General features: G+C 70.7%; 53 protein-coding genes (1 of these 53 cut by a window edge). 28 read left to right on the top strand and 25 right to left on the bottom strand.

The window, feature by feature from the left end:
• On the bottom strand, positions 1-1,137 hold the beginning of the coding sequence (locus QIS96_RS32000; protein WP_282546337.1) for a heavy metal translocating P-type ATPase. It extends 1,179 nt beyond the left edge of the window; 1,137 of the gene's 2,316 nt are visible here — the first part of the coding sequence; it begins with the start codon at positions 1,135-1,137; its stop codon lies off the left edge, out of view.
• A gap of 162 nt (positions 1,138-1,299) precedes the next feature.
• Between QIS96_RS32000 and QIS96_RS31995 the strand changes: the two genes are divergently transcribed.
• From QIS96_RS31995 to QIS96_RS31985, 3 genes are all read left to right on the top strand, one after another.
• A complete protein-coding gene (locus QIS96_RS31995) occupies positions 1,300-2,259 on the top strand; it encodes a hypothetical protein (protein ID WP_282546336.1) in 960 nt (319 codons plus the stop codon).
• Between the two features lie 125 nt (positions 2,260-2,384).
• Positions 2,385-3,083 carry a copper homeostasis protein CutC gene (locus QIS96_RS31990; RefSeq protein ID WP_282546335.1) on the top strand — a complete coding sequence of 233 codons (699 nt, stop codon included), beginning with the start codon at positions 2,385-2,387 and terminating at the stop codon, positions 3,081-3,083.
• Between the two features lie 294 nt (positions 3,084-3,377).
• A complete protein-coding gene (locus QIS96_RS31985; RefSeq protein WP_282546334.1) occupies positions 3,378-4,022 on the top strand; it encodes a dihydrofolate reductase family protein in 645 nt (214 codons plus the stop codon).
• Between the two features lie 15 nt (positions 4,023-4,037).
• Here the strand turns inward: QIS96_RS31985 and QIS96_RS31980 are convergent, their stop codons facing one another.
• Complete coding sequence (locus QIS96_RS31980; protein ID WP_282546333.1) at positions 4,038-6,113, bottom strand: HelD family protein; 2,076 nt, start codon at positions 6,111-6,113, stop codon at positions 4,038-4,040.
• 188 nt (positions 6,114-6,301) lie between these two features.
• On the opposite strand from QIS96_RS31980, the gene QIS96_RS31975 reads away from it, so the two are divergent.
• Positions 6,302-6,490 (top strand): hypothetical protein, encoded by a 189-nt coding sequence (locus QIS96_RS31975; protein ID WP_282546332.1) that lies wholly within the window; start codon positions 6,302-6,304, stop codon positions 6,488-6,490.
• 160 nt (positions 6,491-6,650) lie between these two features.
• The gene (locus QIS96_RS31970; RefSeq protein ID WP_408907290.1) at positions 6,651-7,940 is read left to right on the top strand and encodes a glycosyltransferase 87 family protein; all 1,290 of its coding nucleotides are present in this window, start codon (positions 6,651-6,653) and stop codon (positions 7,938-7,940) included.
• A 15-nt stretch (positions 7,941-7,955) separates the two neighbouring features.
• On the opposite strand, the gene QIS96_RS31965 is transcribed toward QIS96_RS31970, so the two are convergent.
• Positions 7,956-9,593: a DNA repair helicase XPB gene (locus tag QIS96_RS31965; protein WP_282546331.1), complete on the bottom strand. Its 1,638-nt coding sequence runs from the start codon at positions 9,591-9,593 to the stop codon at positions 7,956-7,958.
• 93 nt (positions 9,594-9,686) lie between these two features.
• Here QIS96_RS31965 and QIS96_RS31960 point away from each other — a divergent pair, with 93 nt between their 5' ends.
• From QIS96_RS31960 to QIS96_RS38000, 8 genes are all read left to right on the top strand, one after another.
• Positions 9,687-11,264 carry a recombinase family protein gene (locus QIS96_RS31960; protein ID WP_282546330.1) on the top strand — a complete coding sequence of 526 codons (1,578 nt, stop codon included), beginning with the start codon at positions 9,687-9,689 and terminating at the stop codon, positions 11,262-11,264.
• A gap of 688 nt (positions 11,265-11,952) precedes the next feature.
• Entirely contained in the window at positions 11,953-12,618 is a 666-nt protein-coding gene (locus tag QIS96_RS31955) for a hypothetical protein (RefSeq protein ID WP_282546329.1), read from the top strand.
• 80 nt (positions 12,619-12,698) lie between these two features.
• Positions 12,699-12,959, top strand: coding sequence for a hypothetical protein (locus tag QIS96_RS31950; protein ID WP_282546328.1), 261 nt, complete (start codon positions 12,699-12,701; stop codon positions 12,957-12,959).
• 91 nt (positions 12,960-13,050) lie between these two features.
• The gene (locus tag QIS96_RS31945; protein ID WP_282546327.1) at positions 13,051-13,392 is read left to right on the top strand and encodes a hypothetical protein; all 342 of its coding nucleotides are present in this window, start codon (positions 13,051-13,053) and stop codon (positions 13,390-13,392) included.
• Positions 13,393-13,410: 18 nt separating this feature from the next.
• A complete protein-coding gene (locus tag QIS96_RS31940; RefSeq protein WP_282546326.1) occupies positions 13,411-14,244 on the top strand; it encodes a phage major capsid protein in 834 nt (277 codons plus the stop codon).
• Between the two features lie 1,181 nt (positions 14,245-15,425).
• Positions 15,426-16,658 (top strand): helix-turn-helix domain-containing protein, encoded by a 1,233-nt coding sequence (locus QIS96_RS31935; RefSeq protein WP_349017431.1) that lies wholly within the window; start codon positions 15,426-15,428, stop codon positions 16,656-16,658.
• 283 nt (positions 16,659-16,941) lie between these two features.
• On the top strand, positions 16,942-17,169 hold the full coding sequence (locus QIS96_RS37770) for a hypothetical protein (RefSeq protein ID WP_349017430.1): 228 nt from the start codon (positions 16,942-16,944) through the stop codon (positions 17,167-17,169).
• On the top strand, positions 17,166-17,414 hold the full coding sequence (locus QIS96_RS38000) for a DUF7848 domain-containing protein (RefSeq protein WP_456316898.1): 249 nt from the start codon (positions 17,166-17,168) through the stop codon (positions 17,412-17,414). Before QIS96_RS37770 ends, QIS96_RS38000 begins: the two co-directional genes overlap by 4 nt.
• Positions 17,415-17,712: 298 nt before the next feature.
• On the opposite strand, the gene QIS96_RS31925 is transcribed toward QIS96_RS38000, so the two are convergent.
• Positions 17,713-20,325: a helicase-associated domain-containing protein gene (locus QIS96_RS31925; protein ID WP_282546323.1), complete on the bottom strand. Its 2,613-nt coding sequence runs from the start codon at positions 20,323-20,325 to the stop codon at positions 17,713-17,715.
• 132 nt (positions 20,326-20,457) lie between these two features.
• Between QIS96_RS31925 and QIS96_RS31920 the strand changes: the two genes are divergently transcribed.
• Positions 20,458-21,741 (top strand): hypothetical protein, encoded by a 1,284-nt coding sequence (locus QIS96_RS31920; RefSeq protein ID WP_282546322.1) that lies wholly within the window; start codon positions 20,458-20,460, stop codon positions 21,739-21,741.
• Positions 21,742-21,761: 20 nt separating this feature from the next.
• Here the strand turns inward: QIS96_RS31920 and QIS96_RS31915 are convergent, their stop codons facing one another.
• The 4 genes from QIS96_RS31915 to QIS96_RS31900 all read right to left on the bottom strand — a co-directional run bounded on the left by QIS96_RS31915 (position 21,762) and on the right by QIS96_RS31900 (position 26,035).
• The gene (locus tag QIS96_RS31915) at positions 21,762-22,727 is read right to left on the bottom strand and encodes an ABC transporter substrate-binding protein (protein WP_282546321.1); all 966 of its coding nucleotides are present in this window, start codon (positions 22,725-22,727) and stop codon (positions 21,762-21,764) included.
• Positions 22,728-23,055: 328 nt separating this feature from the next.
• Positions 23,056-23,844, bottom strand: a complete 789-nt coding sequence (locus QIS96_RS31910; protein ID WP_282546320.1) for an ABC transporter ATP-binding protein — start codon at positions 23,842-23,844, stop codon at positions 23,056-23,058.
• A gap of 2 nt (positions 23,845-23,846) precedes the next feature.
• Positions 23,847-24,896, bottom strand: a complete 1,050-nt coding sequence (locus tag QIS96_RS31905; RefSeq protein ID WP_282546345.1) for a FecCD family ABC transporter permease — start codon at positions 24,894-24,896, stop codon at positions 23,847-23,849.
• A 110-nt stretch (positions 24,897-25,006) separates the two neighbouring features.
• Positions 25,007-26,035, bottom strand: a complete 1,029-nt coding sequence (locus tag QIS96_RS31900; protein ID WP_282546319.1) for a FecCD family ABC transporter permease — start codon at positions 26,033-26,035, stop codon at positions 25,007-25,009.
• 98 nt (positions 26,036-26,133) lie between these two features.
• On the opposite strand from QIS96_RS31900, the gene QIS96_RS31895 reads away from it, so the two are divergent.
• Positions 26,134-26,823: an HAD family hydrolase gene (locus QIS96_RS31895; protein ID WP_408907289.1), complete on the top strand. Its 690-nt coding sequence runs from the start codon at positions 26,134-26,136 to the stop codon at positions 26,821-26,823.
• A gap of 37 nt (positions 26,824-26,860) precedes the next feature.
• On the opposite strand, the gene QIS96_RS31890 is transcribed toward QIS96_RS31895, so the two are convergent.
• The gene (locus tag QIS96_RS31890) at positions 26,861-27,097 is read right to left on the bottom strand and encodes a hypothetical protein (protein WP_282546318.1); all 237 of its coding nucleotides are present in this window, start codon (positions 27,095-27,097) and stop codon (positions 26,861-26,863) included.
• Positions 27,098-27,267: 170 nt separating this feature from the next.
• On the opposite strand from QIS96_RS31890, the gene QIS96_RS31885 reads away from it, so the two are divergent.
• Complete coding sequence (locus tag QIS96_RS31885) at positions 27,268-27,651, top strand: cold-shock protein (RefSeq protein WP_282546317.1); 384 nt, start codon at positions 27,268-27,270, stop codon at positions 27,649-27,651.
• An 18-nt stretch (positions 27,652-27,669) separates the two neighbouring features.
• Here the strand turns inward: QIS96_RS31885 and QIS96_RS31880 are convergent, their stop codons facing one another.
• The 4 genes from QIS96_RS31880 to QIS96_RS31865 form a co-directional block, all read right to left on the bottom strand.
• Positions 27,670-28,509, bottom strand: a complete 840-nt coding sequence (locus QIS96_RS31880) for a 1,4-dihydroxy-6-naphthoate synthase (RefSeq protein WP_282546316.1) — start codon at positions 28,507-28,509, stop codon at positions 27,670-27,672.
• Positions 28,506-29,192: a futalosine hydrolase gene (locus QIS96_RS31875; protein ID WP_282546315.1), complete on the bottom strand. Its 687-nt coding sequence runs from the start codon at positions 29,190-29,192 to the stop codon at positions 28,506-28,508. Before QIS96_RS31875 ends, QIS96_RS31880 begins: the two co-directional genes overlap by 4 nt.
• 35 nt (positions 29,193-29,227) lie before the next feature.
• Positions 29,228-29,710, bottom strand: a complete 483-nt coding sequence (locus tag QIS96_RS31870) for a DUF2771 domain-containing protein (protein WP_282546314.1) — start codon at positions 29,708-29,710, stop codon at positions 29,228-29,230.
• Between the two features lie 127 nt (positions 29,711-29,837).
• Complete coding sequence (locus tag QIS96_RS31865) at positions 29,838-31,169, bottom strand: MFS transporter (RefSeq protein WP_408907288.1); 1,332 nt, start codon at positions 31,167-31,169, stop codon at positions 29,838-29,840.
• A 370-nt stretch (positions 31,170-31,539) separates the two neighbouring features.
• On the opposite strand from QIS96_RS31865, the gene QIS96_RS31860 reads away from it, so the two are divergent.
• Positions 31,540-32,466, top strand: a complete 927-nt coding sequence (locus QIS96_RS31860; RefSeq protein WP_282546312.1) for a DUF3027 domain-containing protein — start codon at positions 31,540-31,542, stop codon at positions 32,464-32,466.
• Positions 32,467-32,878: 412 nt separating this feature from the next.
• Here QIS96_RS31860 and QIS96_RS31855 read toward each other — a convergent pair whose 3' ends face one another.
• The 6 genes from QIS96_RS31855 to QIS96_RS31830 form a co-directional block, all read right to left on the bottom strand.
• Positions 32,879-33,085, bottom strand: coding sequence for a hypothetical protein (locus QIS96_RS31855; RefSeq protein ID WP_282546311.1), 207 nt, complete (start codon positions 33,083-33,085; stop codon positions 32,879-32,881).
• A gap of 326 nt (positions 33,086-33,411) precedes the next feature.
• Positions 33,412-33,984: a hypothetical protein gene (locus QIS96_RS31850; RefSeq protein WP_282546310.1), complete on the bottom strand. Its 573-nt coding sequence runs from the start codon at positions 33,982-33,984 to the stop codon at positions 33,412-33,414.
• Positions 33,950-35,626 (bottom strand): alpha/beta hydrolase, encoded by a 1,677-nt coding sequence (locus tag QIS96_RS31845; RefSeq protein WP_282546309.1) that lies wholly within the window; start codon positions 35,624-35,626, stop codon positions 33,950-33,952. Before QIS96_RS31845 ends, QIS96_RS31850 begins: the two co-directional genes overlap by 35 nt.
• Positions 35,627-35,830: 204 nt before the next feature.
• Positions 35,831-36,196, bottom strand: coding sequence for a hypothetical protein (locus QIS96_RS31840; RefSeq protein ID WP_282546308.1), 366 nt, complete (start codon positions 36,194-36,196; stop codon positions 35,831-35,833).
• Complete coding sequence (locus tag QIS96_RS31835) at positions 36,193-36,405, bottom strand: hypothetical protein (RefSeq protein ID WP_282546347.1); 213 nt, start codon at positions 36,403-36,405, stop codon at positions 36,193-36,195. Before QIS96_RS31835 ends, QIS96_RS31840 begins: the two co-directional genes overlap by 4 nt.
• A complete protein-coding gene (locus QIS96_RS31830) occupies positions 36,402-36,611 on the bottom strand; it encodes a hypothetical protein (protein ID WP_282546307.1) in 210 nt (69 codons plus the stop codon). Before QIS96_RS31830 ends, QIS96_RS31835 begins: the two co-directional genes overlap by 4 nt.
• A 118-nt stretch (positions 36,612-36,729) precedes the next feature.
• On the opposite strand from QIS96_RS31830, the gene QIS96_RS31825 reads away from it, so the two are divergent.
• The 6 genes from QIS96_RS31825 (at position 36,730) to QIS96_RS31800 (ending at position 45,723) form a co-directional block, all read left to right on the top strand.
• Positions 36,730-37,524: a helix-turn-helix domain-containing protein gene (locus QIS96_RS31825; RefSeq protein ID WP_282546306.1), complete on the top strand. Its 795-nt coding sequence runs from the start codon at positions 36,730-36,732 to the stop codon at positions 37,522-37,524.
• On the top strand, positions 37,517-37,726 hold the full coding sequence (locus QIS96_RS31820; protein ID WP_282546305.1) for a DUF397 domain-containing protein: 210 nt from the start codon (positions 37,517-37,519) through the stop codon (positions 37,724-37,726). Before QIS96_RS31825 ends, QIS96_RS31820 begins: the two co-directional genes overlap by 8 nt.
• 328 nt (positions 37,727-38,054) lie before the next feature.
• Positions 38,055-38,972 (top strand): hypothetical protein, encoded by a 918-nt coding sequence (locus QIS96_RS31815; protein WP_282546304.1) that lies wholly within the window; start codon positions 38,055-38,057, stop codon positions 38,970-38,972.
• A gap of 19 nt (positions 38,973-38,991) precedes the next feature.
• Complete coding sequence (locus QIS96_RS31810; RefSeq protein ID WP_282546303.1) at positions 38,992-41,151, top strand: hypothetical protein; 2,160 nt, start codon at positions 38,992-38,994, stop codon at positions 41,149-41,151.
• An 18-nt stretch (positions 41,152-41,169) separates the two neighbouring features.
• The gene (locus QIS96_RS31805) at positions 41,170-42,183 is read left to right on the top strand and encodes a hypothetical protein (RefSeq protein WP_282546302.1); all 1,014 of its coding nucleotides are present in this window, start codon (positions 41,170-41,172) and stop codon (positions 42,181-42,183) included.
• Positions 42,184-42,582: 399 nt separating this feature from the next.
• A complete protein-coding gene (locus QIS96_RS31800; protein ID WP_282546301.1) occupies positions 42,583-45,723 on the top strand; it encodes a sacsin N-terminal ATP-binding-like domain-containing protein in 3,141 nt (1,046 codons plus the stop codon).
• A 180-nt stretch (positions 45,724-45,903) separates the two neighbouring features.
• On the opposite strand, the gene QIS96_RS31795 is transcribed toward QIS96_RS31800, so the two are convergent.
• The gene (locus QIS96_RS31795; RefSeq protein WP_282546300.1) at positions 45,904-48,342 is read right to left on the bottom strand and encodes an HAD-IC family P-type ATPase; all 2,439 of its coding nucleotides are present in this window, start codon (positions 48,340-48,342) and stop codon (positions 45,904-45,906) included.
• Positions 48,343-48,485: 143 nt separating this feature from the next.
• Positions 48,486-48,842 carry a DUF2530 domain-containing protein gene (locus tag QIS96_RS31790; protein ID WP_282546299.1) on the bottom strand — a complete coding sequence of 119 codons (357 nt, stop codon included), beginning with the start codon at positions 48,840-48,842 and terminating at the stop codon, positions 48,486-48,488.
• A gap of 227 nt (positions 48,843-49,069) precedes the next feature.
• Here QIS96_RS31790 and QIS96_RS31785 point away from each other — a divergent pair, with 227 nt between their 5' ends.
• Complete coding sequence (locus tag QIS96_RS31785) at positions 49,070-50,515, top strand: NCS2 family permease (protein WP_282546298.1); 1,446 nt, start codon at positions 49,070-49,072, stop codon at positions 50,513-50,515.
• Between the two features lie 25 nt (positions 50,516-50,540).
• On the opposite strand, the gene QIS96_RS31780 is transcribed toward QIS96_RS31785, so the two are convergent.
• A complete protein-coding gene (locus QIS96_RS31780) occupies positions 50,541-50,741 on the bottom strand; it encodes a hypothetical protein (protein WP_282546343.1) in 201 nt (66 codons plus the stop codon).
• A gap of 66 nt (positions 50,742-50,807) precedes the next feature.
• On the bottom strand, positions 50,808-50,990 hold the full coding sequence (locus tag QIS96_RS31775) for a ribbon-helix-helix protein, CopG family (RefSeq protein ID WP_282546297.1): 183 nt from the start codon (positions 50,988-50,990) through the stop codon (positions 50,808-50,810).
• 146 nt (positions 50,991-51,136) lie between these two features.
• Between QIS96_RS31775 and QIS96_RS31770 the strand changes: the two genes are divergently transcribed.
• The 3 genes from QIS96_RS31770 (at position 51,137) to thpR (ending at position 54,086) form a co-directional block, all read left to right on the top strand.
• Positions 51,137-51,577 (top strand): MarR family winged helix-turn-helix transcriptional regulator, encoded by a 441-nt coding sequence (locus QIS96_RS31770; RefSeq protein ID WP_282546296.1) that lies wholly within the window; start codon positions 51,137-51,139, stop codon positions 51,575-51,577.
• A 36-nt stretch (positions 51,578-51,613) separates the two neighbouring features.
• Positions 51,614-53,014, top strand: coding sequence for an MFS transporter (locus QIS96_RS31765; protein ID WP_282546295.1), 1,401 nt, complete (start codon positions 51,614-51,616; stop codon positions 53,012-53,014).
• A 499-nt stretch (positions 53,015-53,513) separates the two neighbouring features.
• Complete coding sequence (gene thpR, locus QIS96_RS31760) at positions 53,514-54,086, top strand: RNA 2',3'-cyclic phosphodiesterase (RefSeq protein WP_282546294.1); 573 nt, start codon at positions 53,514-53,516, stop codon at positions 54,084-54,086.
• A gap of 148 nt (positions 54,087-54,234) precedes the next feature.
• On the opposite strand, the gene QIS96_RS31755 is transcribed toward thpR, so the two are convergent.
• The gene (locus QIS96_RS31755; protein ID WP_282546293.1) at positions 54,235-55,224 is read right to left on the bottom strand and encodes an aldo/keto reductase; all 990 of its coding nucleotides are present in this window, start codon (positions 55,222-55,224) and stop codon (positions 54,235-54,237) included.
• Positions 55,225-55,275: 51 nt separating this feature from the next.
• On the bottom strand, positions 55,276-55,959 hold the full coding sequence (locus tag QIS96_RS31750; RefSeq protein WP_282546292.1) for an SGNH/GDSL hydrolase family protein: 684 nt from the start codon (positions 55,957-55,959) through the stop codon (positions 55,276-55,278).
• A 126-nt stretch (positions 55,960-56,085) separates the two neighbouring features.
• Between QIS96_RS31750 and QIS96_RS31745 the strand changes: the two genes are divergently transcribed.
• On the top strand, positions 56,086-57,090 hold the full coding sequence (locus tag QIS96_RS31745; RefSeq protein ID WP_282546291.1) for a WD40 repeat domain-containing protein: 1,005 nt from the start codon (positions 56,086-56,088) through the stop codon (positions 57,088-57,090).
• The last annotated feature ends 28 nt before the right edge of the window (positions 57,091-57,118 follow it).

Below are 57,118 nucleotides of genomic sequence, written 5' to 3'. Positions count from 1 at the left end.
GATGACGACCGGCACGAAGACCGCCGAGATCCTGTCGGCGAGCCGCTGCGCCGCGGCCTTCCCGTTCTGCGCGTCCTCCACCAGCTTGGCCATACGGGCGAGTTGGGTGTCCGCGCCGACACGGGTCGCGGCGACGACGAGGCGGCCGCCGGCGTTCAGGGTCGCCCCGGTCGCGCCGTCCCCGACGCCGACCTCCACGGGCACGGACTCGCCGGTCAGCATGGACGCGTCCACCGCCGAGGAGCCCTCGACGACCGTGCCGTCGGTGGCGATCTTCTCGCCGGGCCGGACCAGGAAGTGGTCGCCGACCTTCAACTCGCCGACAGGGACGAGGACTTCACGGCCGTCGCGCAGGACCGTGACCTCCTTCGCGCCGAGTTCGAGCAGTGCCTTGAGGGCTGCGCCGGCCTTCCGCTTCGAGCGCGCCTCGAAGTAGCGGCCCGCGAGGATGAACGCGGTGACGCCGGCCGCGGCCTCCAGATAGATGTTCCCCGCGCCGTCGCTGCGGGCGATGGTCAACTCGAAGGGGTGCGTCATGCCGGGCGTCCCGGCCGTACCGAAGAACAGCGCCCACAGCGACCAGAGGAACGCGGCCGACGTGCCGACCGAGATCAGCGTGTCCATGGTGGCCGCGCCGTGCTTGGCGTTGGTCCAGGCGGCCTTGTGGAAGGGCCAGGCCGCGTACGTCACGACGGGCGCGGCCAGCGTCAGGGACAGCCACTGCCAGTACTCGAACTGCAGGGCCGGGACCATCGCCATCGCGATCACCGGGACGGCGAGGAGCACGGCCGCCGTCAACCGCTGCCGCAGCGGCCGGAGTTCGTCGCCCTGCGCGCTGTCGTCGGACGGTGTTTCCCCGCGCACGGGCTCGGGGGCGGGCTCGTGCGCCGTGTACCCGGTGGCCTCGACGGTGGCGATCAGATCGCTGACCGCGACGTCCGCGGCGTAGCTGACCTTGGCCTTCTCGGTGGCGTAGTTGACGGTCGCCGCGACGCCCGGCATGCGGTTCAGCTTCTTCTCGATCCGCGCGGCGCAGGAGGCGCAGGTCATCCCGCCGATGGCGAGTTCGACCTCTGTCGAGACCTCCGCTGCGGCCTCCGCTTCGGCGGCGGTGGTGGTGCCGGGTGTGGTGGTCATGGCTCCTGAACCCTCCCTCGTAATACCCCCACGGGGTATCTATGGACGAGTCCATGTATACCCCTGGGGGGTTGTGAGCGCAAGCCCCTTCTCCCGCTTGACTTGATACCCCCCAGGGGTACGCTCGGCTTATCTTGGAGCCACGGACGCAGGGAGCGAGTCATGAACACCGCAGCCAGGATCACGGCCTTCGCAGCGGCGATCGGAGCCACGTTCGGCACCGCGTACGCGGTGGGCGGCATCGCCGACCCCGTGGTGCAGGAGGAGACGGCGAAGGAGAAGCAGGGGCACGGCGGGCACGAGGAGTCCGAGTCCGAGTCCGAGCCCAGCGCCTCCGCCGAGCAGCCGCCCGGCGGCCTCCAGGTCTCGGAGGACGGGTACAGCCTCGACCTGAAGACCCCGCGCCTGGACGCGGGCGAGAAGAGCGAGCTGAGCTTCACCGTCGAGGACGGCAGCGGCCGCAAGGTCACCGCGTACGACCGTGAGCACGGCAAGGAACTGCACCTCATCGTCGCCTCGCGCGAGCTCGACACCTACCGCCACCTGCATCCGAAGCGCGCCGCCGACGGCACCTGGTCCACCCCCGTCGACCTGCCGAAGGCCGGCGGCTACCGGGTCTTCGCCGACTTCAAGCCGAAGGGCGGCGAGGGCCTCACGCTCGGCGCGGACCTCGCGGTCGCCGGGACGTACAAGCCCGCACCGTTCCCTGAGCCGGCCGCGCGCGCCGAGCTGCCGGGCGGGTACGAGGTCACTCTCGACGGCGACCTCGCCGCGGGCCGGGCGAGCGAGCTGAAGCTGCGCGTCACGAAGGACGGCGAGCCGGTCACCGACCTGGAGCCCTACCTGGGGGCGTACGGCCACCTCGTCGCGCTGCGCTCCGGGGACCTCGCGTATCTGCACGTCCACCCGGGCGAGGGCGGGCCCGGCCCGGTCGTCCCGTTCACGGCCGAGGTGCCGAGCTCCGGCTCGTACCGGCTGTTCCTGGACTTCAAGCACGACGGCAAGGTGCGTACGGCGGACTTCACCGTGCGGGTGGGCGCGGGCGCTGGTTCGGATTCGGGATCAGGATCGGGTTCGGGTTCGGGTGAGGAGCGCGAGTCGGACGGCGGGCACGGGCACTGAGGCGGATGTCCACGCGGGGCGGGCGGGCAGCGCGTACCCTGAGATTGGACTAGACCTCTAGTCGTACGGCTCCGGTCGTACGGCAGCTGGTCGTACGGCATCGGCACCCGAGGAAACGAGGCCCCATGAGCAAGCGTGCAGCCCTGGAGGTGATCGCCCTCGACGCCCGGGACGCGGTCGCCGCCCAGGCCGGAGGTGCGGACCGCCTTGAGCTGGTCACCGACATGGCGGCGGACGGCCTCACGCCGAGCCTCGCGACCTTCGCCGAGATCCGCGCCGCCGTCGACATCTCGCTGCGCGTCATGCTGCGCGCGTCCGACGGCTTCGCGGCCGGGGACGCCGCCGCCGTCGACGCGCTGGTGCGGGACGCGCGGGCGCTGCGGGCGGAAGGGGCGGACGAGTTCGTGCTCGGGTTCCTCGACGAGGAGGGGGCGGCGGACGTCGCGGCGATCGAGCGGGTGGTGGCGGCGCTCGACGGGGCTCGGTGGACGTTCCACCGGGCGATCGACCGGGCCGCGGACCGGGACGCTCTGCGCAAGCAGCTTGCGGATCTGGAGGGGCTCGACACGTATCTGACCGCGGGGGCGGCCGGTGGGGTGGGCGAGGGGCTGCCGGTGCTGCTCGCGGAGGCGGGGCGGGCGGGGGAGTACGGGTATCGGCAGCAACTGCTGGTCGGCGGAGGGCTCGCCCTCGACCATGTCCCCCAACTGCGGGCGGTCGGCATCGACGCTTTCCATATCGGGGGTGCGGCTCGGCCCGAGGGGTGGGGGGCGGGGGTTTCGGCGGAGGCGGTGGCGTTGTGGCGGGCGGTGCTGGACGGCTAGCCGGCTTTTTCCTTCCCCACCCCGCCCCTTCCCGAAAGACTGCCGTCGGCTGCCGTTCGACTGCTGCGCCGTCGTGGCTGGTCGCGCAGTTCCCCGCGCCCCTGACGGGCCCCATCGCAGCCCCAAAATTAGCCCCTCCGGCGTTTGAGGAGCGGGGGTCCGGGGGCGGAGCCCCCGGGGCTGCTGCAAGCTTTCCGGAAGGGGCGGGGTGGGGAGCGATTAGTTCGGGAGCGGCTGACAGTCACTAGTGTCACTACCGCAACCACCAACCCGCCAACCTCCGGAGGCGTACCCGTGGCACAGCTCCTCAAAGTCCAGAACTTCACCGTCTCCAGCGACGGCTTCGGCGCCGGCGAGGGCCAGAGTCTGGAGCGGCCGTTCGGGCACGCCGATCCGAGCAGGCTGATGGCCTGGGCCGGGGCCACCGCGAGCTGGCCCAACCGGACCGAACCGGGCGGCACCCGAGGCCTCGACGACTACTTCACGCGGGACTTCAACCACAACATCGGCGCCGAGATCATGGGCCGCAACAAGTTCGGTCCGCAGCGCGGCCCGTGGGAGAACCACGACTGGCAGGGCTGGTGGGGCGACGAACCGCCGTTCCACACCCCGGTGTTCGTGCTGACCCACCATCTGCGCCCGTCGTTCACGCTCTCCGACACCACGTTCCACTTCGTCGACGACGACCCGGCCGTCGTACTGGAGAAGGCGCGCGAGGCCGCCGACGGCAAGGACGTCCGGCTCGGCGGCGGGACCGCGACGATCCGGGAGTTCCTCGACGCCGGCCTCGTCGACACCCTGCACGTGGCGGTCTCGCCGGAGAAGCTCGGCTCCGGCACCCGCCTCTGGGAGTCCCCCGAGGAGCTCACCGACCGCTACCACCTGGAGGTCGTGCCCAGCCCCAGCGGCATGACGCACCACATCTTCTGGCGGAAGTGACCCCCTGGGGTCGGCCTACGACGCCAACTGCCCCGGCAGTTCCGTCCCGTGGACCACCACGAGCCCCGACACCGCACGGGTCAGCGCCACGTACAGCCGGCGCAGGCCCGTGCGCTCGTCGGGCTCGCCGTCGACCACCGCGGACGGCTCGTCCAGGACCACGTAGTCGTACTCCAGACCCTTCGCCAGCGACGCCGGGACCAGCGTGAGGCGGGCCTCCGGGGTGGTCTCCGTGCCCGGGTCGAGATACGGCACGCCGGCCGCGTCAAGGGCCTCGGCCAGGACCGGGATGCGCGCGTCCGCAGCGATCAGGCCGATCGACCCCTCGTGGGCGAGCGACTCCACGCAGGCCGCCACGACCGCCCCCGCGAGCTCCTCACCCTCGGCCACCCGCCGCACCGCCAGCGACCCCGGCGACTCCCGTACGGACTCCACCGGCGCGAGCCCCGGTGCGATGTCGGGGAGCAGCCGGGACGCGTACGCGATCACCTCGCGCGGCACACGGAAGCCCGCCGTCAGCTCCTCCACCACCGCCTCGCCCTTGCCCAGATGCGCGAGCGCCTCGGCCCAACTCCGCGTCGCCCAGGGCGTGGTGCCCTGCGCCAGGTCGCCGAGGACCGTCGCCGAACCGGTCGTGCAGCGGCGGCCCACCGCGCGGTACTGCATGGGCGACAGGTCCTGCGCCTCGTCGAGCACCACATGCCCCAGTGAGTGCGTGCGCTCCACCAGGTCGTGCGCCTCGTCGATCAGGACCGCGTCCGCCGCCGACCACTTCGCGGACTTCACCGAGCGCGCCGGCTTCGCCCACAGCAACGCCTTCTGCTCGTCCGCGTCGAGCAGCCCGTCCGCGTGCTCGGCGAGGAACTCGGCGTCGGAGAGCAGCCGAAGCACCAGCTTCGCCGGGTCCACCGGCGGCCAGATCGCCTTCACGGCCGCCTTCACCGCCGCGTTCCGCGCCACCGCGTTCTGCACCCGGTCGTCCGGCGCCTCGCCCGCCTGCTCCATCTGTACGAGCACGGTGTGCGCGATCCGCTGCGGCAGCGCGTCGCGGGCCGCGCCGTAGCGGATGTCCCGGTCCAGCAACTCCCTGACAATTTCCTCCAGTTCGTACGCCGGAACGCGCCAGCGCCGTGAACCTCGCACCACCATCAGGGCTTCCGCCGGCATGCTCACGTGCGAGCGCACCGCTCGCCGCAGCACCTCCGCCATCCGCGCGTCGCCCTTCACGAGCGCCGCGCCCGGATCGTCCCCGCCCCGCACCTCCACATGCGCGACCAGGTCGGCGACGGTGGCCTGCTTGACCTCCAACTCGCCGAGCGCGGGCAGCACTTGCTCGATGTAGTGCAGGAACGAGGCGTTCGGTCCGATGACGAGCGTGCCCGTGCGGGCGAGCCGCTCGCGGTGCGCGTACAGCAGATACGCGACCCGGTGCAGGCCCACCGCGGTCTTGCCGGTGCCGGGACCGCCCTGCACACACACCGTGCCGCCGAGGCCGCTGCGGACGATCTCGTCCTGCTCGGGCTGGATCGTCGCGACGATGTCCCGCATCGGGCCGACGCGCGGCCGCTCGATCTCCTGCTGCAGCAACGCGCTGACCTGCGCAGCCTCGGCCGGGTCGGAGAGGTGCTCGTCCTCGTACGCGGTCAGCTCCCCGCCCGTGTACCCGAAGCGGCGGCGCAGGCCGACGTCCATCGGGTCCTTCTTCGACGCCCGGTAGAACGGCTGCGAGACCGGCGCACGCCAGTCGATCACCATCGGGTCCCCGTCGGCGTCGTGCACGTGCCGCCGCCCGATGTAGAAGCTCGACCCCTCGCCGCCCTCCGCCTCCTCGGCCCCCACCTCGTGCAGGAAGTCGAGCCGGCCGAAGAACAGCGGGGTGTGCGCGAGGTCGGCGAGCGCCTTGATCCGGTCGTCGATCTGGCTCTGCAGGACCGCCGCGTTGACCCAGTTCGCCGTCACGTCGCCGATGTCGAGGGCCTCGACGTCGGCCCGCATCGCGCGCAGCGCGGTACGGGAGGCGGTCAGGTGGTCGCGCTCGCGCGCGAGCGGATCGTCGTGGGACGCGTGGGACGCGGGGGACGCAGCGGTCACGGGGCCAGCCTCCGGCGGGAAAAGTGCTTACGCACGGTCGCGTACGTACGTGAGGAACGCCGACCGGTTTCCGTCCGGGCAGCAGCTCTCCGCGAGGGAGGCGGGGGAAAGAGGGAGTTTAGGCCAGGGCCGAGGCCGGGTGCGAACCGTTTTCGCCGCATACCGATCCCGGATCGGACACTGGAGGTATGAGCAGCGCAACCTTCACCCCAGCCCCCGGCCGGGACCCGACCCGCGGCGCCACCGCCGCGACCGGCACCCGGCACAGCCACCGCATCGGCGACGCCCTCCGCGCCGCCAAGGTCTACGTCGGCGCCGCGTTCAGCGTGGTCGTCCTCGGCGAGTACGGAGAGGAGACGGGCGTCCGCCGACGGTGACCGCGACCGCCGAAGGTGACCGTCGACCGTGACCGTCGACCCGTAGGCCTCCCAACTCCTATGTCCGGTAACGCCCTTGAACCTCCCTGCCATCCGGTCGTACCGTGCCGTTGATCGTCCCGACGTAAAGACGCCCTAACCGACAGGTAAGGTCACGCCCGTGATTCACCGGACTGTGACCCCGCGCTCACCCCGCGTCATCGCCTCCGGCGTGCTGCTGCTCGGGTCCCTCGCCGCCCTCACCGCGCTCTGCGTGCTCCTGCGCATCCCGATGGCCGACACGCTCGTGTACCGGGCGGAGGGCGCGGCCGTCGTCGGCGGCACCGACCTCTACGGCTTCACAGTCACCGAGTGGAACCTGCCCGCGACGTACCCGCCGTTCGCCGCGATCCTCTTCGTCCCCACGACCTGGCTGCCCATACCGCTGCTCAAGATCGCCTTCGTCGTGGGGAACGTGGCGCTGCTCGCGCTCCTCGTACACCTGTCGCTGAAGTTCGCCGGGTCCTCCGGGGCGCGCTCCCGGCCCTGGCTGCCGCTGGCCGCGACCGCGGTCGGAATCTGGCTCGAACCGGTCTTCCAGACCCTCCTGTTCGGGCAGATCAACCTCGCCCTCGCCTGCCTCGTCCTGTGGGACCTCAGCCGTCCCGAGGGCGCCGTCGGCAAGGGCTTCGCGCTCGGCATCGCCGCCGGCGTCAAGCTCACACCGGGCTTCTTCGTCGTCTACCTGCTGCTCATCGGACGCATCCGTACGGCCGTCACGGCGACCGCCTCGTTCATCGGCACGGTGCTGCTCGGCGTGCTTGTCCTGCCCGCCGCCAGCGTCGACTTCTGGACCCGGCGGATGTTCGAGACCGCCCGCGTCGGCAAGGTCTGGATCGTCGACAACCAGTCACTGCAAGGGTTCCTCGCGCGTGCCCTGCGCATCGAGGAGCCGGGCCTGCTGTGGGCGGCGCCCGCGGTGGCCGTCGCCGTCCTCGGCCTGTGGCTCGCCCGCCGCGCCCACCGCAACGGCCACACTCAGTGGGGCCTGCTCACGGCGGCGTTCACGGCCCTGCTCATCTCGCCGATCAGCTGGTCCCACCACTGGGTGTGGTGCGTACCGCTCGCCGCGCTGCTCCTCACCGAACGCCGCCTGTACCTCGCCGCGTTCGTGACGCTCCTGTTCACCGCCCGCACCCAGTGGCTCCTGCCCCACGACGGCGACCTGGACCTCCAATACCCGTGGTGGCAACAGCCGTTGGCGTCCCCGTACCCCCTCTTCGGCCTCGCACTGCTGGCATACGTGGGGCTGCGAACGGGCCGAAGCCGCAGGGTCTCGGTACCGCCCCAGCGTGCAACTGCAGCCGACCCAAACCCAGCCCGTCTGGGGGCACCTCCCGGCCGAAGGCTGGGGGAGTTTGAGGACGAGCCCGAAGGGCGATCGAGCCAGCCACGTCCGACGGCGAACTAACGGCCGACCTGAGCCTCAGCCCGCCAGGATGTCGTCCGCGTCCGCAATCCGATACGCATACCCCTGCTCCGCCAGGAACCGCTGCCGATGCGCCGCGAAGTCCTGGTCGATGGTGTCCCGCGCCACCACGGAGTAGAACCGCGCCTCGTGCCCGTCGGCCTTCGGCCGCAGCACCCGGCCGAGCCGCTGCGCCTCCTCCTGGCGGGAGCCGAACGTGCCGGACACCTGGATCGCGACCGTCGCCTCGGGCAGGTCGATGGAGAAGTTCGCGACCTTGGACACGACGAGCACGGAGATCTCGCCCTCCCGGAACTGGTCGAAGAGCTTCTCCCGCACCGCGTTGGACGTCTCGCCCTTGATGACGGGCGCGCCCAGATGCTCGCCGAGCTCGTCGAGCTGGTCGATGTACTGCCCGATGACGAGGGTCTGCTGCCCCTGGTGCTTGCGTACGAGCGCCTCGGTGACCCTGCGCTTCGTGGCCGTGGTCGCGCAGAAGCGGTACTTCTCCTCGGCCTCGGCGGTGGCGTACGCGAGCCGCTCCGAGTCCGTGAGGTTGACCCGCACCTCCACGCAGTCGGCGGGCGCGATGTACCCCTGCGCCTCGATCTCCTTCCACGGGGCGTCGAACCGCTTCGGGCCGATCAGCGAGAACACGTCGGACTCCCGCCCGTCCTCGCGTACGAGCGTCGCGGTCAGGCCGAGCCGACGGCGCGCCTGCAGGTCGGCGGTGAACTTGAAGACCGGCGCGGGCAGCAGGTGCACCTCGTCGTAGACGACCAGGCCCCAGTCCCGCGAGTCGAAGAGTTCGAGGTGCGGATAGACGCCCTTACGCCGCGTCGTCAGCACCTGGTACGTGGCGATGGTGACCGGGCGGATCTCCTTCTTCGTACCGGAGTACTCGCCGATCTCGTCCTCGGTCAGGGAGGTCCGCTTCACCAGCTCGTGCTTCCACTGCCGGGCGGACACGGTGTTGGTGACGAGGATCAGCGTCGTCGCCTTCGCCTCGGCCATCGCCCCCGCGCCGACGAGCGTCTTGCCCGCGCCGCAAGGGAGCACGACCACCCCTGACCCGCCGTGCCAGAAGTTCTCCACGGCCTGCTTTTGGTACGGGCGCAGCGACCAGCCGTCCTCGGCGAGGTCGATGGAGTGCGCCTCGCCGTCCACGTACCCGGCGAGGTCCTCGGCCGGCCAGCCCAGCTTCAGCAGCGTCTGCTTGATCTGGCCGCGCTCGGACGGGTGAACGACCACACTGTCCGGGTCGATCCGGGCGCCGACGAGCGGGGTGATCCGCTTCGACTTCAGCACCTCTTCGAGCACCGGCCGGTCGGTGGTCGTCAGGACCAGGCCGTGCGCGGGGTGCTTGCTGAGGGTGAGCCGTCCGTACCGGTCCATCGTCTCGGCGATGTCGACGAGCAGCGCGTGCGGCACCGGGTACCGCGAGAACTCCACGAGCGCGTCGACGACCTGCTCGGCATCGTGCCCGGCCGCCCGCGCGTTCCACAGTCCGAGCGGCGTCAGCCGGTACGTGTGGATGTGCTCGGGCGCCCGCTCCAGCTCGGCGAACGGCGCGATGGCGCGACGGCAGGCGTCGGCCAGCTCGTGATCGACCTCAAGGAGGAGAGTCTTGTCCGACTGGACGATCAAGCAGGACACACATACCTCCGGGGATAGGATCGTCTTGTGACAGACACCACACCTGCACCTGCCACGGCTCGGGCTATGCCCCGCGCCCGTCGAGCGAAGGGCGTGGCCGCAAGTGCGCCAGGACTGCGCGCCGCCATCTACGTCCGCCTTTCACGCGAAACAGAAGAGTCTACGTCGCCCGAGCGGCAGCGCGCCGCCTGTGAGGCTCTGTGCAAGGCCCGGGGCTGGAAGGTCGTTGCCGCCGAGGAGGACATCGACATTTCAGGGTACTCGCGCGGCCTGGACCGCCCCGGGCTCCAGAGGGTCCTCTCCCGGCTCGCCGAGTTCGACGTGATCGTGTTCTTCAAGATCGACCGTCTCGCCCGGTCCACGGTCGACTTCGCCGAGATCATGAAGATCACGCAGAACGAAGGCGTCGCGCTGGCGTCCGCGAGTGAGCCGCTGGACCTGACGTCGTCCATGGGGCGGGCCATGGCGAAGGTCATCGCGGTCTTCGCGGAGCTGGAGTCGGACACCATCGGCATGCGGGTCTCCAGCGCCCACGAGCACCTGCGGCGGGAAGGCCGTTGGACGGGCGGCCGGGTTCCGTACGGCTACCAGGTGGCGGACAACCCGGAAGGCCCGGGGCGGATTCTGGTGGTCAATCCTGGGGAGGCCAAGACCGTCCACGCGATCGTGGAGCGGGTCCTCAACAAGGACTCGCTGATGAAGATCGCGACAGACCTCAGCAAGTCCGACGTGCCCTCACCGGGTCACGCGTCCCGCCAGACCAACGGCAGGCGCAGCGGCTCGAAGCAGTGGTACACGACCACCCTCAAGAGCCTGCTCACCAATCCCCACCTGCTCGGCCAGGTCATCGAGGACGGCAAGCCGATCCTGCGTACGGACGGGCTGCCGCTCGTCACACGTCCGCCGATCCTGGACATGGACACCTGGCACGCGTTGCAGGACGAGCTGGGACGGCGTGCGGGGGCAGGGGAGCAGCGCCGCCACGGAACGGCGCTGCTGCGCGGCGTCCTGTACTGCGGGGTGTGCGGCTCGCGCATGTACACGTTCACGGCGAAGGGCCGGCTCCGGTACCGCTGCATCGGGCGCCTGAAGCATCGGCAGCGCCTGGGCGAGGTCAGCACGTGCTACGGGCCGTCGGTGCCCGCCGAACACACCGAGGACCACGTCACCGAATTGTTCCTGGAGAAGTTCGGCGCGCTCGAAGTCGTACGCATGGTGGAGCGTGCGGGGGAGGACTTCCGCCCGCAGATCCGGCAGGCGGAGGAGGCACTCGGCGACCTGGAGAAGGACAGGTACGAACGGGGCCTGTTCAAGGGCGAGGACGGCGCGAGGCGCTACGCGGAGCAGTACACGAAGTTGGAGGACCGCGTGGCCTCGCTGAAGCAGAAGCAGAGCGAGGCCAAGCCTGCGGGCGTCGAGGAGGTGCGCACAGGCCAGAGCTTCGCGGACCTGTGGAAGGCCGCGAGCGTGGAGGGCAAGCGGGACATCCTGCTGGAGGCCGGTGCGTATGTGGAGGTCGCTCCCGCGAAGCGAGGCGGGCGCAGGATGGACACGTCTCGTCTCACGGTCGTCTTCGGTGAGGACGGGAAGCTCCGGCGTGCGGACGCGGACGGACAGGACGTGGCGAAGGTTGCTGCTGAACTGAGCGCGGCCACGGACGGGGACGACTGACCAACCCGCCTGTCGGCGGCGCCTGTTGGGGCCCGTTCCTCTTCGGAGGGGCGGGCCTTTTCCGTACCCACCCTGAAGGTGGGCAGCGCGTCGGGCGGCAAGCAAGGTTACGGGACGGTCGAGAGCAGCTCCCGGTTCGTCACTGCGTCACCCTGTCCCGTCGCCCCTTCGCACCTCGTGGCGGTCACGTTCGGTGAGCATCCAGGAGGAGTCGCGATGGCCGGGCCCTTCTCTCCGAGACCGGGCTACCGGCGCAAGCGCACAGGAACCGGTCACGACAGAGCGTCGGATGTGTGGACGCCCTGAAGGAGGCGCGCCCCGCTGGGGCCAACCTGGCGGAGCGTCATACGACCCAACCCGTCTGACAGTGCCCTGACCTGCACAGATGACGAACTGACGGTTTGAGGGTGAGTTCAGGTTTCCTAATAGAAAGTCTTAAGGGAAACGAGAAACGGGGTCTGTTTCGTCATTCCGTCAGGCCCGCCCGGCGGAACACGCACCGTGGCCGTGGAGCAGGCAGGCCGGGAACCCGCTGCGCTCAAGTTCCCCGTGGAGGGGGGCACCCCAGGACACATGGAGACCTGAAGCGTCCAGGCGTCCATCCGCCCGCGCCCCCGCTGACAACCACCCACCGACTCTCAAGGCCCGTTCTCTGGCGGGCCTTTCGCATGCCAGGAGGGCACCCCACATGGACTACTTGGACGACGCGGGGATCGTGCCGCCCACGCTGTACGAGGCGCTAGCCCGTAGGGCTGAACAGGAGTACGGCGTGCCGCTGATCGCGGACGGCAGACAACCCCGCTACGACCCCGTGGCGCAAGACGACGCCCTGGCGCATGTTGCCTGGACCTGCGTCGTCGACGACAGTGCGGCGGAGATACGTGACGACCACCGGGCGGTGTCGGCGCGTGGTGACGACCTGCACGGGAGTGCCTTCCACTCGCTCAGAGGTACCGCCCCGAACCCCGCTGAGGGCAAGAACGCGGGGGAGATCCGGCGGGCGGGCAGACGCCTGGACTTCGCCCAGCCCTACCCCGAGGTGACCGTGTCCCGCATGGACCCGAGCTTGCAGGCGGCCTTGCTGCGCCAGCGTGAGGAGCAGGTGCGCAGCGACCCCGATCCGTACGCGTACGAGACCGCAGCCGGCACCGTGACCATCGCCGGAGGCATCAAGCACTACACGGCCAACTGCCTGGAATGCGGGAGGGAGTTCACCGCCCGGCGCCCCGCTTCCCAGAAACGGAAGTGGCCGACCGTGTGCGACGGCTGCAAGACCGAGCGCACCCGCCGCCTGGCCGCCGAGCGGGCCCGCCGCTACCGCCAGCGCAACCGCTCCCAGGCCCAGGCCGCGTAACGCCGTACCGACAGGGGTGGAGCGGGAGTTACCGCCGGACCTGCTGGCGGGTCGCTCCACCCGCACCCGATGGGAGCCCGATGGACGCGCACGAGACCCGCGACCGCCTCAACCTCACCCGCCGCTACATCGCGGCCCTGTCCGACCTGGTGTGGTCGGCCGCCGCAACCGGCAACACCACGACACAGGGCTACTACTCCGCCCAGCGCAAGGAAGCCTCCCGGGACCTCAAGGCCCGCGTGATCGCTGCCGTGCGCGACCGGGTGCTCACCTCGCACGAGGGGGACCGCGCACTGTCCCCGATCAGCAGCCTGGAGGACGCCCTTGTCTTCACCGACTGAGCCCGCGAAGGGGCCTGGGAACACTCCGCCAGCCCCGCAGGGTGACGGACCTGCGCAGGAGCCGGAGCCCGCGCCCACGGTGGTTGAACTCATGGCCCGAATCGCTGAGTTGGAGCAGGAACAGGACGACAAGGCCCGCCAGGAGTTCACCTCCTACCTGGCGCACAAGTACAACCTGCCCCCAGCTCTGGCGGCCCGTATCACCGGAGCCACCGACGAGGAGCGGGAAGTGGACGCCAAAGCGCTGGCGCAGGCGTACCACGACGGCCGCCCCTCCGCCTTCCCCAGGAGCCGCCCTGGAGGCGGTCTGTCGCCCTACGAGAAGCCCCGCACCGCAACGTGGGCACGAGCCTTCGAGCGGGCCAGAGAGGGCCAGCGCCGGGGCAGCGGAGTCACGTTCATCACCAACCCCACGGGCCGATACGAGAGTTAGGACTCCATACACGTGAGCATGCGCACCACCAGCCCCGGCGCCGGAGGGTTCGCCCCGGACGACTACGCCAGCCTGATAGTCCAGCCCGTTCAGGACGAGGCGGTCGCCTTCCAGGTCGCCACCCAGATCACGACCGACGCCACCCGCACCCACCTGCCCATCGTCAAGGAGGACGCCGGGGCCGGCTGGGTCCATGAGGGCGACGAGATCCCGGTGGAGGACGCCACTCTCGGGGAAGAGATCGTCACTCCTGCCAAGGTCGCCGGACTTACCGTCGTCTCCTCGGAGTTGGCGGAGGACTCCAACCCCCAGGCGCAACAAATCGTCGGCCAGGGCCTGGCCCGCTCCATCGCCCGCCAGGTCGACGCCGCCTTCTTCGGTACTCTGCCCCACCCCGCACCGCCCGGTCTGGAGTCCGTGCCGGGCGTGACCACCGTCGCGGCGGGCAAGAAGTGGACCAACCTCGACCCGTTCCTGGACGCCATCGCCAAGGCCGAAACCGTCGGCGCAACGCTGACCAGCTTCACCGCCCACCCCGCCGACGCCCTGGCCCTGGCCCAGCTCAAGGAACAGACCGGCAGCAGCAAGCCGCTACTCGGCTCCGACCCCACCGCACCCACCCGCCGCGTCATCGCAGGCGTCCCGCTCTATGTCTCCCCGGCCGTCACCCCGGGCACTGTGTGGGGCCTGCCCAAGGACCGCGTCTTCATCGTCCTGCGCCGTGACGCGAAGGTGGACCTCAGCTCCGACGCGTACTTCAACAGCGACCAGATCGCCGTACGCGGCACCATGCGCATCGGCTACGGCCACCCGCACCCGGCAGCCATCACGAAGGTGACGCTCACCGCGTAAGGCCGCTCATGGTGCAGGAGATCCCGCAATATGGCCTGACCTGGGGGTACACCCCCTTCACCCGTCACGCCGGACCGCAAGCGTATAGCGGCTCGGATCATGTACGGGTTCCAAGGGCGTGAAGGGCGGCGGGGGCGCTGACGTTGGCGCCCCCATCCGCTGGCGTCATCCCTTGGCTGACTTAGACGCTTGCCTAATCGCCTCCGCCGCGAACCTCCTCTCGGAGTTCACGGACCGACCGCACGGCCTTCTTTGCCTTGCGACAGATAGACGGAACCTGGTCTAGAGCGTGTCCTGCAACCCATGTGGCGCCGCTGAGAGCCCCCACGATGGCCGCCGCCCACCCGACGGTCTCCATGTGCCCGACAGTCCTTCCTGGTTGGAATGGTCGGGCTAAGCAAAAAGGGCGCGCTCGGCCCGACCACATAACAGTGGCCGTAACCGAGAGACGCCCTCGACGGCCGCGTGCGGCCGTGATCGGCCGTCGCGCGGAGTACGAATCTCGAAGATTGAGTTATGGCCCTTTCGGGCCTTATGCGTTAAGGAGCCCTGCATCGGTCCCCGTCGCGGTTCCGTTAGCAGGTCTTCAGTCTCCCGCAACAATTATAACGAGTCGTCAGCCTGAGGCAAGCGCACCGCAGATGAACCTGGTTGGGGCGCAGCGGCGGTGGGGCCAGCGGTCTGGGCTGAAGCGCGAGCCTGAGCTTCGATCAGCCCACAGGGAGATGGCGCATGTCGGGCCCTGCCCCGAAGCGCAGCGACCGGCGCCGACGGCGCTACGAGATCGACGGACCGGAGCCGGTGAAGGCTCGGGCATCTTGAAGAACAACGGGGGCTCCGATTCAAGAACTCTTCACGTCCCGGGGCCTTGGGCCCGCACCCGCGCCGCCTGGAGCGGTGCCGGGGTGCATCGGTTTTCGATCCTGCGCAGTGACCTGGGTCCGTGGCGCGAACGACGCCGGGCTTGGAAGGACTTGGGTCTTGAGAGCCAGCGTGGCCGGGAGCAGGTCCGCACCTACGCGGCCCCTGGTACCTTCGGCGCCGACATGCTCCAGGGGGTGACGGCTTGGCGCTCTGACAGCCCCCGGGCCACCAACGCAGGGCGGTGCGGGGGTTTTCGCGTGTCCGGAACTGCTGCCGGGCATACGCTTGTCGTGAGGTGAGCGCTGATGTCCCCAGGGTTGGCAGACAACATCCGGAAGTACCGGCGCACGGCCGGACTGAGCCAAGAGGGGTTGGCCGAATCGGCTGACCTGTCGCTAAGTACCGTCCGCAAGGTCGAACAGGGCGGGGATGTGCGGGTTGAGACCCTCCACGCTCTCGCCCGCGCGCTGGGTGTCTCCACGTCCGCTCTGTTCGCAACCGAGGCGCCTCGGTCCGTCGTTGGCCCCCAGGATGACGCCAACCGGCGTCACCTCGTGGAGCTTCGGCGTGCGCTCATGCCGCCGATCGGGCTGGCCGCACCCCTGACGGCGGAGCCGGCTGAACCCGGGGGACTAGACGCGACGCGGCAGAAGGTACGGGACGCTCGGGCCCTGTACGACCAGGACCGTTATTCATCCGTCGCCAAGATGCTGCCCCCGCTGCTGCGCTCATCCGAGGCCGCCGTGAACGCCCTTGAGGGCGAGGAGCAGCAACACGCAGCGGTCGCACGCGCTCAAGTCCTGTTGATGACAGGTCAGTTCCTCACCCAGGTGAGGCAGTACGACATGGCTTACTACGCGCTGGCGGAAGCGATCCGGGTTGCGCGGGAGAACGGGCAGACGCTCACGGCAGCCACCGGCGTCGTGGGCATGTGCTGGCTGTTGCTGCGCCAGGACCGGTTCGACGAGTGCGAGCAGCTTGCGGCGCAGACGGCCGTCGAGATCGAGCCCCGGTTCTCTGAGGCCTCCACCCAACACCTGGCCGTGTGGGGTGAGTTGTGGCTCCGGGTGGCGGCGTCCAGTGTGCGCAACAACCGTCCGGACGTAGCGGCCGAGGCCCGACGGATGGCCGCGACCGCAGCGAGTGCGATGGCCCGGGAAGACAGAGGGTTCCCGGACCACTGGGGCGGGTTCGGCCCGGCCACAGTGGAGATGAAGGCCATTGAAGACCTGTCGCTGGACGGAGACGCGCGCGGCGTGCTGCGGCGCGCCGATGAGGGCCCTGTGGGCGCGAGCGGCCTGCGCAGCCTGGGCGGTGTCACCCCGAACAACTGGAATCGTCACCGCCTGGACGTGGCCAAGGCGTACGTGTCGAGCGGTGAGCACCAGGAGGCCATGGGTGAGCTGATGCAGATCCGGCAACGCGCAGAGGGTTGGATCACGCATCAGCCCATGGCCCGGTACGTCATGGCCGACATCCTCAAGACCCGCAAGCGCACTCTGACGGAAGAGATGCGCAGCATGGCGGCTCATCTTGGCATCGCGGGATAGCTACTGCGGAGCGTGTTACTTCCAGGCGTCGGCACCCTGAACTACCGTTTTCCGCACGTGGATTGGCCTTCGACCCCTTCCTACGGTTGCTGCATCAACCCAACCGACCGAGGGGGCCAAGGTGATGCGCAGAGCCGAGGGTGATCGACAGCGACGACAGGACCTTGCCGACGCAGCGGCGGGCTTACAGCCCCGGTTGCTGCCATGGGCCAGAGACGGAAAGTCGTGCTATCTCAGCACTGACGGCGGACCGGACAGCTACCTGTCACGCGTCGCGGACGCCATGGAAGACGTCCAGTTGGAGATGGGCGCGGAGGTCCTGGAGGCAGCGGCCAAGATCCTGGCCGACCCCGTGTCGCCTCACTCCGAAGTCCGGTACGTGGCCCTGCGTCTGGCCGAGTGCCTGAATGACGCCCTGAGAGTCGCGGAGAGCCGGGGAGCACGTATTCCCGTGCCCGGCGACGAAGAGCCCCAGGAGGGGCCGACGTTGGCTGCAGAGGCGTTTGGATGAGCACGCGTGCTGTCCACCGCTACGTGGGCCACACGATCCGTCCTGCGCCCGATGGCGGCGTTACGGCGGAAGCACACTGCATGACGCACGAGTGCGGAGCATCGTCCGGCCCGCAAGGTGACCCCGGCGATGCCCAGGACTGGGCCCTGCGGCACACGGGCCTGAACCCCGGCCACGATCTCTACCGGCGTGTGTACACCGACCACGCCCGCGTGACTCGGGCAGACCAGACCCCGGCCCGCTGAGCGACGGCGAGCAACACCGTTCAGCGAGCTGGCCGCCCCGTCCGTGCGCCCCAACTGGCGCATGGGTGGGGCTTCTTGCTGCTCATTCCGCAGAGGTGCTGTCACCGCCGAGGCCGCGCGGGCTAGTATGTGCATCAAGCTTGATCGTCTGGACGATGAGGGGACCGTTCACGCGCGCACCCTTTCCGGTCTACGGCAGCAGGCCTCGTACGGGACGAGAGAGGCCAAACGTCCAGTGTGCCGCATCCGGGGACAGAGCGGTGTGGCGTGGGCCTCAACCAAAGCGCCCAGCGACGCCTCAGTCCTCCCCGAGCTCCGCCACCCCCGTCACCCGGTGCAGCGGGTACGTGCGGACCTCGTCCGCCGTGTGGTCGTACGCCGTGACGAAGCCGCCCTCCACGCGGACCGGGGCGATGACGCGCTGGCTCGCGGTGCCCTCCGCGTTGACGTACCCGATCCACAGGGCCTCGCCCGTCATGACCGCGGCCTGCATCGTGGCCAGGGTCTCCGCCGAGGTCGTGCGCGGGAGCTCGCCGGGGCCCGGTCGGGACGCGGCGGCCGGGGCCTGGCGCTTCGGGGCCGTCGACGCCATGTCGCCGGCGCGGATCGCGCGGACCGCCGCGCCGAGCAGCGTGGCGTCCGGCACGGGCGGACCCTCCGGCACCGGGGCGGGCGCCGTGCGGGGCGGGGTGCGGTGGGCGTGGGCGCGGGCGATGAGCACGTCACCCTCGGGGGTCTCCGCGGACGGCGCGAAGCCCATCGCCCGCAACCCGTCGAGCAGCGCCGCCGGGTCGGCCTGCGCGGCCAGGACCGTCGGCGCGAGGCGGCGCAGGCGCAGGGCGGCGGCGCGCTTGTCGGCGAGGATCTCGCCGAGCACCGAGTCGTCGTCGCAGCGCACGTACGCCGAGGCCGCGCCGATCCGCAAGTGGCCGTGCCTGCGCGCCACATCGTCGATCAGATACGAGAGGGGCTGCGGCACCGGCGTACGCGAATGGGTCTCCAGGAACGTGTGCAGATCGGTGGCCGTGCGGCCCGCGTCCAGGGCGCGGCGGACCGAGCCGGGCGTGAAGCGGTAGACCGTCGCCCCGCCCTTCGACTCCACGTCCGCGAGCACGCCGAGGGTCTCCGCGAGCGGCCGCTCCAACGGTCCGGGCGCGACCGCCGTCAGGTCGGCCTGCAGCAGCACGTGGTCGAGGGGCTCGGGGAGGAGCGGCGCGAGGAGCTCGGCGAGCGCGGACTCAAGCGCGCCGTCCGGCAGCCCGTGGGCCGTATGCGCGGAGGCCCGCTCCGCCCCCGCATGCGCCGAGGTCCGCTCCGGCCCGGCGTGCGCGGCGGCCCGCTCCGCCCCCGTCCGTACGGCGTCCTGCTCCAGCAGCGCACGGCCCGTCGCCGACAGCGCCCCGCGGCCCGTCACGCCGAGCAGCTCCGCCTCGTCGAGGGTCCAGCGGGCCAGGCGCGTGCGCAGGTCGTCCCCGCCGCCGCCCTGGTCCGCCGCCGCGCCGACCCGCAGCGGGCGCTCCCAGCGAAGCCGGGCGAGCACCGACTCCTGGTCCGCCGCCGCGCCCTCGGGCAGTTCGGCGAGCAGGTCAAGGACCCGGCGCCGCACCTCGGGCGCCGCCGAGCGGTCCAGGTGCGGGCCGAGCGCGGACAGCACCCGGTCCTTGCCGTCGCGGCCCCCGACCAGGCCCGGCGTGCGCGTCGCCGACAGCCAGGCCACGGCGAGCCGCGCCCAGCGCTCGGCGGCCGGCAGCTCCAGCCAGTCGTCGTACGCGGGCGTCGCCGCGTACCGCTCCTCCGCGCGGCGCGCCGACGGCTCCCCGTCGTCGTACGAGGAACCCTCGAAGCCGCCGTCCGAGGCCAACAGGCCCGCCGCATAGGCGAGTTCGACCCAGAAGGCGGCCGTCGGCTCCGACACGTCGAGCCCCACCGCCGTGCGCTTCAGGTCGCGCACGCTCAGGCCGCCCGCACGCAGCACCGCGGGCCCGCCCTCGTGCCACTCCTTGAGCAGCTCCTCGACCGTCGCGACCGCCGTCAGGGCCTGCCCGGCCGCCGTCGAGTCCACGATCCGCGGGCGGTGCTCCGCGGCGGCCGTGACCTCGGGCGGCAGCGGATGCGTCGCCTTGTGCGCCCGGCCGCCGCGCAGGTGCAGGGCCGCCTCGCGGGGCAGCACGACCGTGCCGGGCGACGTCGGCACGAGCAGGGCGCGGTCGAGCAGCCAGCGCAGATGCGCCGCCGGATCCGCCGTGACCTGCCCGTACGGCGGGCCCCAGGTGAGCCGGCCGAGGACGTCGAGCGCGTCGACCGGGGCCTCGTCGAGGAGCGCCGACATTCTCGTACGGTCCGTGAAGAGCGCCGTCAGGGCGGAGACCGCCGACACCGGGTCGTGCGTCGACGTCAGGCCCGCCGCCTCCAGGATCTGCTGCAGGCGGCCCGGCGACATGCCGGACGTGGCCTCGGCGACCGTCGGCCCGAGCCCCGTCGGCGACGGGTGCTGCGGCGAGGGCGCGAGCAACTCGCGGGCCGTGCGCACCAGACGGAGCCGTCCGTCACCGCCCCACACGAGCGCCTGGTCGCGCAGCGTGCCGACCGCGGCGGGCAGCGCGCGGTCCACCGCCTCGTCCCCGTCGTCCCCGGCGAGCAGGGCCTGCAGCGTCTCGTACGACGCGGGCTCCGGGGCGACCGCGAGGGCCTCGGCGGCCTGCAGCGCGAACGTGTCGAGCCGGCCGAGCGCGCGCACCACCGACGCTCTGGTGCCGGCCCGCGTGGCCAGCTGCGTCAGGTCGTTCGGCACGGGGGACAGCAGGTCGGGGCGGGCTCGCAGCAGGGTGGCGAGCGACGCGTCGTCGCGCTGCCTCAGCTCTTCGGCGAGCGTGCGAGGGGCCGCCGCGCCTGCCGTGCTCTCGGTCGTCATCCTTCACACGGTAGTAGGTGGGACCGACAGCACGATGCCCCGCGCGGTACGGTCGGGTGGCCGGGCACCACAACGCGCGCGCCCCGCAGGGGACTTACCGGCAGGGACAAGCCCCGTACGCAGGGAGATCTCGTGGCGATCGAGAGCGACCAGCTCGTCTTCGACTACCTGAGCCGCATCGGCGACCTCGCCCAGCAGCGCCAGCTGCCGTCGAAGACCCGGATGCGCCTGGTGGCCGAGCTCCGCACCGAGATCGACCGGCGCCGCGCCACCGTCTCCGGCGGCAAGACCCCCGGCGACAGCCCCGCCGGGGTCCGCCGCATCCTGGACCGCCTCGGCACGCCGGAGGAGGTCGTGGACCGGGCGTCGGACGCGTCCGACGGGGGAGACGGGGGAGATGGGGCAGACGGGGGAGCGGGGGCCGGGGGTTCGCCCGTGCGCGAGCCGGATGCCGTACGGGAAGCCGTGCACGCGCCGGAGCCCGAACCTTCCCCCGCCGCCGAGCCGGACCCCGAAAACACCCTCAAGTCCCGCTTCAAAGCAGCCCTGTTCGTGCCCGAGCAGCGCGACTGGGACGACGAGCGGCGCGACGGCGAACGGCGCGCGGGCGAGCGGCGTGACGACGGACAGCGCGCGCCCTGGAGCCGCTTCGTGCCCCGGCCGAGGCTGACGAAGGAGCCCGCGCCGCCCGCCGAACCGCCCCCGGCGACCAGCACGCCGCCGCACCTCGCGGGCGAGGACGAGATGGGGCCGAGCGGCTCCACGCCGGACTGGTGGCGCATCGACGACGGCCCGCAGGGGTTCACCGACTCCGTACCGGGGTTCGTGGGCGGTGTGGAGATCCCCGAGATACTGCGCCCGCCGCGCACGGAGGAGCCGGACGAGGACGAGGGCGGCACCGGCACCGGCAAGGCGGGCGGCCCGTCGCTGAAGAAGACCCCCAAGACGGATGAATCCGCCGACGAGGAGAGCGGCGAAGGGGGCGAAGAGGAGGGCGGAGAAGGGCTCGACGACGACGCCGGGCGGCGCCGCCTGCCGTTCCTGCGCCGCGCCCGCGCCGCCCGGGGCGCGCCGAGCCTCAGCAACCCGCTGCTGCTGCTCGCCGCCGCGTCCCTCGTCGTCGGCGCGGTGATCGGCAACTGGGTTGCCCTCGGCGCCGGTTGGGCCATCGCGTACACCTCGCGCAGGCTCAGCCAGCGCGAGGCCAAGTTCGCCTCGCTCGGCATTCCGGGCCTCGCCGTGGCGGCGGGAGTGGTGTGGCTGTGGGGCCGGTTCGACCGGCAGTGGGGCGAGGCCGTGCCGAAGGGCGCGACGGCGGACGCGTTCGCCGAGACCTGGCCGTGGGTGGTGCGCCTCGCGGCCGTCGCCTCCGCGCTGTTCCTGGTGTGGAGGTCGCAGCGGCGCCGGCCGGAGTAGCAACTCCCGTACGGACACGGCTACTTCGTCAGGCGGTCCTGCAGCTCGTCGAGGATCCGGTCGGCGGCCGTGTAGCCGATGCCCTGGATCCACAGCTGGTCGTCGACGGCGAACGCCCGGTCGTCCTCGACCGCCTTCAGGCCCTTCCACAGCGAACCGCCCGTGGTCTGCGTCTCCTTGGCCTTCTTCGGGTCGCCGTACGTGGAGTGGAAGATGACGTCCGCCTCGGCCGCGTCGATCCGCTCGGGGCTCACGTCGTACGAGAAGCCGTCCTTGGCCTTGTCCGCGACGGCGGGCCGGCCCAGGCCGACGTCCTTCAGGATCGTCGCGATGTAGTTCTGCTTGCCGTAGATGCGGATGTCGGCGCCCTCGACGAAACGGACCACGTTGACCTTCGTGGCCTCGGCCTTCGCCTTGCCGCCGAGCGCCGCGGTGACGTCTCCGGCGTGCTTCTCGTACTCGGCGACGACCTTCTTCGCCTCGGCCTTCCTGCCGAGCGCGTCGGCGTGCACCTGGAAGTTCTCCTTCCAGGGGTAGCCGGTGTTCTCCGTCATGACGGTCGGGGCGATCTCGCTGAGCTGCGGGAAGAGCTTCTCGTGCCGGATCTTGCTGGTGAGGATCAGGTCGGGCTTGAGCTCGGCGATGGCCTCGACGTTGGGCGTCATCATCGCGCCGACGTCCTTGATGCCCTTGACCTCGTTCTTCGGCAGGTAGTCGAGGAAGCCCGACTTCACGTCGGCGTGCGTGGCGCCGATCGGCTTCACGCCGAGGGTGATCGCGGAGTCCAGCTCGGCGGTGTCCAGGACGACGACGCGCTTCGGGGAGTCCGGCACCTTCACCTCGCCCATGGCGGTCTTGACGGTATGCGTCGAGCCACTTGCACCGCCGGTGCCGGCCGTGCCCTTCGCGTCTCCGGAGCCGCAGGCGGTGAGGGTCAGGGCGGTGGTCAGTGCGGTGGCGGTGAGGGTGAGGGTGCGGGTTCTCATGGGGTGCCTTTCGTTGGTTGACGTGGGTGGGTCGGGTGCGGGTCGGGTGCGCCTGCGGCGGGCTTTGTTCCCCGCCCCGCCCCTTCCCGAACTGGGGCTCCGCCCCAGACCCCGCTCCTCAAACGCCGGAGGGGCTGGTTTTCAGGGGCGCGGGGAACTGCGCGACCAGCCACGACGGCGCGGTAGCCGAACGACAGCCCCGGGGTCCGGGGCGAAGCCCCAGAGCGAGGTCCAGGGGCGGCAGCCCCGGAGGGACGGGGGCCCGGGGGCGGAGCCCCCGAAGCCGACGGCAGTCTTTCGGGAAGGGGCGGGGAGGGGAAAAAGAACCTCAGGAACCCCACGGCGCCCCCGGCACCACCAACGGTGACCCCGTAACGGGATCCGGAACGACCACGCACTCCAGCCCGAACACCTCGCGTACGAGATCGGCCGTCACCACCTTGGCGGGTGGCCCGGAGGCCACCACCGCCCCCGCCCGCATCGCCACAAGATGATCCGCGTACCGGGCCGCCTGGTTCAGGTCGTGCAGGACGACCACCACCGTCCGCCCCTTGTCCTGGTTCAACTGCCGTACAAGATCCAGCACTTCGACCTGATGCGAGATGTCCAGAAACGTCGTCGGCTCGTCGAGCAGCAGCAGCGACGTCTCCTGAGCGAGGGCCATGGCGATCCACACCCGCTGCCGCTGACCGCCCGACAGCTCGTCCACGGACCGCTCGGCCAGCTCCGCCACATCCGTACGCGCCATCGCCTCCGCGACCGCCCGCTCGTCCTCGTCGGACCACTGCTGCCACCAGTGCTGGTGCGGCTGCCGGCCGCGCGCCACCAGGTCCGCGACGGTGATCGCCTCGGGCGCGACCGGCGACTGCGGAAGGAGCCCGATCTCCTTGGCGATCTGCTTCGTCGGCAGCTTCGCGAGCGCCGTGCCGTCGAGCAGCACCGAGCCCGCCTTCGGCTTGAGGAGCCGCCCGAGCGCCCGCAGTGTCGTCGACTTGCCGCAGGCGTTCGGCCCGACGATCACGGTCACCTGGCCGTCGGGTATCTCCAGGTCGAGGCCGTCCACGACGGTGCGGTCCTCGTAGGCCAGGGTCAGCCCCTGGGCGCTGAGCCGGGTCACGACTACGACTTCCCTCCGACGGTACGGCTACGGACGATGAGCCAGATCAGATACGGGGCGCCGACCGCGGCCGTCAGCACCCCCACGGGCAGCTCGGTCGGCGAGAAAAGCCGGCGCGCGAGGAGGTCCGCGAGCACCACGACCACCGCGCCGGTCAACGCGCTGGACACCAGCGGGATCTGCGCGGTCCGCGTCATCCGGCGGGCGATCTGCGGCGCGAGCAGCGCCACGAAGTCGACAGGCCCCGCGACGCCGGTGGCCACGGACGCGAGCACCACGCCGAGCAGCACGAGCCCGAGCCGCACCCGCCCGAGCCGTACGCCGAGACCGGTCGCCGTGTCGTCGTCCATGCTGACGGTGCGCTGCGCGCGGGCCGCCCAGACGACGGCGGGCAGCAGGAACAGCAGCATGGAGCCGAGGAGTTGGGCCTCGGGCCAGGAGCGGCCGTTGAGGGAGCCGGTCATCCAGATCTGCGCCTGCTGCGCGACGAGGTAGTCGCCCTTCGTCATGAACAGCGTGGTGATCGACCGCAGCGCGATCGCGAAGCCGATACCGATCAGCACGAACCGGGTGGCCTGCAGCCCGCCGCGCCAGGCGAAGACGTACACGAGCGCGGCGGCGAGCAGCCCGCCCGCGATCGACACGTACGGCAGCACGGCGTACGAGGTGACGCCGAAGGTCAGCGCGCCGACGGTGAGCGCGCTCGCGCCCTGGCTGACGCCGATGATGTCGGGGCTGGCGAGCGGGTTGCGGGCGACGGTCTGGATCAGCGCGCCCGCGACGCCGAACGCGGCCCCGACGAGCAGGCCGACGACCATGCGCGGCAGCCGCAGCGTGCCGACGACCAGCTCTTCGGGCGAGGGCTGCCCGAGGACGACCTTCAGGGCTTCGGCGGGGGGTACGAAGCTTTCGCCTGTGCAGAGGTACGCGAGGCTGGTTGCCGCGAGGAGCAGGGTCAGGGTCCCTGCGACCGCTACCGAGCGTCGGTGCACGAGGAACGAGGCTCGTCCGGCGCGGAGTACGGCGTATCCCGCTGGACGTCGACGTACCAGTTGCCCGGAACCGTGGTGCTGTGCCCACCCGTTCCGCCCCGCGGAACGATTGCCCACAGCGGTGGGCGCGGCGGCAGAACCAGCGGCAGAACCAGCAGGGGTACGGGACTTCACGCCGCCACCGCCTTTCTCCGTACCAGCGTCACCAGGAACGGCACTCCGATCAGGGCCGTCATCACGCCCGCCGGGACCTCGCTCGGCGGGAAGACCACGCGGCCGACCGTGTCCGATGCGAGCAGCATGACCGGGCCGATCAGTGCGGCCATCGGCAGCACCCAGCGGTGGTCGCTGCCGACGAGCGCGCGGGCGATGTGCGGCACCGCGAGGCCGACGAACGCGATCGGGCCGGCCGCGGCGACCCCGACGCCGGTGAGCACGGTCGCGCCGAGCCCGCCGACGATCCGTACCGCCGCGACGTTCTGGCCGAGGCCCTTCGCGACGTCCTCGCCGAGCGCGAGCGCGTCCAGGCCGCGGGCGACGGCCACCACGAGGACCACGCCGACGAGCAGGAACGGCCAGGTCTGCGCGACCACTTCGGCGTCCCGCCCGGCGACCGAGCCGACCTGCCAGAAGCGGAACTCGTCGAGCGCGGCGGCCTTCGTGGTGAGGACGGCCATCGTGACGGAGACCAGCAGCGCGTTGATCGCGGCGCCGCCGAGCGCGAGCTTCACGGGCGTCGCGCCGCCGCGGCCGCGCGCGGCGATGGCGTACACCGCGACGGAGGCGAGCCCCGCGCCCGCGAACGCGAACCACACGTAGCCGGTCAGGTCGTGCACCCCGGCGAAGGCGATCGCGAGGACCACGGCGACCGAGGAGCCCTGGCTGATGCCGAGGATGCCGGGGTCGGCGATGGGGTTACGGGTGATGCCCTGCAGGGCGGTACCGGCGAGGGCGAGGGCCGCGCCCACCATCAGGCCGATCAGGGTGCGCGGCACGCGCAGTTCACGGACCACCTGGGCGGCGTCGCTCTGCCCGCCGTGCAGCAGCGCGTCGAGGACGGCGGTGGGCGCGATGGCGCGTGCGCCGACCGCGAGCGAGAGCAGCACGGCGACCGCGAGGGCCAGGACTGCCGCACCGGTCAGGGCGATGCGTCGGGCCACCGGCTTGCGTCGCGCGGCGGCGGGAGGGGCGGCGGCCATATGACCCTTTGAGAATCGGAGGGGCTTCAGGAGACGTTTGATTAGGCTTGGCTAAGTGTAAGGGGCAGGGATGTGGCCGGGATCGGCACAATGGCGACATGGCTTTGCACGAGAACCCCGAGTCCCCCCGGCCCGCCGCATCCCCCGGATCGTCCCCCGCCGCGTCCCCCGCACCGTTCACCGTCGGCTTCGACCTCGACATGACCCTGATCGACTCCCGCCCCGGAATCAAGGCCGCGTACGAGGTGCTCTCCGCGGAGACGGGCACGTTCATCGACGCCGATCTGGCCGTGACGCGGCTCGGCCCGCCCCTCGACGAGGAGCTCGCGCACTGGTTCCCGCAGGAGCGGATACCGGAGATGGCGGACCGCTACCGCGCGCTCTACCCCACCCACGCCATCCACCCGACCCTCGCGATGCCCGGCGCCCGCGAGGCCGTCGCCGCCGTCCGCGCGCGGGGCGGCCGCGCCATCGTCGTCACCGCCAAGCACGAGCCCAACGCCAAGCTGCACCTGGAGCACCTCGGCATCGAGGCGGACGAGGTGATCGGCTGGCTGTGGGCGGAGGCCAAGGCGGAGGCGCTGCGCGAGCACGGCGCCTCGGTGTACGTGGGCGACCACGTCGGGGACGTACGCGGGGCCCGTACCGCTGGTGCGCTCTCCGTGGCCGTGTCCACCGGGCCCTGCGCACCGGACGAACTGCGCGCCGCCGGCGCCGACGTGGTCCTCGGCGGCCTCGACGACTTCCCGCGGTGGCTCGACGCGCACTGCGCGGAGCGCGCCGCCTGACGACAGCGCCGCGGGCGGGGCGTGGCGGCGTGGGGAGCTAGCGGCCGGCGCGGGCCTGGCGCCGCTGGGCCGCGATGGTCCGCAGCACCCCGGCCGCGGCGATCACGAAGCCCACGCCCATCAGCATGCACACGGCGTACGCCACGGACGGGAACGGCTCCGTGCCCAGGAACAGCGGGGCCACGGTGACCAGGGTGGCCACGGCTCCGACGAAGAAGACGATCGCGCCGAGCCGGACGAGGCGGTCACCGGCGCCAGAAGGTGTGTCACTCACCCGGCCAGGGTAGTTCCCTGCGCGATGAGACCGAGAAAGCAGTCTTGTCACCCGCCACTGGACCATTAGCCTGTGTGCTGGCGGGTCAAGCGGCCCGCCAGACCGCTATCCAGGGCCTTTCGACTCCCGAGTCGACCCGCGAGTACGAGAACAGACGAGGACGGACAGACGTGCCTACCGGCAAGGTCAAGTGGTTCAACAGCGAGAAGGGCTTCGGCTTTCTCTCCCGTGACGACGGCGGTGACGTCTTCGTTCACTCGTCCGTGCTGCCCGCCGGGGTCGATTCACTCAAGCCCGGCCAGCGCGTGGAGTTCGGAGTCGTCGCAGGCCAGCGCGGTGACCAGGCGCTGTCCGTGACGCTTCTCGACCCGGCGCCCTCGGTCGCCGCCGCGCAGCGCCGCAAGCCCGACGAGCTGGCGTCGATCGTGCAGGACCTGACCACGCTCCTGGAGAACGTCTCCCAGCAGCTGGAGCGCGGCCGCTACCCGGACAAGGCGCACGGCGCGAAGATCGCGGGCATGCTGCGCGCGGTCGCCGACCAGCTCGACGTCTAGAAAGACGGCCGGCGACTCTTACGGAAACCGCAGCGCATCCCGGCCGAGGGGCGGCACGAGCCCCTCGGCCGCGGCGCGCGTGAGCAGTCCGCGCACGGCCGCGTACCCGTTCTCGCCGAGGTCGGCCGTGAACTCGTTGACGTACAGGCCGATGTGCTGGTCCGCGACGGCCGGGTCCATCTCCTGCGCGTGCGCGAGGACGTAGTCCCGAGAGGCCTGCGGGTCGTCCCAGGCCATCCGCACCGAGGAACGGGCCGCGTCGGCGAGGGACTTCAGGACGCTCTCGCCGAGCGAGCGCTTCGCGATGATCGCGCCGAGCGGGATCGGCAGGCCCGTCGTCCGCTCCCAGTGCTCGCCCATGTCGGCGAGGCAGTGCAGCCCGTACTCCTGGTACGTGAAGCGCGCCTCGTGGATGACGAGCCCTGCGTCGACCTTGCCGTCGCGCACGGCGGGCATGATCTCGTGGAACGGCAGTACGACGATGTTCGGCGCCCCGTCCCGCAGCGTGTCCGCGGCCCACAGCCGGAACAGCAGATAGGCGGTCGACCGCTCGCTCGGCACCGCGACCGTCTTCCCCGCCAGGTCCGCGCCCGGCTCCCGGGTCAGGACGAGCGGCCCGCAGCCCCGGCCGAGCGCCCCGCCGCAGGGCAGCAGCGCGTACTCGTCGAGGACGTACGGCAGCACCGCGTACGACACCTTCAGTACGTCGAACTCGCCGCGCTCCGCCATGCCGTTGGTGATGTCGATGTCCGCGAACGTCACGTCGAGCTCCGGCGCGCCCGGCACCAGACCGTGCGCCCAGGCGTGGAAGACGAACGTGTCGTTGGGGCAGGGCGAGTACGCGATGCGCAGGCTCACTGCGACTCCTCAAGCGGAAGGACCAGTACGGGAACGAGCGCGCCGAAGGCGGCGGTGAGCGCGGCGAGCGCGTCCCCGATACGCCAGGCGGCACGGTCGCGGGGGCCCACCGGGTTGGACACGGCGCGCACCTCGAGGACCGGCACGCCGTGCGCGGCGGCGGCCTCGGCCACGCCGAAGCCCTCCATCGCCTCGGCGACGGCCCGCGGATGGCGCTCCCGCAGCTCGGCGGCGCGATGCGCGGTGCCGGTCACGGTGGACACGGTGAGGACGGTGCCGGTGCGCGCGCCGGTGACGGCGGCCGCCGTCTGTACGAGCGCGGCGGGCGGGGTGTGGGAGTCCGTGCCGAAGCCGAGGTCGGTGACGGACAGGAAGCCCTCGCCGGTCTCGGCCCCCAGGTCGGCGGCGACGAGCGCGTCGGCGATCACGAGGGAGCCGACCGGGGCCTCGGGCTGGAAGCCGCCGCCGATTCCGGCGGACACCGCCAGGCTGTACGGCTCACCGCGGAGTGCGGCCGTGGTGAGTGCGGTGGCGGTGCCCGCGGCGGCCGCCGCGGGGCCCACGCCGACGGCGACGCAGTCGAAGGCCGACCGGTGCTCGGGCGGGCCCGCGGATACGGCCCTGGCCACAGCGTCCCGCTCGGCGGGAACCGCTGTGGCGATCAGAATCCGGGGCGCGGTCAAGACGCGGTGCTCAGGAACTCCTGGCTCGGGAGCTCCTACTCACCCTTCTTGAGTTCGAAGTGCCAGATGCCCTTGAGCTGGTTGCCGTCGGTCTCCACCAGCGAGACCTGGGCCTTCTTCAGCGCCGGTCCGCCCTGGCCGGAGGAGAAGAAGACGTTGCCGGGGATGGACCGGTAGGTCTTCTTGAACGGCTCCTGCTCGGCCTGCTGGCCGCCGATGAACAGGGTCCAGCCGTGCTCGGCGACCTCCGGCTCGACGCCGAAGCGGACCTTGTCGTCCATGCCGACCGTGATGGTCTTCTCGGCTTCCTTCTGCAGGCAGGACTTGATCTCGCCCGGCTCGATCGCCTTGCCTTCGCTGTAGCAGGCGGCCTCGGTGTTCACGGACGTGCCGTTGACCGTGACGGTCGCGAGGGGCGTCGGCTTGTCGCAGGCCGAGAGGGCGAGGAGTCCGGCGGACACGGCGCCGAGGGCGGCAGCGGTGCGGCGGCCCTTGGCCGTCATACGCAGGGAGGTCATGCGCGAAAGGCTATCTGGCACCCCCACCGCTCTCGCCACGCGGGGTCCGGCGCGCCGCCCGGCCGGTCCCCTCCGGTCGTCCTCGCAGGCCGCACCCCCCTTGCGAAAAAAATGTCACACCGTGACATCACTCGACCCGTGGTGGCCCCCCGCCCCGGTGGGCCGCCACGACGAGCCCCCGCAGCGTCGTCAGCCAGCCGAGCGCCACGATGCACGCGCCGACGCCCAGGCCGAGGCCGCCGTCGAGGGGCAGCGAGATGCCGATGCCGCCGCCGATCACCCAGGCCATCTGCAGCAGGGTCTCCGAGCGGGCGAACGCCGAGGTGCGCACCAGCTCCGGCACGTCCCGCTGGATCAGCGCGTCCAGGGACAGCTTCGCGAGGGCCTGCCCGAGGCCCGCCACCGCGCCGAGCGCGGCGATCACCGGCGCCCCGTAGAACACCGACGCGGCGATCGCGACGGCCAGGACGAAGCCGACGACGGTCACGATGATCAGCTCCGGCGGCCGCTTGCGGAGCGCGGCGCCCACCGCCGTGCCGAGCGCGTTGCCGATGCCCGCCGCGACCGCCACCATGCCGAGGGACACCGCCGCGGTCTGCCCGGTGAGCGGCTCCTCGCGCAGCAGGAACGCCAGGAAGAAGATCAGGAACCCGGAGAGGCAGCGCAGCGAGGCGTTCGCGGCGAGCCCGTGCGTGACCCCTGGGCCGACCGTGCGAAGCCCCGGCTTCTTGCCGTGCGGCAGATGCAGATGCTGCTCGTCGGCGGCGAGCAGCGCCCGCCTCTCGCCGCGCGCCGAGTCCACCTTGTGCGGCAGCCGGAACGACAGGAACGCCCCGAAGAGGAACACCGCACACGCCCCGTACAACGGCCACTGCGGGCCGATCTGATGCAGCCCCGCACCGATCGGCGCGGCCGCACCGGTGGCCAGGAGTCCGCCGAGCGTCACCCGTGAGTTGGCCTTGACCAGCGAGAACGTCGGTGGAAGCAGCCGCGGTACGACGGCGCTGCGCACCACCCCGTACGCCTTCGAGGAGACGAGGACGCCGAGTGCGGCCGGATACAGCTCGATCGAGCCGGTCTCCACCGCGCCCGACAGGGTCAGGGCGAGGAGGGCCCGCGCCAGCATCGAGCCGGCCATCGCCGCCCGCCGACCGTGCGGCAGCCGGTCGAAGAGCGGGCCGATCACCGGGGCGAGCAGCGTGAACGGGGCCATGGTGATCGCCAGATAGAGCGCGACGCGGCCGCGCGCCTCGTCCGTGGGCACGGAGAAGAACACCGTCGAGGCGAGCGCCACCGTGATCATCACGTCGCCCGCGCCGTTCACGCCGTGCAGCTCGATCAGCTTGCCGAGCCCCGACTCGCCCGCACCGTGCGCGTGCGTCGCCTTCCTGATGCCCTTCGCGGGCCCGGTGATCGGCAGATGCAGGGCGCGGCCGATCATGCGGCCCGCTCTGCGCAACGGGCTCGCGCGTTCCGTCGGCCGTGATCCTGAAGGAAAGGCCACCCCGTCATAGTGCCCCAAGCCGGACGTTCTGATGGCCTCGAAGGGGTCCGGGACGGTGTCAGCGCACCTCAGCGAGATCATTTGGAGATGTCCTCAGAGCGGACGCCGTGTGGGCTCGGGCGCTTCGAGGGGGTAGCGTGCGTAGCGCGCCAGCGGCGGTTGTTCTTGGCCGCGCGCCTCTTCGTCATCCCGCAGAATGGATGACGTAGGCGCGCCCGGGAGTGACCGGACGCGGACGTCGACGCGGCCCCCAGGTCCGCTCCGTCCGTGCCCCGTACCGATGGACGGCGCACCCGTGAGACGGCGTAGGAGAGAAGCGATACCTGTGAGCGCAGCGACAACGCGAAGCCGCACCCCTGACCGCCTGTGCGCCGAGGCCATCGACCTCGCCAGGGCAGCGGCCGAGGAGGCCGCAGCCCCCGGCGTCGTCGGCGAACACGTCCAGGTGGTCTCCGAGGGGGACCGGGTCGTGACCCACTTCTTCGCGTGCGAGGAGCTGGGATACCGCGGCTGGCGCTGGGCCGTCACCGTCGCCCGCGCCTCCCGCGCCAAGGTCGTCACCCTCGACGAGTCGGTGCTGCTGCCCGGCCCCGACGCCCTCCTCGCCCCCGAGTGGGTGCCCTGGAGCGAGCGGCTGCGCCCCGGCGACCTGGGCCCCGGCGACCTCCTGCCCACCGACGCGGACGACCTGCGCCTGGAGCCCGGCTACTCCGGCGAGGACGAGCCCGCGCCGAACTCGCCCGTCTCCGAGGAGATGGCCGACCTGGTCGAGGCGGAGGACGCCGAGGTCACCGACGGCCCGCCGGCCAACCTGCCGCTCGCCCCGCAGCGCGGCTCCATCGCCGCGGTCGCCGAGGAGCTGGGCATGCGCCGCGCCCGCGTCCTCTCCCGGTACGGGCTGCACGTCGCGGCCGACCGCTGGGAGGAGGGGTACGGCGCCAAGACGCAGATGGCGCAGGCCGCCCCCGCCACGTGCGTCAGCTGCGCCTTCCTGATGCCGATCGCCGGCTCCCTGCGCCAGGCCTTCGGCGTCTGCGCCAACGAGTTCAGCCCGGCCGACGGCCACGTGGTGTCCCTCGCGTACGGCTGTGGCGGCCACTCCGAGGCGGCCGTCATGCCGAAGCCCCCGCGCCCGGCCCCGCACGCCTTCGACTCCATGAACGTCGACGCCCTCCCGCTGCGCCCCTCCCCGGAGGGCTCGGTCCCCACGGAGGCCACGGGCGACGGCTCGGAGGACTTGGGCCACAGCTAGGTTTTTGGGGGTACGGGGGGCTGGGTGCCGTACGCGGGGGCTGTTCACCCGGCACGTTCAGGCGCGGCCCCTCTCCCACCCGCCCGCCACCACCGGCGAGTCGGCCAACCCGGCGCCCGCAAGGCACCGCCCTGCAGCGACCCGTAACCCAAACCCGGGCAATGGGAGCGCCCCCGGCTCGCCGCACCCCGAAGCCGGGCACCCGGCACGTCCAGGCACCCCCGCTCCCGCTTCCACCGGCGATATGGGCAACCGCACGACCCCGTGCCGCCCCAGGGGATGCTGTGGGGCGGCGCGCTGCGAGAGCGATAGGTGCCGGAGCTCTCCGTCGGGCGAGGCGGGCCCAGTGCTTCAAGTGCCCTCGAACTGGTCCCGCTTGGGGCGTTGAACTCCTGGTCCGAGGCGCCGGTCCTCAGTCGAAGTCTCCGAGCGGGGGTGCGGGCGCAGGCTGCGTCCTGATGCTCTCGTCGTAGGTCGGCATGTTCGTGCCGTAGGAGTTCCGTGGGTCCGTCATCTCCTCAGCGCTCTTGGAGGGAGGCCCTGGAGCGTGGACGTTGGAGGGCGGCCGGAGATTGCGCATGGCCGGCGGCAGCTCGCCGTACGCGGCCTGGGGTGCCATGTCGGCCCCGGTCTGCTCGAAGTCCTGCTCGATGCGCTTCTCGTTCCAGTCGTGGCCGTCCGCGGAAGCCCGCAGATTGTCGGCCCGGCTTGAGCGCGGCGCCGCAGGCCCTCAAGTGCGGGCTCCCAGCTGGTGGAGACGGTCTGCAGTGCCTGGCCCACGGACCAACCGGCCCAGAGAGGAAGCAGCAGTTGCTGATTCGTCGGTGGCAGCGGTCGACGGCTTCTTCATCTCATCGGCGATGCCGTCACAGTTATGGGCTGACGAGCGCAGTACGCCCGAGTCGACGCGTGTTCCCTTGGACATCTTGAGATCGCCTCCTCGTTTCAGAACTGCTGTTGCTTGACGCCGGGCGGGAGCATGCAGGGGGTGCGAACGGCGAAGGAGAGGCGTTGGGGTTTGGTTTTGCCACTGCCTACAGTGTCTGCTGTCACGCTGTATCCGTTACTTCTGTTGCGTGCGCTGAGGGTTGCTGCGTAATAGGAGTCCTTGAACTCGCGGTATCCCGTGACCTCGTATCCCTTCTTCTTGAGTTCCTGACGAAGGGCGCGCACGACACGGGTGTGCTCCGTGACGGGCGCAGGTGAGTACACGTAGTAGAAGAGGCTGTATCGACCATCGTCGGCCAACTCGCCGTTGGCGCCGAGGCACTCCTCATAGTTGATCTTCTCTGTAGAGTTGATCAGCTCAACATCAGTGATCTCAGCCATGTAGCTGGTGTAGTCCCTGGCCCACGTCAGCGCATCCGATCTCTCCATTCGGGGCAGCCTGGTGTTGGGGTCGTCTTCAGGGCTTGAGGACATGCAGCCTCCAGTGGCAATCATGGTGACCAACAACAGTGGCAACAGGCGAAACGTGTGGGTGTCAGCCGCGCGGCGGGCGCGGGGGAACATCGCCACTGTCAGGCTCCTTTTTCGGCGCCTCGGTTGGCGGTCGATTAGCGATGATCTTCCCCTGGTTCTCCAGGGAATCGCTGTTCGCTTCGCCCTCTTTGTCCCAGTAGCCACTGTGTCCACTGGTATCCACCTCGAAGTTGTTGCCGCCGAAGTTCTCGCGCAGGGGGTCTCTGCCCAGGCTGCCCCCGGCCCACTTGATGACTTTGTCGTCCTCGGCCCCGCCGGCCCAGACGTGCTCCTGATCCATTTGTAGTTCGGATGCGTGTTTCACTGCCATGCCGGGGCTTCCGACGACCACGACATCGTCTACGCCCAGCCCTTTGCCTTCTGACGCGGCCGCGCCAACAACAGTTGAGCCGTAGCTGTGGCCGATGACTGTCGTGTGACTCGGAGTCCCCTCGTGCGAGGCGCGCATGCCCTCCGTGAACTGGCGCAGGTCGGGGCCGGCTTCGTAGGCGCGCTCCCTGGTGGCGACGCCGTCGACGCCACCATCGCCCATAGCTTTCGGAGCGTCGTACCCGAGCCAGGTAATCATGGCTACGTCCTCGCCGTCGGCGTGCTTGTCGGCAGCGGAATGCAGCTTGTCAATTCGAGTGATCTGGCCGTCAACTTCGCTCGCGACGTCAGTATTCGTCCCAGGTACGAGCACCCCTGTGTGTGCCGCCGTGTCAGGGTTACCCATGGCAACGATGGCGCGTCCGTCGCCCTTGGAGTCGTATCCCAGGAGGTACAATTCCTTGCCGCTCCGGGCGGAGTCCCGTTCGTTCAGCTGCTCGTTCATTTTCAGGGCATTGGCGAGCCGTTGATTGTGCGATTCTGGGCTCTCGCCGGGGTATGCTTCCTTGAGGTTTCCTTCTTGCAGGAGATTGAGTTCCTGAGCCAAGGCTGTGCGATTGGCGTCATCCCGCACTGTTGCCGGTAGGCCGTCTGTCGCGCCGATTTGCTTCGGATAGAGCGCCGCGTATTCTTGGCGTTCCTCAGGGCTGAGGGCCTTCCACCATTCTGAGGCTGCTTTCGGGTCATCCTTCGGGATCTGTGGATCCTGGATTCCGAGTGCCTTCATCGCGCTCTTGGCGTCGGCGGCGGACTCGGCTGCTGCGTCATGATTGAACGAGTCGGTGAGGATGTCGCCGTTAAGGTCCGCCAGAGCCTTCGCGCCCTTGTCGCTCGCCCTCTCTGCGTCGGCCAATGCCTTGTCGATACGTGCGCGATACTCACCCAGCAAGCCGCTGCGGTCGGCGATGACGTGGCGCGCATCCGGGTCGTTGCGTGGGATGTTCGCAGTGGTCGGGTCGCTGACCCAGCCATCGGCATCGACCGCGTAGCCGTCCTCTTCCGCCCGCCGCACCGCGTTGCGGAGCTCGGTCTGGGCCTGCTCCATCCAGAACTGAGTGTTCTCTAGGACTGAGGCGATTGCCATGGCCTCGGTCTCGGCAATGCCGAGGCGACTTTCCACATCCTCCAGGAAGAACAGCGCACTTTCGGCGTCGTCGCCCTTCCACGAGTTATGCAAAGGCCCGGTGACTCGTTCTCTGTGACGGGACGTCAAGGAATCCATCGTGCTGGAAAGCTTGCGCCAGGCCTTCGCGGCGGCCTCTAGATCGGAAAAGTCCTGGTTGTTCAGCTGTGCAAAGTTAGAGGGCACCGTCGCCCTCCGCTGCTATGCGCCCGCTGTACATTTCGGCGCATTGGCGTGGGTGGTTCATCCCCTGATCCCCGAATTGATGACGGCCTTTGATTTGCAGGGGCTCAGTCTAAGGAAGTGAAGGGTGGGGCGGGAGTGGGGTGTTGGTCAGTAAGACGCGCCAGTATCGGCAGCTGCGGCCCATGAGTCCAGGCCGCCCGGGGGTCACGCCGCCTCCCAACCCCCCACCCGCACCCCGTGAATCCGCTCCGGCCCCACATCGCGCCCCCGTAGCGCCATGTCCAGGGCCCAGCGGCGTTGCGCCTGGGCGCGTTGTTCCGGAGGTACGTGCTTCGGGCGGGCGTGGATGTGGACGTACGGGCGGAGGGTGTTCCACAGGGGCGGGTCGACGTACAGGGTCCGGTCGTCGGCGGCGTTCAGGGCGTACGGGCTGCGGCGGCGCGGCAGTGTGATCGCGCGGCGCGGCGGGAGAGCGGGTGCAGGTACCGGTACCCGCTCGGGGGAGGGCGCGCGGCGTCGACCGCCGCTCGCCGGCAGCAGCCACGCTAGTACGCGGACGAACAACCTCACCGCGAACCACCCCTCCGCGTCCGCGAGTTCACCGCGGCGACCCGCGCGCTCAGCAACTCCGGCGCCGTCACCGGACGCACCCGGTCCGGCCGTACGTCCCACTCCCGCCCGCCGAGCAGCGGCCGCAGCTGCACGTACCGCCCCTCGTGCCCCATCACCTCGCCGATCCGGCCGGTGTCCTCGTCCAGCACGGTCTCGCCGACCCTCACCGGCCCGACCCCAGCGCCTCGGCCAGCGCCCGCGCGGTCGCGACGTCGCAGCGACCCAACTCGATGAGTGGGGCGGGGTGTTCGCGGGCGCACGACACCTGATCGAGGCAGAACGACGGCAGCTTCACGCCCACCGCCGCGAGCGCCGCCCGCAACGCGTCCCGTACCGACTCCGCCTCCCTGATCCGTTCCTCGGCTGTGCTCATGACCGCACCTCTCTGCTCTCTGTAGCGAACTGGTCACAGCGTGGTGTCGGCGCGCGTAGCTTGAGAAGGGGGTGCGATGTGACCCGTCATTTGTCACGTGGAGGAGGGGAGTTGGCCGATGACCAGTACGTACGGGGAGTGGTTGCGGTCCCGGCGCGAGGCTCTCGGCATGACGCAGGAGCAGTTGGCCCGCGAGGCGCACATGACGCGGAGTCATATCGCCCACATCGAGGCGGGCCGGAGGATTCCGTCGGCGGAGGACGCGCGGCGGTTGGACAAGGCGCTGGGCACGGGGGATGTGCTCAGCAGTTTCCGGCCGAGCGGCGAGGGGGCGGTTGCCGACTACTTCGAATCGGCACGCGAGCTTGAGCGCCAGGCCGTCATGTTGCGTGAGTTCGCTCCCGTCTATGTGCCGGGCATCTTGCAGACACGGCGGTACGCGACCGCGGTGATCGGTGCATCGTTCCCGCCACTGGCTCCGGAGGAGTGTGACAGGCTCGTGGTCACACGGCTGCAGCGCTCGGAGATTCTCCAAGATCCGGTCACGCCCGTGGTGTGGGCTCTGCTCGACGAAGGGGTTCTGCACCGACCGGTCGGCGGGCCGGACGTGATGGCGGAGCAGATCGAGCACCTGGCCGGACTTGTCGAGTCGCAGCGCATCCGCGTCCATGTGATGCCCACAGCTAAGGGTGCGTATCACGTGTTGCAGGGCATGGTGACGCTCATGTGGTTCGACGATCAGCCGCCGGCCGCGTACACCGAGGGGCTGTCCGTCGGCACGGTGCATGAATCCCCGGCCGGTGTCGAGCGCCTCCGCAGTGCCTACGACCTTGCGTTGAGTGACGCTCTGCCGTTGGATGAATCGTTGGATTTCATGAGGGCACGAGCGAAGGAATACAGGCGCCATGACTGACCGCACCATCGTCGACGCCCGCACGCTGCGCGGCTGGCGCAAGTCGTCGTACAGCGGATCGGAGGCCGGCTCCTGCCTCGAGGTCATCGACACCCACCCCGCCGCCGTCCCCGTCCGAGACTCCAAAACCCCCCACGGCCCCGCCGTCCTCTTCTCCTCCGCCGCCTGGGCCGCGTTCCTCGACGCCCTCAAGCAGAGCTGACGGGTCGCCCATTCCCCTCTCCCGAACGGGGTACGTTCAACTGCACGTGTCCAGCGGCCAGTTGGCGACGGCCGTACGGGTCCTGCGTAAAGCACTCGCGGGGCGGGGGTTCGGGCTGGGCGGGTGAGGCTTCCGGAACCAGGAAATCCGGGACGGGGATTTGCTGCTGGGTTCCGGCATGCCGCACATCCGTGCCCCATGCATAGGGTTGCTGCATCTCACGGCAAAGTGCCAGGTCATCGGCCAAGTAAGGCCTCGGACCGCGCGGTCGTGGAGCACAGAACCAAGGCACGCCGACGGGGGCGGGCTGTTGCAGCAGGGGGAATTGTTGAGCACCGGCTCCGATGACGTACGTCCGATTTCTGCGCCGTACGAGGGCCCTGATCCGCGGATCGTCGCGCCCACCGCGCCGCTGACCGGACCCGATCCTCGAACGGGGCACGAGATGTCGCCGCCGGACACGGGCGGCCGGGACATCCTCGACGCCGATCCGGCTCCGAACCCGGACCCCGGGTTCAACTACGGTGGTCTGCCGCCGATGACGGGGGCGGATGTCGCTCCCAGCCCCAGCCCCGGCCTTGGCCCTGGCATTCACGCGCCTACGGCACCACTGACCGGGCCGGACCCGCGTACCTCGCATGGGCTGCCGCGCCCCGACATGGATCGCGACATCAGGGACCGCGATCTCGCTCAAGGAGCTGCGGTCGACCCGGGCTTCACCGGGGGCCTGCAGCCCATGACGGCGGCGGTCGACGGACGGCCAACTCCCGTGCATCGGCTTGATGTTCCGGACCACCCCGCAGATGTACGCGATCCCAACCCCTCCGGCGGCTTCGCTCCCGACCCGGGGTTCGGCGGTGGCGCGGGCATTCAGACCATGGCGGGCGGCGGTGGGGGCGGTCAGGCACGGACCATGAGCGGCGTCGCCGATCCGGTGGCGCTCAACCGGGCCGGCGAGAACGCCCAGGAGATCGCGGGGATCCTGCGCTCCAAGGGCCGGGTCGAGAATGACGACACCATGGTGGCCGCCTGGGGCAGGCTCGGCGCCGACTTCTGGTCGGGAGGGCTGGGCCTGGCGATCGGCGAATTGATGGAGCTCTGGGACCAGCAGGTCGGAGACCTCGTCGCGACCTGTCGCACGATCGGCGAGAACTGCACGCAGACCGCCGGAAGTTACACCCGTACGGAATCCGCGAACGAAGCAGAGATGAACGCGGTCCGCGGTTCGCTCTCCGACTTCGGCTGACAGGGGGCGAACGAACCGCATGATTCTCTTCGGAGACCTTTACCACCTCGACGTCAGCGTCCTGAAGGCCGCTGCCGACCGCTGGCAGGAGCGCATCCTGCTGCTTCAGGGGCTCGACGAGCAGTACGCGAAGGGCGTCGTGGCGCCGTTCGACGCGGCGGGCTGGAACAGCATGGATCCCACGTCTGCCGTCGCGCGGGTGCGAGTCCTCTCTGCCGACAAGGAGTTCAGTGACGCCTGGGCCGAGGCCAAGGGCATTCAGGCCGTACTGGGTGACGCGCACGACGACTTGAAGAAATGCCAGGACGACCTGCACCAGCTTGTCCGGGACGCCAAGAAGGACGGCGTCGCCGTCAGCGACACCGGCAAAGTGAGCCTGATCGACCCGGACAAGAAGGGCGACGAGCGCAACGGGCTGCTGCCCTCGGCCAATGAGACGAAGCTTCTGTACTGGAAGGGCCAGATCGAGCTGGTCCTGATCACCGCCTACAACGCCGACCAGTCCGCGGTGACGGCACTCAAGCGCAATGCCGGCAAGCGGTCCGACGGCTTCAACGACAACACCACCCGTTCCATCGACCAGGACGAGGCGCAGCGCGCCGCGAGACTGCTGAAGAAGTACGAGAGCGGAGAGAAACTCTCCCCGGGGCAGCTCAAGGAGCTGGAACGGGTCATGGTGCACAACAACAAGGACCCGGAATTCAGCAGAATGGTGCTGAACGGCCTGGGCCCGGAGGGCACTTTGCGGCTGGCCGAGGATCTGGAGAAGTCCCAGGCCGTCGACGGAAAGACCGGCGAGCGCTACGGCAACATCCAGTCATCCCTCGCCAACAACATCGCCACGGCCAACCGGGACAGGGAGTTCTCGGAGCAGTGGCGCAAGGACATGGCCAAGCTCGGCACGCAGAGGCCCGAGGGTGACTCGACCGGTCCCTACGGCTATCAGACGCTCACGACGCTCCTGGAACAGGGCGACAGGGGCAGCTATCCGCCGCACATGGTGCAGGGCCTCACCGACGACATCATCGCCGCCGAGCGCAAGAACCCCGATATCTGGGACGAGACACAGCGCATCCGGTCCGGCGACGAACCCGACACAGGGAAGATCGTCGACCCGGTGGACGACATGCTCGGGATCATGGCCGAGAACTCGGAGACGGCTACCGACTACCTTGACCCCAAGGGCGGCAACGACAACCTCAAGTACCTGCTCGACGACCGTGAATGGCCCCAGCACAACGTCGAAGAGCGGGCGCGCAGGACCGAGAACCTGATCGACTCGTCCCAGATCGACCCGTCCAACAGCCGGGTGGGTCTCGGCGGCCTCCTCCAGGCTGCCACCACTGGCGCTGAGGAGGGGCCGCCGCACACTGCGGCCGAGGCGCGCGTCATGCGGGACACCATCAATCTGTTGGATGCACCCCCGCATCACGAGGAAATTCCCAAGAACTTGCGCCAGCCGCTGGGCAACGCGCTCGCCGATTACACCGGTGACACGCACGAGATCCTTGCCGGCATCAATACGGACTACACCCATGAGGTGCCGGGCGCGAAGGGCAGCAATCCGGGTGCGGACGGGGTTTTCGGGGATCAAGAAGGCGCTCACATCGCTACCGATCCGCGCAAGCTGGTCCATTTGATGCGAGCGGTGTCTGATGACCCTGAGGCGTACGGAACGATGCACAAGGCGGAAATCGCGCATATATCCGACCTGATGGGGCCCTCAGAGGGCGGGACCGCTGCCTCGATCGAGGATCCGGCGAGGGACGGTGCGCTGGCTCTCGGCGCCTACGACTCGATCCGTAACGACACCATCAACGACAAGCGTGATGACGCAAATGCCCAAGCGGACTGGAAGGCCAAGGCGATCTATCACGTCGGTGGTGCGGCGATCACTGGTGTTCCGTACATCGGCGACACGGCGCAGCGCATCCTCGATACGTGGACTTGGGATGTCTCCAATCAGGAGAAGGGAAAGAACGGCGATGATGCGGCTGCCGATGTCGCTGACCACAGCTTTGAGTCGGAACGCGAGATGACCTTCATCATCGATACCTGGGCCGATGCGGAGCATGGCGGTCCTGGTACGGATGACAAGGACATCAAGAGCCTGAAGCGCGAGATGCTCGGAGACCACAACGCGCGCCGGGACAAGACGGATGAATGGCTCGGGAACTAGATGTCCAACAGTGACTCGGTGAACCGCCGCAGCGCGCGCCGCCGACTGGTCGTGTGGAGTGCGATCGGCATGGGGGTGCTGGGGAGCGCCGCCCTCGGATACCTCTTCGCCTCGCAGGACAGAGCGGCCGACTGCGGCCATCTGCTCAAGAACGGCTCCCTGCAACGTGTCTTGGGGAACGAGTACGTGTCGGACATGAGCTGCGCGGAACTGGGGTCGGTGCTGCGGGCCGCGACCACGGGAGCGACCCCTGGCCGACACACCCTTGGCGAGGCACGGAACATGCAGGCCGTAGTCCTGGCGCTCAGTGAGGAAACCCAACGGCGTAGGAATCCGGCCGTCGCCGTCGAGCTTCGCGAGCCGCTCGCCGATGCGCTGGTGGACTATGCGGCCGACATTCACGCGAACCTCACCGGCAGCGACGGGGACCCTCAGCCGCAAAGGCACCGCCGTCCTTGGAAGGACGGTGAGACGGTGCGGATGCCGGTGGAAGAGGACGATCTCATCAGGGCATTGCGCGCCGTGTCACAGGATCCCCAGGCATACGCCCGCCTGCGCACCGCACAGACGGAGAAGTGCGCGGACGGGCTGGCCTCTGTGCCGACGGCGAGGTCCCTCTCGGTCGAGGACGGCGGCCCTGCTCTCGATTGTGCTGTCGTACTGGGGCATTTCGACGGCATTGCCGACGATATTCCTGAGGGCGAGCGCGCAACCTGGCAGGCAGCGGTCTTCCAGCACATTGCCGACACCGCTCCAGAGAGCGCCCCTTCATACGGTCGGGACCCTGCGGGTCATATCGCGGGCGCCTGGCAGCGCGACTTCGTGGGTGTCGAACCGCCGTCGAGCGGCTTTCTCGGCGAGGACGCTCTCGCTGTCATCGATATTTGGGCAGAGGGGCGCGAAGAAGACAGCACCGATTCCGGAGTGAAGGCGTTGAAGCGGGAATCCTTGACCGTGGAGGCCGATGGGGCCGAAGCAGCTGCGCGACTCCTGGCATGTACGCGCGAGCCGGACGCTGCAGAGTGTGGGTGACGCCCGCGTCCGCCAGCGACCCGCACGAGCGGTGACCCGCACGAGCAGTGACCCCGCATGAGTCGTCGCTCAGGCTCCGACGGCATCACTTGGTAGCCGAATTGCGTCAACTCCTGGACGGGGACGGCCGGTTCAATGCCGAGGGGGCAAAGTGCCGCTCCACTGAGTCCGGCGCTCCGCCGAGAGGGGCCCGGTGTCGCCGGATGAGTGTGCCCAGGCCCCGACCTGCAGGTGCGCCCCCGAGGCCCGAGGATGTTCATGAGGTGTACGCACGTCCGTTTCGTATGACATAGGCCTGAGGCGTGCCGGGGCACCCGCGCCCGCGCGCCTCCTACCCGGTACCTTCAGGCGGCAGCACAGCGCAGCCGCGGCAGCCCGCCGCCGACGAGGAGGACCACCGTGAGCAGATTCGTCCGGCCCGCAGCGGAGGGGGCCGATCCGTTCGGTGCCGTGGGGCTGCGGCGGGCCGTGCTCGATGCGTGGGCCGCCGCTCCCGCCCGGTTCCGGGAGGACGCCAACGCGGAGGAGGACCTCGCGCTCGGCGGGTACCGGGACCGGCTGATCGTGGAGCTCGCGCAGAACGCCGCCGACGCCGCCGCGCGCGCCCGCGTGCCCGGACGGCTGCGGCTGACGCTGCGTGACGGTGTGCTCGCCGCGGCCAACACCGGCGCACCGCTCGACGCGGCCGGCGTCGAGTCGCTCAGTACGCTGCGGGCCTCCGCGAAGCGGGACAGCGGGGGGAGCGCGACTGTCGGGCGGTTCGGCGTCGGCTTCGCCGCGGTGCTCGCCGTGAGTGACGAACCCGCCGTCGTCGGGCGCTCCGGCGGCGTGCGCTGGTCGCTCGCCGAAGCGCGGGAGCTGACCGCGTCCGTGGCCGCCGAGCGCAGCCCCGAGCTGGGCGAGGAGATCCGCCGCCGCGACGGCCATGTCCCGCTGCTGCGGCTGCCGTTCGCGGCCGAGGGCTCCGCGCCCGACACGTACGACACCGTCGTCATCCTGCCGCTGCGGGACGCGGCCGCCGAGGCGCTGGTGGAGCGGCTGCTCGACGGTGTCGACGACGCGCTGCTGCTCGCCCTGCCCGGTCTCACCGAGGTCAGCATCGAGACCCCGGACGGCGCCCGCACGCTCACCCGCGACCACGACGGCCCGTACGCCCGCATCGCCGACAGCGCGCACGGCACCACCCGCTGGCGGACCGTCGAGCGGAACGGGCGGCTCGACCCGGAGTTGCTGCGCGACCGGCCCGTCGAGGAGCGGGCCAGGCCGCAGTGGTCGGTGACGTGGGCGGTGCCCGTGGACGGCGAGGGCGCGCCGCGGCGGCCCCGTACCGCGCCCGTCGTGCACGCGCCGACGCCCAGCGACGAGGCGCTCGGCGTGCCCGCGCTGCTGATCGGCTCGTTCCCGCTCGACACCACCCGCCGGCACGCCGCGCCCGGCCCGCTGACCGACTTCCTGGTGGCGCGCGCGGCCGAGGCTTACGCCCAACTCCTCGCCGAATGGCAGCCGTTGAGCACCGGGATCATCGACCTGGTGCCGGGCGCCCTCGCCAATTCTGCCCTCGACGGCGCGCTGCGCACCGCGGTGCTCGGGCTCCTGCCGCGCACCGCGTTCCTCGCCCCCGCCGCCCCGCCCGAAGAGGACGAGGAGGACGGCAAGCCCGCCGCGCTGCGCCCCTTCGAGGCCGAGGTCGTCGAGGGCGCCGGGGCCGAGACCGTGGCCGTGCTCGCCGAGGTGCTGCCGACGCTGCTGCCCGCGGGCCTGGAGCGCCGCGTCGAGCTGCGCACCCTCGGCGTCGCACGGGTGCCGCTGCAGGACGCCGTGGACCGGCTCGCCGGGCTGGAGCGGGAACCGGGCTGGTGGCGGCGACTCTACGACTCCCTCTCCGGCGTCGACCCGGACCGCCTCAGCGGGCTTCCCGTGCCGCTCAGTGGGGGCACCTCCCAGGCGATCGGCTCTGGGGGAGGGCGTACGACGATCGGGCCGCGGCACGTCCTGCTGCCTGGGCCCGACACCCCCGAGGGGCTGGCGCGGCTCGGCCTGAAGGTCGCGCACCCCGAGGCCGCCCACCCGCTGCTCGAAAAGCTGGGCGCCCTGCCCGCCACGCCCCGCGCGGTCCTCACCACCCCGCAGGTCCGCGCCGCCGTCGCCGCCTCCCTCGACGACGACATCTGGGACGAAGACGCCCTGGACAGCGAGGAGTTGGCGGACGTCGTCCTCGCCCTCGTCCGGGACGCGGGCCTCGAACCCGGCGACGAGCCGTGGCTCGGCGCGCTCGCCCTGACCGACGACGAGGGTGAGCCCGCGCCCGCCGGGGAGCTCGTCCTGCCCGGCAGCGCCTTCGCGAGCGTCGTGAGGGAGGGCGAACTCGGTTACGTGGACCAGGAGTGGGCGGACCGCTGGGGCGAACAGCCGCTCGCCGCGTGCGGAGTGCTCGCCAGCTTCGCGCTTGTCCGCGCCACCGACGTCGTCCTCGACCCGGATGAACTGGAGCCCCGCGAGGGTGACTTCGCGGAACCCGACGACGCGGGCCTGCTCGACGCCGTCGACGTGTGGTGCGAGGACCTCCTCGACCAGCTGCCCGACACGCCCGTGCCGCCCGTCGCCACCGAGCTCGTCGCCGTACGCGACCTCGACCTCGTCGACGACGACCGCTGGCCGCAGGCGCTCGCGCTGCTCGCCCAGCCGCCGCTGCGGGACGCGCTCACCCAGCCGGTGCGGGTGCTCCTCCCCGACGGCACCACCGAGTCCGTACGCCCCTACACCGCCTGGTGGCTGCGCGGGCACCCGGTGCTCGACGGGCGCCGCCCGGCCGGACTGCGCGCCGTCGGCGGCGATCCGCTGCTCGCCGGGCTCTACGAGGAGGCGGACGCGTCCGGCTTCGAGGACGAGCAGGTGCTGCGGGCGCTCGGCGTGCGCACATCGGTGGCCGCGCTGCTCGACGAGCCGGGCGGCGCGGCGGAACTCCTCGACCGGCTCGCCGACCCCGAGTCGACCGTGTCCGCCGCCCAACTGCACGCGCTCTACGGGGCGTTGGCCGGGCTCGACCCGGACCAGGTGACGCTGCCGGAGGAGCTGCGGGCGGTGGTCGACGGGACTGTCACGGTGGTCGACGCGGCGGACGCGGTGGTCGCGGACGCGCCCGACCTGCTGCCGCTCTCCGGTGGGTTCGCCCTGCTGCCGGTCGCCCCCGCGCGCGCCGCTGATCTGGCCGAGCTGCTGCAGGTGCGGCGGCTGAGCGAGGCCGTGCGGCCGGAGGTGGCGGCCGAGGGCGTCGAGCGCGAGGTGCCGGAGTCGGTGCGTACGCTGCTCGGCTCGGGCACCCCGGCGACGTACCGGGAGCACGAGGAGCTGCTCGCCGGCGGCGTCGAGCTGGACTGGCGCCGTACGCCCGACGGGATGGTCCACGCGGCGACACTGGAGGGAGTCGCGGCGGGCCTCGCCTGGGCGGCGCGGCAGTGGCCTCGGCGCTTCGAGGTGGCGGCGCTCCTTGAAGACCCGTCCCGCACGGGAGAGTTGGCCCGGGACCGCTGGTTCGACTGAGCGGCCCTCTTCCCCACCCCGCCCCTTCCCGAACCGGGGCTCCGCCCCAGACCCCGCTCCTCAATTTCACCGCCCCGAAAGGGGCGCGGGGAACTGCGCGCCCAGCCACGACGGCGCCGCAGGCTTTCGGGAAGGGGCGGGGTGGGGAAGGAGCCGCCCGCAGGGCAGTCGCGGTGCCCCTTACGCCGGGAAGCGTCTGTCGACCCAGCGGAACGCTAGTTCCACCAGCACCGCCGCAGCCGCGGCAATCGCCACGGCCGACCACGGCATGGTCGTCCCCACCAACTTCAGCTTGAACATGTCCTGGAGCCACGGCACGACCATGACGAGCAGGAACCCGACCCCCATCGCGGCCACCAGGCAGATCCGCCACCACGTGTAGGGGCGGGCGATGATCGCGAGGACCCACATGGCGATCAGGAACAGCGTCAGCGTCGCCGCGCTGGTCTCCGCCTCCCGCGCCCCTTCCCCCGAGTAGTGCGCGCGGGCCAGCAGATACGTACTGAACGTGGCGAGGGCCGCGATGATGCCGCCGGGGATCGCGTACCGCATGACCCGCCGTACGAAGTGGGCTTTCGCGCGCTCCTTGTTGGGCGCGAGCGCGAGGAAGAACGCCGGGACGCCGATGGTCAGGGTGGACAGGAGCGTCAGGTGCCGGGGCAGGAACAGGTACTCGACCTGTGTGCAGACCACCAGGAGCGCGAGCAGCACCGAGTAGACCGTCTTCACCAGGAACAGCGTCGCCACCCGCGTGATGTTGCCGATGACGCGGCGCCCCTCGGCGACCACCGAGGGCAGCGTCGCGAAGCTGTTGTTGAGGAGCACGATCTGCGCGACGGCCTTGGTGGCCTCGGAGCCCGCTCCCATGGAGACGCCGATGTCGGCGTCCTTGAGGGCGAGCACGTCGTTGACGCCGTCCCCGGTCATCGCGACCGTGTGCCCCTTGGACTGCAGCGCGCCGACCATGTCCCGCTTCTGCTGCGGCGAGACCCGCCCGAACACCGCGTTGTCGTCGAGCACCTCCGCCATCTCCGCCCGCTCGCGCGGCAGGCTGCGGGCGTCCACGGTCCGTTCGGCGCCGGGCAGGTCCAGCTTGGCGGCCACCGCGCCGACGGAGATCGCGTTATCCCCGGAGATCACCTTCGCCTCGACGTCCTGCTCGGCGAAGTAGCGCAGGGTGTCCGAGGCGTCGGGGCGCAGCCGCTGCTCCAGGACGACTAGGGCGTGCGGTCGGGTGCCCGCGGCGACGTCGGGTGCGTCGAGCTCCGTGCCGCTGCGGGTGAGGAGGAGGACGCGCAGGCCCTGGTGGTTGAGGTACTCGATCTCGTCGAGCAGGGCGTCCCCTGCGGGCAGCAGGACGTCCGGGGCGCCGAGCAGCCAGGTGGAGTTCTCGCCGTTGCCCTCGCTGAAGCTGGCGCCGCTGTACTTGCGGGCCGAGGAGAACGGCAGCGACTCGGTGCAGCGCCACTCCTCGCTGTCCGGGTAGGCGTCGATGATCGCCTGGAGCGAGGCGTTGGGCCGCGGGTCGGACTCGCCGAGCGCGCCGAGGACCTTGCGTACGTACGCCTCGTCGGCGCCGTACAGCGGCCGGACCTCGGTGACGTCCATGCCGCCCTCGGTGAGGGTGCCGGTCTTGTCGAGGCAGACCGTGTCGACGCGGGCCAGGCCCTCGATGGCGGGCAGCTCCTGCACCAGGCACTGCTTGCGGCCGAGCCGGATCACGCCGATCGCGAAGGCCATGGAGGTGAGCAGCACGAGCCCCTCGGGGATCATCGGGACGATGCCGCCGACGGTGTACGCGATGGACTCCTTGAACTCGTCGTTCTTCACCACGAGTTGGGAGATCACCAGGCCGATGGAGGTGGGCACCATCAGCCAGGTCACGTACTTGAGGATGGTGGAGATGCCGGAGCGCAGCTCGGAGTGGACGAGCGTGAACCGGCTGGCCTCCTCGGCGAGCTGCGCGGCGTACGCCTCCGCGCCGACCTTGGTGGCGGTGAACGCGCCGCCGCCCGCGACGACGAACGAGCCGGACATCATCGCGTCCCCCGGCTTCTTCACGACCGGGTCGGCCTCGCCGGTCAGCAGGGACTCGTCGACCTCCAGGCTGTCGGTCTCGACGCACTCGCCGTCGACCACGATCTTGTCGCCCGGCCCGATCTCTATGAGGTCGCCGAGGACGATCTCGGAGGTGGAGATCTCCGCGGCCCGCCCGTCGCGCCGGACCATCGGCCTGGTCTCGCCGATCACCGCGAGGTTGTCGAGGGTCTTCTTGGCGCGCAGCTCCTGGATGATGCCGATGCCGGTGTTGGCGAGGATCACGTACCCGAAGAACGTGTCCTGCCAGGGCGCGACGAACATCATGATCACCCAGAGGACGCCGATGATCAGGTTGAACCGGGTGAAGACGTTGGCGCGGACGATGTCGGTGACGGAGCGGCTGGAGCGCACCGGCACGTCGTTGACCTCGCCGCGGGCGACGCGCTCCGCGACCTCGGCGGTGGTCAGGCCGAGGGCGGGCATCGCACGCGCGGGGCTCGTTGCCGCCCGCGTGTCGACCGCGCCCCGCCGGCCTGCGGGGTCCGGCCCCTCGGTGTCGATGTCTGCCCGCTCCGTCATGGTCTCGACGGTACGGGCCGGGGCCGCCGTTCACCCGTCGAGCGCCGGGGAATCAGGGACGGGTCAGGGAGACCCTTGGGGGTTGTCCGACCTGCGTACTAGGGGGCCGGACTACCTGAGGGCCAGGCCGCACTACCTGAGGGCTACGGAGTCGGCTCCGTCGACGCGGCCTGAGCCGAGGCCGTGCCCGCGGAGCCCGCGGCCTCGGCCGACTTCGGCTCCGCCGTCGCCACCGACTCCGCTGCCGCCGCCTGCTGCGCCGCATGCCGCTTGAGCGCCGCGTCGCGCCCCCGTACGTACCAGATGCCGATGCAGCCGAGGCCCGCGCCGGCCAGGCAGGTCCACACCCACCAGGTCTGGCCGCGGTCGTCGAACCAGCCGTAGAAGGGGAGCTGCACGAGGAAGAGGACGAACCAGAGGATCGTGCCGCCCGTGATGGTGGCGACGACGGGGCCTTCAAGGGGCTCCGGCGCCTCGTGCTTCGCAGTCCACTTCGCCATGTGCACAAGCTTACGAGGGCCCGTGCCCGGCGGCGGGCGGGGTCCGGTGAAACCCAGTCCCCGCAAGGGTCTACGCGCGGAGATAGCGATTTTTGCTTTATGTATTCATACTGAAACGGCCTGAGTCTGACTGCTTTTCTTCGTAAGAAGCTCCAAGGCGAGCGCGACTCGGCCACCCCCACAGCACTCCTTCGGCGAGCTCCGCCATGAACGTCTGAGGTTCACGCATGACCCCCTCGGCCACGGTCGACGACCCCAAGCAGTCCCCGTCGGGGGTGCCCACCGGCGCACTCGACCGGTACTTCAAGATCACTGAGCGGGGTTCGACCCTGGCCCGCGAGGTCCGCGGCGGCTTCGCGACCTTCTTCGCGATGGCCTACATCATCGTGCTCAACCCGATCATCCTCGGCAGCGCGAAGGACATGTACGGCCACCAGCTGGACAACGCCCAGCTGGTCACCGCGACCGCGCTCACGGCCGCGTTCACCACGCTCCTGATGGGCGTCATCGGCAACGTCCCGATCGCGCTCGCCGCCGGACTCGGTGTGAACACCGTCGTCGCCCTGCAGCTCGCCCCGCGGATGAGCTGGCCCGACGCGATGGGCATGGTGGTCCTCGCCGGCTTCGTCGTGATGCTGCTCGTCGCCACCGGTCTGCGCGAGCGGGTCATGAACGCCGTGCCGCTCGGTCTGCGCAAGGGCATCGCCATCGGCATCGGCCTGTTCATCATGCTGATCGGCCTCGTCGACGCCGGCTTCGTCTCGCGCATCCCGGACGCCGCGCACACCACCGTCCCGCTGCAGCTGGGCGGCGACGGCCACCTCAACGGCTGGCCGGTCCTGGTCTTCGTCCTCGGAGTGCTGCTCACGCTCGCGCTGATCGTCCGCAAGGTGCCGGGCGCGATCCTCATCTCCATCGTCGTCATGACGGTCGTCGCGATGGTCATCAACGCCGTCACCGAGGTGCCGTCCTGGGGCCTGACCACGCCGAAGTGGCCGGGCAACCCGATCGCCTCGCCGGACTTCGGGCTCGTCGGTCAGGTCAGCCTCTTCGGCGGCTTCGACAAGGTCGGCCTGCTCACCGGCTGCCTGTTCGTCTTCACCGTGCTGCTCTCCACCTTCTTCGACGCGATGGGCACGATCATGGCCGTCGGCGAGGAGGCCGAGCTGATGGACGAGAACGACAACATGCCGGGCATGAACAAGGTCCTGTTCGTCGACGGCATCGCGGTCGCCGCGGGCGGCGTCAGCTCGTCCTCGGCCACCACCTGCTTCGTGGAGTCGACGGCGGGCGTCGGCGAGGGCGCCCGTACCGGATTCGCGAACATCGTCTCCGGCGGTCTCTTCGCGGTCGCGCTGTTCCTCACGCCGGTCGCCACGATGGTGCCGTCCGGGGCGGCGACTCCGGCACTGCTCGCGGTGGGCTTCCTGATCCTGTCCGGCTCGATCGGCGCGATCGACTGGAAGGACTACACGATCGCGATCCCGGCGTTCCTGACGATGATGATGATGCCGTTCACGTACTCGATCACGAACGGCATCGGCATCGGCTTCATCACCTTCACCGTGCTGCGCGTGGCCGCGGGCCGCGCCCGCGAGGTGCCGATCGCGATGTACGCGGTCTCCGCGGTGTTCGCCTTCTACTACCTGATGCCGGCACTTCAGCTGACGTAAGCCCCGGGGCCGGCGCGGGCGGGGCCTACTGCCACCTGTGCTTGCCGCCGATGAGGAGCGTGTGCTCGAGCACGTCCTCCATCGGGTCGTCGATCTGACCGGTGTGCACGAGCGTGACGACGGGGGCGTTGTGCGAGTTCGTGTGGGTCTCGTCCGCGGCCGCTGTTCCGGCGGCCGCGGCGCAGAACGTCAGGGCGAGGGACAGGCGGGTCATCAGCTTTTTCATGCCGTGATCAACGAGCTCGATGATCATGGGATGCGATTCGTCAACCGGCCGGGGGCCTGCGGGCGCTCACGTCACGCCGTAGAACTTCTCCGTCTCCTCGACCGCCGTTTTGAACCGCTCGTCGAAGTCGTCGCGAATGAGCGTCCGGACCACATAGTCCTGGACGCTCATTCCTCTTTTCGCGGCATGACCCCGGAGCCGGTCGAGCAGCTCTCCGTCTATGCGCAGGCTGAGCACGTTGGTCTCCATGCCCCTCAGGGTCGCCGGACGCCGACGGGCGGTGTGTCACTTTTCGCAGCCGACTCACTCGTACGGGTGATCTAGGGCGATTTCGCTTCCGGGCAGCTCGGTAATGGGCTGTTCTTTAGTCAGGGTAATGAGTTATGCTAACGAACATGCCGGACCTCTCCCATGGCGACGACGTAGCCGCCGTGAACGCACTCCGTTCCGCGATCATGCGCATCGGGCGCCGCCTGAAGCACCAGCGGGTCGACGAGTCGCTGAGCCCGACCGAGATGTCGGTGCTCGGCACCCTCGCCCGCTGCGGCTCGGCCACCCCGGGCGAGCTCGCCCGCAAGGAGCACGTACAGCCGCCGTCGATGACCCGCATCGTGGCGCTGCTCGAAGCCAAGGGCCTGGTCCGGCTCGAACCGCACCCCGAGGACCGCCGCCAGAAGGTGGTCAGCCAGACCGAGACCGCCGAGGCGATGCTCGACGAGAGCCGCCGCAAGCGGAACGCCTGGCTGGCCCAGCTGGCCGAGGGCCTCGACGAGGCGGAGTGGGAGAAGCTGCGCGCAGCCGCACCCGTCCTGGAGAAGCTCGCCCACCTGCAGTAACCGCACCAACGCCAAGTACCAAGGAGGCGAACCCCTTTGAGTACGGGATCCGGAGCAGACTCCGCCCCCGCACCAGCCACCCACGACCCCGCCCGCCCGTCACCCACCACCGCCCTTGCCGGAGACCCTTCGGGTCGCCCCTCTGGCGGCACCGACTCCCGTAAGCCGAGCATGTTCAGCTCGCTGAAGATCCGGAACTACCGGCTCTTCTTCACGGGCCAAGTCGTCTCCAACACCGGCACCTGGATGCAGCGCATCGCCCAGGACTGGCTGGTGCTGAGCCTCACCGGCTCCGCCACCGCCGTCGGTGTCACCACCGCGCTGCAGTTCCTGCCGATGCTGCTCTTCGGGCTCTACGGCGGTGTCCTCGTCGACCGGCTGCCCAAGCGCAAGCTGCTCTTCTTCACCCAGGCCGCGATGGGTCTGACCGGCGCCGCGCTCGGTGTGCTCACGCTCAGCGGGCACGTCCAGGTGTGGCACGTCTACCTGACCGCGTTCCTGCTCGGCCTCGTCACCGTCGTCGACAACCCGGCGCGGCAGACCTTCGTGTCGGAGATGGTCGGCAAGGACCAGCTGGCCAACGCCGTCAGCCTGAACTCCGCCAACTTCCAGTCCGCGCGCCTGGTCGGACCCGCCGTCGCCGGTGTCCTGATCACCGCGGTCGGCAGCGGCTGGGCGTTCCTGCTCAACGGCGTCTCGTTCCTGGCGCCGCTCGCCGGCCTCGCCCTGATGCGCACGGCCGAGCTGCACAAGGTGGAGCGGGCGCCGCGCGGCAAGGGGCAGCTGAAGGAAGGGCTCAAGTACGTCGCCGGGCGGCCCGAGCTGATCTGGCCGATCGTCCTCGTCGGGTTCATCGGCACGTTCGGGTTCAACTTCCCGATCTGGCTCAGCGCCTTCGTCGACGACGTCTTCGGCGGTGACGCGGGGACGTACGGCCTGCTCAACACGCTGATGGCGGCCGGTTCGCTGGCCGGTGCGCTGCTCGCCGCCCGCCGCGCCACCTCGCGCCTGCGGCTCCTCGTCGCGGCCGCGCTCGGCTTCGGGCTCCTTGAGATCGTGGCGTCCTTCGCGCCCGCGTTCTGGCTGTTCGCCGCGCTGCTCGTGCCGCTCGGCATGCTGGGCCTGACGGTCAACGTGACCGCCAACTCCAGCATCCAGATGGCCACCGACCCGATCATGCGGGGCCGTGTGATGGCCCTCTTCATGATGGTCTTCACCGGCGGTACGCCGCTGGGTGCGCCCCTCGTCGGCTGGATCACCGACACGTACGGCGCCCGCATCGGCTTCGCCGCGGGCGGCCTGATCTCCGCGCTCGCCGCGGCCACGGTCGGCCTGGTCCTGGCCCGCCTCGGCGGCCTGCGCCTGAAGGTCGGCATGCATCACGGGCATCCGCAGGTCCGCTTCGTGCCGCGGGAGCGGCTCGCGACGGCGGCGTGAGGCTGTGACGCCTCAGGGGTCTCCCGGTACGGATTTCTCGTACGGGGAGGCCCTTTCGGCGTGCGGGGGGCGGTTGTTTTGATCCCCTCCCCGCCCCTTCCCGGCTGTGTCCGATATGCGGCTGCCGCCGCGTGGCCGCCGTCGGCACGGGGGCCAGCCCCCGGACCCCCGCTCCTCAAACGCCGGAGGGGCTGATTTTGGGCCGCGATGGGCCCGTCAGGGGCTGTCCTTTCAGGGGCGCGGGGAACTGCGCGAGCAACCGCAGCGGTGGCTCAGGCGAAGAGCGACGGGGTTCGGGGCGAAGGCCCGGTTGGTTCAGGGGCGCGGGGAACTGCGCGAGCGGGCGCGACGGTGCCGCGGGCGGAGAACGGCCGGGTTCGGGGCGGAGCCCCGGTTCATGGCCACGACGGTGCAGCGGGCGAAAGGGCGGCCGGGGCTCCGGGGCGGAGCCCCAGGGCTGTCCGTAGGCCGGGCGGCGGCCGAAGGGCAGACTGGGGCGATGAGACTCTTCGTCGCTGTTCTGCCGCCGGGGGCGGTCGTCGATGAACTGGCCGCCGAAGTACGTGAGTTGAGGCGGCTGCCCGGGGCCGACGGGTTGCGGTGGACCGAGCCGGGCGGCTGGCACTTCACGTTGGCGTTCATGGGGGACGTGCCCGAGGAGACCCTGCCCGAGCTGCGGGAGCGGCTCACGCGGGCCGCCCACCGGACCCCGGCGTTCCGGCTCGCCCTGCGCGGCGGCGGCCGGTTCGGGGACCGGGCGCTGTGGGCCGGGGCGGACGGGGAGGTCGACGTGATGCGGCGGCTCGCCGAGCGGTCCGAGGCGGCCGCGCGCAAGGCCGGCATCGCCATGGACGGCCACCGCCGCTACACCCCGCACCTCACCCTCGCCCGCAGCCGCGCCGCCGCCGTCGACCTGCGGCCGTACGTGGACGTCCTCGACGCCTTCGCCTCCGAACCGTGGACGGTCGGCGACCTCGCGCTCGTGCAGAGCCGACTGCCGCGCAGCAGCGTCGCGGGGGAGCGGCCGCGCTACGAGGAGGTCGAGCGCTGGCCGCTCGGGGCGGCCGGTTAACCTCGAAGCGTGGACCCGAAGACCCGTAACCGGATCATGGCCGGTGTGCTTGTGCTGATGTTCGTCGTCGTGGCGGTGGCGTCGGCCGTGGGGTGAGGTTGACCCCGTACGGCCGACGCCTCTCGCGTACGCGGCCTGGCCAGGGGCTCTACCAGGCGAAGGCCTCCGGGGAGGGCCCTGGGCCCGGGAAGATCTCGTCCAGGGACGTGAGCAGGTCCTCGCCGAGGTCGAGTTCGACGGCGCGCAGGGCCGAGGCGAGCTGGTCGGCGGTGCGCGGGCCGACGATGGGGCCGGTCACGCCGGGGCGGGTGAGCAGCCAGGCCAGGGCGGCCTCGCCGGGCTCGATGCCGTGCTTGTCGAGCAGGTCCTCGTAGCGCTGGACCTTCTCCCGCGTCTGCGTGTTGGCGAGCGCGTCGGCGCTGCGGCCGGTGGTCCTGCGTCCGCCCTGCGCCTCCTTCTTGATGACGCCGCCGAGCAGCCCGCCGTGCAGCGGCGACCAGGGGATGACCCCGAGCCCGTACTCCTGCGCGGCCGGGATGACCTCCATCTCGGCGCGGCGCTCGGCCAGGTTGTAGAGGCACTGCTCGCTGACCAGGCCGTAACTGCCGAGGCGGCGGGCGGTCTCGTTGGTCTGGGCGATCTTCCAGCCGGGGAAGTTGGAGGAGCCCGCATAGAGGATCTTGCCCTGCTTGATCAGTACGTCCACGGCCTGCCAGATCTCCTCGACCGGGGTGCGGCGGTCGACGTGGTGGAACTGGTACAGGTCGATGTGGTCGGTCTGCAGGCGCTTGAGGGAGGCGTCCACGGCGCGGCGGATGTTGAGCGCGGAGAGGCGGTCGTGGTTGGGCCAGGGCTGTCCGTCGCCGGCCATGTTCCCGTACACCTTGGTGGCGAGCACGACCTTGTCGCGCCGCTCGCCGCCCTTGGCGAACCAGTTGCCGATGATCTCCTCGGTACGGCCCTTGTTCTCGCCCCAGCCGTACACGTTGGCGGTGTCGAAGAAGTTGACGCCCGCGTCCAGGGCGGCGTCCATGATCGCGTGCGACTCCGGCTCGTCGGTCTGCGGGCCGAAGTTCATGGTGCCGAGGACGAGGCGGCTGACCTTGAGTCCCGTGCGTCCGAGCTGCGTGTACTTCATGGGGGTACAGCGAAGTGGGTGGAGTGGGCTCTAGGCAAGGGGGTTGGGGGCTCAGCCCCCGTACGGCCCGCCCAAGTCCCAGGCCTGGTGCATCGCGTCGGCGAACGCGCTCGCGAGTTTGTGTTCGCCGGAGGCGTTCGGGTGGGTGCCGTCGTACGTGTCGAGGTCGATGTCGTACGACTCCGGGACCGAGGCGAGGAGCAGCGGGGAGCGGTCCGTGTCGAGGTCGGCGGCCGTCTTCGCGAGGAGTTCGTTGAAGCGGTCGACCTCGGCGGCGAACGAACTGTCCGTGCGGGCGCGGATGTTGGGTATGACGGGGAGGACCGCGAGCGCGACCCGCGGGTTGGCGGCGCGGGCCTCGGCGACGAAGGTGCGGACGTTGTCGGCGGTCTGCTCGGCGTCGGTGTAGAAGCCGAGGTCGATCAGGCCGAGGGAGACGAGCAGCAGGTCGGCCCGGTGCTCGCGGACCGTGTCGCCGATCAGCGGGGCCATGTGCAGCCAGCCCTCGCCCCAGCCGGCGAGGTGGCGGCGCGGGAAGGCCGGCTCGACGTCGGGCGCGTACTCGTGCGAGACGGGGGCGTCGGCCGCCTTGTCGTGGAGCGTCTCGCGGGGGCCGACGATCTGGAACGGGCCGCCGTACGAGGCGCGCAGGTGCTGCCACATGCGGTGGCGCCAGGTGTGCTCGCCGGCACTGCCGATGGTCATCGAGTCGCCGACGAAAAGGAGCCTGAGCATCCGCTCATCATTCCGGATGCGGGGGGCCGCGGCGGCGGGCAGCGGTGTGAGGCTGCACACGTGGACGCGACGGTGCGCACTCCGGCGTACACGTGGGCCCTACGCGCCACCTGGCAGTCTGGGCGCATGCGTTCATTTGTGGGTGGGGTCGGTGCGGTTGCGCTGGTGTTGGTCGGTGCGGTGCCCGTGGCGGCCGCGGAGGGCGGGAACGACGGGTTCACGATCCGGGACCCCCGCATCACCGAGTCCAGCGGCCTCGCCGCGAGCCGTGCGCACCCGGGGATCTACTGGACGCACAACGACAGCGACGACGGCGCGCACCTCTACGCGGTCGACTCCGGGACGGGGAAGACCGTCGCCACGCTCACGCTCAGCGGCGTCGGCGCCCCGCGCGACGTGGAGGGCGTGTCGATCGGCCCGGACGGCGACCTGTACGTGGGCGACATCGGGGACAACCTCGGCGGCACCTGGGACCACGTCTGGATCTACCGCCTCCCCGAGCCGAAGCAGCTGCGGGACCGGACAGTGAAGGCCACGCAGTACGTCGTGAAGTACGCCGACGGGGCGCGGGACGCCGAGGCGCTGATGGTGCACCCGAAGACCGGCCGGGTCTACATCGCCGACAAGCAGCGGGACGGGGGCGGCGGCCTGTACGAGGGCCCGGCCGAGCTGTCCGCGTCCGGTACGAACACGTTCCGCCGCGTCGCCGACGTCGACCTGTGGACCACCGACGGCGCGTTCTCGCCGGACGGCCGACAGCTGCTGCTGCGCGGCTACTTCGCGGCGACCGCGTACACCTGGAAGGGCGGTCGGCCGGTCGACCCCGAGCGGGCGGACGTGCCGTTCCAGCGGCAGGGCGAGTCCGTGACGTACAGCCCGGACGGCACGACGCTGATGTACGGCTCGGAGGGGCGGGGCAGCGAGGTCGAGCCGATCGAGGCGCCGGGGGCGGAAGTGGGGAGTACACCATCCAAATCGCCCTCGAAGCAAGGGAGTTCGGAGGAGGAGGGTTCGGACGCGGCCGCAGGGGACGGGGGCGGCGGTGACGGGGGCCTCACCCGGAGCGCGGTCGTGATCGCCCTGATCGTGGCGGCGGCGCTGGGGCTGAAGCGGCTGTTCCGCAAGGGGTGAAGGGCGTTCCCGGGTGCGCGGGTACGCC

This window comes from Streptomyces cavernicola (assembly GCF_029968035.1).
In the GTDB taxonomy this organism is placed as follows: domain Bacteria; phylum Actinomycetota; class Actinomycetes; order Streptomycetales; family Streptomycetaceae; genus Streptomyces; species Streptomyces cavernicola.
Note: the sequence above shows the minus strand (reverse complement) of the source record. Positions and strands in the feature narration are given on the sequence as shown.

Excerpts from the sequence above, each read along its gene's own strand:
- QIS96_RS37770 (WP_349017430.1), top strand. The coding sequence starts at position 16,942 with ATGGAAGACGTCCAGTTGGAGATGGGCGCGGAGGTCCTGGAGGCAGCG.
- QIS96_RS31915 (WP_282546321.1), bottom strand. The coding sequence starts at position 22,727 with ATGAGAACCCGCACCCTCACCCTCACCGCCACCGCACTGACCACCGCC.
- QIS96_RS31770 (WP_282546296.1), top strand. The coding sequence starts at position 51,137 with ATGCCGGACCTCTCCCATGGCGACGACGTAGCCGCCGTGAACGCACTC.
- QIS96_RS31780 (WP_282546343.1), bottom strand. The coding sequence starts at position 50,741 with ATGAAAAAGCTGATGACCCGCCTGTCCCTCGCCCTGACGTTCTGCGCC.
- QIS96_RS31945 (WP_282546327.1), top strand. The coding sequence starts at position 13,051 with ATGGCCCGAATCGCTGAGTTGGAGCAGGAACAGGACGACAAGGCCCGC.
- QIS96_RS31940 (WP_282546326.1), top strand. The coding sequence starts at position 13,411 with ATGCGCACCACCAGCCCCGGCGCCGGAGGGTTCGCCCCGGACGACTAC.
- QIS96_RS31870 (WP_282546314.1), bottom strand. The coding sequence starts at position 29,710 with ATGACCTCCCTGCGTATGACGGCCAAGGGCCGCCGCACCGCTGCCGCC.
- QIS96_RS31855 (WP_282546311.1), bottom strand. The coding sequence starts at position 33,085 with ATGGCACCCCAGGCCGCGTACGGCGAGCTGCCGCCGGCCATGCGCAAT.
- QIS96_RS31895 (WP_408907289.1), top strand. The coding sequence starts at position 26,134 with ATGGCTTTGCACGAGAACCCCGAGTCCCCCCGGCCCGCCGCATCCCCC.
- QIS96_RS31825 (WP_282546306.1), top strand. The coding sequence starts at position 36,730 with ATGACCAGTACGTACGGGGAGTGGTTGCGGTCCCGGCGCGAGGCTCTC.
- QIS96_RS31900 (WP_282546319.1), bottom strand. The coding sequence starts at position 26,035 with ATGGCCGCCGCCCCTCCCGCCGCCGCGCGACGCAAGCCGGTGGCCCGA.
- QIS96_RS31990 (WP_282546335.1), top strand. The coding sequence starts at position 2,385 with ATGAGCAAGCGTGCAGCCCTGGAGGTGATCGCCCTCGACGCCCGGGAC.
- QIS96_RS31975 (WP_282546332.1), top strand. The coding sequence starts at position 6,302 with ATGAGCAGCGCAACCTTCACCCCAGCCCCCGGCCGGGACCCGACCCGC.
- QIS96_RS31755 (WP_282546293.1), bottom strand. The coding sequence starts at position 55,224 with ATGAAGTACACGCAGCTCGGACGCACGGGACTCAAGGTCAGCCGCCTC.
- QIS96_RS38000 (WP_456316898.1), top strand. The coding sequence starts at position 17,166 with ATGAGCACGCGTGCTGTCCACCGCTACGTGGGCCACACGATCCGTCCT.
- QIS96_RS31810 (WP_282546303.1), top strand. The coding sequence starts at position 38,992 with ATGATTCTCTTCGGAGACCTTTACCACCTCGACGTCAGCGTCCTGAAG.
- QIS96_RS31955 (WP_282546329.1), top strand. The coding sequence starts at position 11,953 with ATGGACTACTTGGACGACGCGGGGATCGTGCCGCCCACGCTGTACGAG.
- QIS96_RS31950 (WP_282546328.1), top strand. The coding sequence starts at position 12,699 with ATGGACGCGCACGAGACCCGCGACCGCCTCAACCTCACCCGCCGCTAC.
- thpR (WP_282546294.1), top strand. The coding sequence starts at position 53,514 with ATGAGACTCTTCGTCGCTGTTCTGCCGCCGGGGGCGGTCGTCGATGAA.
- QIS96_RS31785 (WP_282546298.1), top strand. The coding sequence starts at position 49,070 with ATGACCCCCTCGGCCACGGTCGACGACCCCAAGCAGTCCCCGTCGGGG.
- QIS96_RS31775 (WP_282546297.1), bottom strand. The coding sequence starts at position 50,990 with ATGGAGACCAACGTGCTCAGCCTGCGCATAGACGGAGAGCTGCTCGAC.
- QIS96_RS31925 (WP_282546323.1), bottom strand. The coding sequence starts at position 20,325 with ATGACGACCGAGAGCACGGCAGGCGCGGCGGCCCCTCGCACGCTCGCC.
- QIS96_RS31795 (WP_282546300.1), bottom strand. The coding sequence starts at position 48,342 with ATGACGGAGCGGGCAGACATCGACACCGAGGGGCCGGACCCCGCAGGC.
- QIS96_RS31995 (WP_282546336.1), top strand. The coding sequence starts at position 1,300 with ATGAACACCGCAGCCAGGATCACGGCCTTCGCAGCGGCGATCGGAGCC.
- QIS96_RS31750 (WP_282546292.1), bottom strand. The coding sequence starts at position 55,959 with ATGCTCAGGCTCCTTTTCGTCGGCGACTCGATGACCATCGGCAGTGCC.
- QIS96_RS31790 (WP_282546299.1), bottom strand. The coding sequence starts at position 48,842 with ATGGCGAAGTGGACTGCGAAGCACGAGGCGCCGGAGCCCCTTGAAGGC.
- QIS96_RS31830 (WP_282546307.1), bottom strand. The coding sequence starts at position 36,611 with ATGAGCACAGCCGAGGAACGGATCAGGGAGGCGGAGTCGGTACGGGAC.
- QIS96_RS31820 (WP_282546305.1), top strand. The coding sequence starts at position 37,517 with ATGACTGACCGCACCATCGTCGACGCCCGCACGCTGCGCGGCTGGCGC.
- QIS96_RS31745 (WP_282546291.1), top strand. The coding sequence starts at position 56,086 with ATGCGTTCATTTGTGGGTGGGGTCGGTGCGGTTGCGCTGGTGTTGGTC.